This window comes from Nostoc sp. (assembly GCF_036917975.1).
Classification (GTDB): domain Bacteria; phylum Cyanobacteriota; class Cyanobacteriia; order Cyanobacteriales; family Nostocaceae; genus Nostoc.
In genome coordinates this window covers 1-57,671 of sequence record NZ_JBALEJ010000031.1, presented here as the reverse complement: position 1 = coordinate 57,671, position 57,671 = coordinate 1, and the positions used below count along the sequence as shown (strand labels likewise).

The window sequence follows — 57,671 nt, the reverse complement described above, 5'->3', positions numbered from 1 at the left end:
AGAAATTTAGCCTGACTCATTGGCGACAAATTTAAGTTATATTCTTTTTGTCAATAAGTAATATTGCTTAAGTTATGCTTTTAACTGTGGCGGGAAAAGTGAGATGAGAAATTACTTAACACAATTTAATCTCATATTTATCCTCATTTACTGAGAATTCATGTTTTAAGTTAGTTTAAAGTCTGAGTTCTCATAAGTCAAGTATAATTACTTATTGACAAACAACTTAGTAACCTTAATTATCACCCATAGACTCATAAAAAGGGGATTACCTCATGAAAACTTTGCGTCGGCACAGGGTTATCTTAAAATGAGGATAGGATATGTAAACTTTCGTAACCTAAGTCAGAGTCCGCCCATCCATGACCCCAGCCACCTCCCTGTTTACCCCTGTGGAAGCAGACCTGCGACTACTAGCAGATAACCTAAAGCAGCTAGTTGGAAATCGCCACCCCATTCTGTTTGCAGCAGCCGAATATTTATTCGGTGCTGGGGGAAAGCGTATCAGACCAGCAATTGTCCTGCTAATATCGCGGGCAACAATGTTAGAACAAGACATGACACCGCGTCATCGCCGCCTTGCTGAGATTACAGAAATGATTCACACAGCAAGCTTGGTACATGATGATGTGGTAGATGAATCAGATGTGCGGCGAGGCGTTCCTACTGTTCATAGTTTCTTTGAAAGTAACCGCATTGCCATCTTAGCAGGAGATTTTCTCTTTGCCCAATCGTCCTGGTATTTAGCAAACTTGGATAATTTAGAGGTGGTGAAATTACTCTCAGAAGTCATTATGGATCTGGCTACCGGGGAGATTCAGCAGGGACTAAATCGTTTTGATACTGGTATCTCTATTGAAACTTACATTGAGAAGAGTTATTACAAAACAGCTTCGTTAATCGCCAACAGTTCTAAAGCTGCTGGGTTACTCAGTGAAGTCTCACGAGAAACTGTTGAGCATCTGTATAGCTATGGTCGCCATTTTGGTATAGCATTTCAAATTGTTGATGACATTCTAGATTTCACCAGTACAACAGATACCTTGGGTAAACCAGTGGGATCGGATCTCAAAAGCGGTAATCTGACTGCACCCGTTTTATTTGCTTTAGCCCAAAAACCATCTTTGGAAGTGCTGATTAAACGAGAGTTTGCCCAAGAAGGAGATTTAGAGCAAGCATTAGAATTGATTCAAGATAGTGAAGGTATACAGCAGGCGCGAGAGTTGGCTGCTCACCATGCTAAGTTGGCAATTGAACATCTTGCAGTTCTCCCACCCTCAGAATCTCACGAGGCATTGATTAACATAGCTGAGTACACACTGAGTCGCCTCTATTAAATTAGTTCTCAGTTCTCAGGTAGAAAGTATGGATTTAGGATAAGACTTACGCAAAATATCTCTCAACCTCTGATTTCTCTGTGTCTCTGTGCCTCTGCGGTTCTTTATTCCGTAACTCGTGCGTAAGTCCTATAGGTTTTTGGTGTGTTATGGTTTCGTAACACACCAAAAACCTGAAATGTTGTGCCTCAATCACGCTTTAACACACTAAAGCAGTTTGATATTTAATTCAGCCCACCTATTTACCAGGTAGAAAGTAGAGTTTTTTATTTGGAAGTTCTTAAGTGTAAAACTCTGGTTCACTGCGAAATTAAAACTAAAAAATGTTCACTGATAACTGTTTTTTAACAAATTTTAGGTTTCACCGAAAGTAGAGCAAGTCGCATGGTCTAAGGGAAAGAAAAAATTTCTTTTTTCACTAATTTAGAAAACTTTTTTTAAAGAATTTGAGATTTAAAATTTTGGATGTGGGGTTGTATCTAAAAAACTCCACATCCAAATTTTTTCTATGCAATATCAGGGGGTATCTGTTTAGGCGATCGCAGTTGTCGTAAGTGTTGCTGCATGAGTTTTTCTAGTTCAGTTCGCCGAACTTCAACGGTATGAGTGGTCTTACCCGGCGTCTCCAAAAAAACGATGCTATCTACGGGTTCTAATGCCACCATTTGGAACAAAATATGGGTGACAGGAGTAATTTTAGCTAGCATTTGAGGGTCAAGCCCAGCAGGGGAAATTAGAGAGACATCCTGTATGGTAGGGAAAGCGTAAAGAACGCGCTTTTCCAATCCTGGATTAGCACGATTGCTCAACGTAGTTACAACCCAGCTTGACTCCGAATTTTGGAGAACATAATACTGGGAGTAGCGTAATTTTTGAGCGATCGCTCTAAGGGCAGGAGCAATTGCTGCAACAAGATGTGGTGTCACACCATCGTCGGGTGCATTGTCAATCAGCAATTGAATTTGTGCTTCTAAATCCATAATGACTTGTATACGGCTCCTGGGTAACGGCAATAACATCTATCAAGTGTGAACAATCCCATCAGAATTGGGAATAATAAAATCAGCCACATCCTCAATAGTAGGATTGGTCTGCGTTTAGCTTATACGTAAAACCAAAAAAGCCAATACCCACAGTCGTACAGGTTGTATTTAACTAAGTTAGGGTCTTTTGAAAACCGAGACTATGAATTCAGCCGCAACCGCAACTATTCCATCTGCAACTATTCTGGGAGAAAATTCTACAGGCGTGGAGGTGATCTTTCAACTCCTGTCCAAGGAGTTTCAGCAGTCAACCAAAGCTTCGGAACAAAATTGCCACGACGTAGCAAGACGTATTACCACCGAAGTCTACCGGATTTGTCATGAAAGTAAACGTATTCAAGCTTCTGGAACTGTAGAAAGCTCGGCGCTGACCCTGGCTCGGCATCGGCTGCAACAGTGTCTCAGGTACTATCAGTTGGGTTCAAATCGGGGCAGGGTCGAATTACACAGTACTCTGAGTGCAATTGTTTATCGATATATTAATCCACCTCAGAGGCAATTGAGCTATCAAGGGCGGCTGACGATCATTGAAGATTTTCTCCAAAGTTTTTATCTAGAAGCGTTGAACGCTTTCCGGCGAGAAAATCAACTCGGTGCTACTTATCGCCCTCAGACGCTCTTGGAATTGTCCGAGTATATGGCATTTACCGAGCGCTACGGCAAGCGACGCATTCCCTTACCAGGCCGTCAGCAGCAGCTAATTATTCTGCGGGCACAAACTTTTTCTCAACAGCAGCCCCCAGAAACCAGCGTAGATATAGAACAAGCCTCAGAGGGTAGCAATAATGAAGGTGATGGTTCTTGGGAAGAACCAGCAGTACATCAATTACGCTCCACAATGGCAACCCAAGCCGAACCCGAACCTGAAGAAGACACCTTGCGCTCGGTTGTGGTTACGGAATTAATGAATTATCTCGAACAACGACAACAATCTGACTGCGCTGATTACTTTTCTCTCCGCCTCCAGGATTTATCAGCACAAGAAATTGAGTCAGTTTTAGGTTTAACCCCTCGTCAGAGAGATTATTTGCAACAGCGCTTTAAGTATCATTTGATTCGGTTTGCTCTGTTGCACCGTTGGGAATTAGTTCACGAATGGCTGGAAGCTTCTCTCCATACTAATTTGGGCTTAACTCCCCAGCAATGGCAAGTCTACACAGCACAGCTGGACAATAAGCAACGGTCTTTATTAGAGTTGAAGCAACAAGGACAAGCTGATGAAAAAATAGCAAAAACTTTAGGGCTGTCAATGGCACAACTGCAAAAAAGATGGTTTAAGCTGCTTGAGCAAGCTTGGGAAATTCGTAACTCATTAGTTTCCGGATCAGGTGCATCTACTCATGAATAGTGACTCAGAATCCTTACAACACCAGTATCTCGATTGGTTATTGACAGATGATGTCAAAAATCATGAGCGATCAGTAGAATGTGAGGAAAATGACGGGGTAAAAAAACTCCTCAATGAAGCTACTGCTTCAAAAAGCAGTGAGCCAAAATTGGGAGGAACACCCCAGGCCTTTCAATTGGGAGAAATTCCTACTGTGCAAGATCGTTTTCAAGCTGTCCTTAAGCGTCGGTTACAAATCCAAGCCCAAGACCACCCACCGTTGTTTCCTTGGGAAACACAATTAATCGACTATCCTGATTTTGTTGATGAGCCGTCAATGACACTCGTTCCTAGCTGGGGATGGATGGTACAACAGTCTAAGTTGACCTTGCCAACTCGCTTACCGGAAAGAGTTTTCCAGCAATTGCTAGAACAGTGTCAGGCTTTGGTGACATCTTCTGTGCCGTTGGGGGCAAAATTAGTTCAAGTGGTGGAGAACTTTTTTCCCAATGAATCTCAAGCATTAAATGACATCGCTGGATTGGTGCTAAGAAGCACCTATCGTTCTGTAAGTACTCTGGAGACAATGCCTGCAATTCAGAGCGATTACTCAGATTTACAACCGCGTCAACAAATGGCTTTGTCGTTGCTAGCAGCTAAACAACTGTTGGAAAATTTGACTCTACCACTTTCAGCAACTAGTCCTGTGGTAGAAAGACAATGGCTAACCAGTGTTGGTGCTTTGAATATCAGAGTAGAGTACCAGTCTCTAGGTAAACTTACGAAGTTACTTGTTCAAGCTGAGTTACCTGTGAAAGGAACTTTAACGCTGCGGGGAAGTGGCACTTTAGCAATGACAACATCTTCGACTTCGGGATACTTAAATGTAGAGTTAGGCTGCGAGCAACTTAACCCAATTTATACTCTGGAAGTTGAGTTTCCAGAAATAGACGAACAGTCGTTGTTGTTTGTGATTAATCCCACGATTTAGTTTAAATTTCCACCGCTAGCACACTACGTCAATCAACGCCGATATATATTAAGAGGATTTTCCTGGTTTTGAAGTTCATCCTATTTTTCAACAAACGGTCATTAGGGTGTCTACGAGAAGCAGTTATTACAAAGACACAGAGACACGGGGATATGGGGACATCGGAATATTGAGAAAGTATTTGATTATTTCTCAATTCACCGCGTCACCCATTTCTCGTTTCTCTCCATCTCTTCCCCCTATCTATCATTTTTTTAACAGTGGCAATTTTAGGTTTTAGATTTTAGATTTAAAATCCTTGAGCCAAATCGGGGTCAATCCAAAGGACGCTCTCTACGAGACGCTGCGCGAACGCGGACTCGCTCTAAGCGAAGCCATGCCGAAGGCTTTACGCTCCGCTATCGGCAATCCAAAATCCAAAATTTTTCGACACAGTAGTAGGGTAGGCAATTACGTCCCCCGCATTGTGTTTTTTGCATCTACATCATTGCTTCTACTAGACTCAAATGTTTAACTTATCCAGGATGAATCGGTTTTGGCGTATCCCTGTAGGTAATTTCTGGCGGCAAAATCCGCAGGGTTCGCCTTTGATAGAAGTGGAAGATTCTATTTCTTTGCGGGTGCTGGTGCTAGCGTTGGTTATTTTGGGAATTGTGGCGACGGATATTGCTGCTGAAACTTCATTCAGTTTTTGGGCATTACCCCTAAGTTTGGTGGGTGCAATTTGGAGTTACTATCGTCGCCGCGATCGCAATGTCGCAGTTCAATTCGGCATCGCCATTGGGATGTTAGTAGCATTGGGTGCTTTCTTTGGGCAATTAGTGGGAGAGTTAAATGATACGCGGTTGGGTTTGGCAGAGTTATTGATTCAACTCCAGGTGTTACACAGCTTTGATACACCCCGCCGCAAAAATTTGGGCTATTCGATTGTGATCGGACTGATTTTATTGGGTGTGGCAGGAACCCTAAGTCAGACTTTAGCATTTGCACCTGTGCTGCTGTTATTTTTAGCGATCGCTCTACCAACTTTAGTATTAGATTACCGCTCACGCTTAGGTTTGCAGCCATTAAAAATAAAAAATGAAAAATTAAATCAGAAGAATTCCGCAACTATTAATTTTAAATTTTTAATTCTAACTTTTTTACTAATTGTCGGTCTGGGGCTGGCAATTTTTGCTGTTTTACCTAGATTTCCCGGCTATCAATTACGGAATTTTCCGGTCAGTTCTGGTATTCAAGTCAAAGGTAATTTCACAGGACGTAGTATCATTAATCCCGGTTATGTCCACCAAGGTAAAGGTGAGAATCAAGGCAGTGGTAGCGGTGGTACGGGACAAAATAAAACTGGTGAACCAGGTAAGGTAGATAATAACTTTTATTACGGTTTTAATAGCCAAATTAACCAAAACCTGCGGGGTGAAATGAAACCCAAGGTTGTAATGCGGGTGCGATCGCAAGCTGAGGGTTTTTGGCGAGTATTAGGATTTGACCGCTATACAGGTAAGGGATGGGAAGTTTCCCGTAATGAAGATGTTATGACTGTTAGGCGATCGCCCTGGTCTTACCAAATTTTTCTTTACCCACCTGTGATTACTGTTAAAACCCAAGAGGTAGTACAAACTTATACAGTGGTGTCAGATTTGCCTAACCTGATTCCAGCGATGGCTTATCCCAAGGAAGTTTACTTTCCCACACCACTGATCGCTGTTGATAAGGAAGACGGATTGCGATCGCCTGTAGAATTATCAGAAGGACTCACCTACACAGTAGTTTCTGAAGTACCATACCGCGATCGCACTAAATTAGGTGAAGCTTCTACTGAATATCCACAACAGATTAAAAAGCATTATCTGCAAATTCCTCCCGAAATTGCCGAAAAAGTCCGGCAGCGCACCGAAGAAATTCTCGCTAATTACAATCGGGAAGGAGTCACGAAGTCTGCAAAAAGACTCGATTCACCTTATGAAAAGGCTTTGTACTTAGCTCAATATTTAAAGCAACGCTACTCTGTTCCCCAAAATCCCTTAGAACTGCCTTATTTGAGTGAAAAAGAAGACTTAGTAGAAACTTTTTTGTTTAAGCAAAAGGGGGGCTATCCAGACCACTTTTCAACAGTTCTGACGGTGATGTTGCGTTCCATTGGCATCCCAGCACGGTTAGTAGCAGGGTTTAGTGCGGGAGAATTTAATCCATTTACAGGGCTGTATGTTGTCCGTAATACTGACGCTTATGCGATGACGGAAGTATATTTTCCGAAATATGGTTGGTTTGCCTTTGACCCTATTCCCAATCATCCTCTGATACCACCTTCAATTGAAGATACTCAGACTTTTAGTGTGTTGCGTCAGTTGTGGAACTGGGTTGCTGGCTGGTTGCCTTCTCCGGTGACAGGTTTGTTGAATAATGTATTTGGGGCAATATTGAGTTGGGTGATTAGAGCGATCGCTTGGTTTATCGCTTTATTCTCTCAAGGTTGGTTTGGTGTATTGACTGGTTTAATCTTGGCAACTACAGCAGCTTTCTTTGCTTGGCTGGGTTGGGGTCAGTGGCGAGAGTGGCGCAACCGTCGATGGTTAAAGAAATTGCCAGCAATGGAAAGCCTTTATCAACAAATGCTGCAATGGACAACTCAAAAAGGTTTAGGCAAACATCCAGCACAAACACCTTTAGAGTATGCCAGAGGATCATACCAGCATCATGCTTTAGCAACTGCTGAGGTCATAGATGAGATTAGCCAAGCCTATGTTAGTTGGCGTTATGGTGGTCATACTCCTAACTTGCAGCGATTGCGAGAGAGATGGCAAGGTTTGAAAAAAGCTGCTAAGACTGCTAAGGACTTGTAAAATATTTCTTTCTCTATCTGCTTCCTCTGCGTTTGGAGTGGTTAATAAGTAATTTATTGAACCGCAGAGGCACAGAGAACACAGAGATAAGAGAATTGATTTTTGAGAGGTTAATCCTTATGACCTCACTTAGAGGTACAAAATTGTTCGCAGCCCTTCGTCTATTTCTTCTTGTAGATGCTCTGGTAGTGAGCCAACGCGCTCTACTAAAAACCTTTTGTCAACAGTAAAAATTTGGGACACATTAGCTACAGAATCTCTGGGTAAACCTGTAGCTTCACGCGGTAATAAAACATTGCCTGGTGCTTCTGCTAGCTGAGTGTTAGAGGTAATAATGACGACGATTACGGTGCTGATACGACTTTGAGTAAAAATATCATCTTGAACAATCACAATAGGGCGACGATACCCTGGTTCTGAACCGAGTGGTTCAGGCAAATTTGCCCACCAAATTTCTCCGCGATACACTACCAATCCTCACGGGACAAGGACATGAATTGTAGCTTTGCTAATACTGGATCTAGTTCAGAGGACTCTTCAGAATAAACTATATTCAGTTGGTTCAACATCTGATTGCGGTTGTGTTTCCGCAAATATGCTTTCAAAGCTTTTGTGTAAAGTTCACTACGAGATACGCCTAACTCTCTAGCGAGTGCTTCTGCCTCTTCAAAAATTGAATCTGGAAGCGAAATTGCAGTTTTCATTACTACGCTCCTTTTAGTCACTACGCTTCTGGTTATACCCTGGTTATACCAATTTTCAAATATTCGTGCAATAAGTCTATTTTTCTTTATTTAAAATCCTGAATTAGGGCCAGGAGTACATGGATTAGTTCTTTAGAGTCTTCTCAGAATGCTGTCCTATAGAAAATGACCGCATCTTTAAAACTAAAGAAGAATCTTTGAGCCAAGGTATTGGCGGCGCACTGCCGAAATTTTGTCATCAAGTACTATACGCTATCAGTATTGTCGAAGCACTGCACCGTTCCTTGCCAATCGTCAACCTCCATTACCATTTCTGTAAATTTTCCGGCTGTGTACTCTGTAATCACACGACGCCAGAATTTTCGAGCAACTACATTTGTGGCTATCTGATGGATTTCCCATTTCCCGCAGAATCGATTAAAGGTTTGAAAGGCGACATTTTTACCAATTCCTTGTTGTCTGTACTTTCGTAAGATAAAGAACTCTGCGATTGAATACTGACTACCTGGAATGTAAGTGTACTGATTCACCAAAACGAATCCGGCAAGCTTTCCCCCAACCCGCACAATAAAGGGGTAGCGATCGCAAAGCGTGTGCGAAGCACTCTCGCTCTCAACCCAGTAGTAATCTAGGTATGGATAGCCAAAGTAACCATGCTCATTAAGATCCTTGTTTTCAAACTCTGAAAAGTCATATTGGTAAAGCTCCATCATCTGCTGGATGAGTGGTTTTTCGTCTATTGAAGCTGATAAAACTTCCACATACATGATCGATGAAGCTAAAACACTATTCTTTCGACGACTTTAAGGCATAACTAGATATTTGGAGTGAGTTCACCACATTAGCTGTTATTTTTAATTTCGTCTAACTTGGCACGTACTGCCTGAATATCCTGCCACATCAACCATTTTGGCGCACCTTGTTCCTTAGAAGGGTTACGCAGTAAGTAGGAAGGATGAAAAATTGGCATACATAAACGCCCTTCCCACTCCAGCCATTGTCCGCGAATTTTTGTAATCCCCCGCTTATCACCAGTGATGCCTTTAACAGCAGTTGCACCTGTTAACAAGATTATTTTGGGGTCAACTAAGCGAATTTGTTCTAGTAAGTAGGGTAGACAAGCCGCCACTTCTACAGGAGTGGGAACTCTATTATCTGGTGGGCGACATTTGTTGATATTGGCAATGTATACATCATCCTCAGTAGTTAGATTCACAGATGCCAGAATTTTTTCTAACAACTGCCCCGATCTGCCTACAAATGGTAAGCCGGTTTCATCTTCATTTTGACCTGGCGCTTCCCCGATAACCATAATTGGTGCTTTGAGATTGCCACGTCCGACAACAGTATGAATTCGAGTGTCTCCTAATGGACAACGGTGACAGCGATCGCAATGCTGTGTCAACTCTGTGATGCTGGCATAAGTTCCGGGAGTGATGGGAATTTTCGCGTCTGTTGGAATCAGTTCTCGTTGGTTAAAAGTTGAGTCGTCAAAGAGGCTGAGTTGGGTTTCGCTGCTCATGAAAATCAGGATTTTGGCATCAGCGCCAGTTGTTATGTCTGAGTTAAATACCGTTTTGGCTGGAAATTTATCAAGATAAATAGATTTTTGATGAATACTTAGTTTTATATAAATCTTATTGTATCAGTTAATTTCAGACAAAATTCAGTCATGATAAAAGCAGTGCCGTCCTAAGATGCTGGGGGAAACTATGTCACAGACCCCATTGTTCGCCGATCGCACCCATGCGGGTGAGTTCTTGGCGCAAGTGATTCATGATGTTTTGACTCAGCAAACTATTGATTCTGGGGTAAAGCCCGTACCAATTGTTTATGCTTTGCCAAGAGGGGGTATACCAGTAGCAGCACCAATAGCACGTCTTTTGGATTGTCCATTGACGATTGTTGTGGCGAAAAAGATTAGCCATCCAGAAAATCCAGAGTTAGCAATTGGTGCAGTGACTACTTCGGGAAATGTTCTTTGGGCCGATCAAAAGCTACTTGGCCTTAAACATGATGGGCGATGGCGGGAAATGGCTTTAAATAAAGCGATAAACCAAGCTAAGTCTCTTGAAGCTCAATTAATTCCTGCTTGTCCGCAGTTCAATGCACGGGATGCCACGTTGATCTTAGTTGATGATGGCATTGCTACAGGTATGACAATAGCGGTAGCGGCAACTGCCCTGAAAGCGCTTTCTCCAGCAGCAGTTTGGCTGTGTACTCCAGTCGCGCCACAAAAATTGCTACCCTGGTTAGAACAGTGGGGCGATCGCACAATCATCTTGGAAACACCGGAACCCTTTTGGAGTGTGAGTAATTTTTACGTCGAATTTCCCCAAGTGGATACATTAGAAGTTCTTGCATATCTCCAGCAACAAAAGACAATGGGAGAGAATTGATCGTTTTGTGGCTCTTTCTAAATTCCCATTACGAATTACGTTAGCGTACCACTCCGTGGAAGCAAGCTACGCGCAGCGTCTCGTAGAGAGGAACGAGCGTCATTACGAATTATGAATTATTTGAAGATGTTCCCTGCTGATATTGCATAGCTTTGGCATAATCACCTAAGGCATAGCAGGCAACTTTTAAACTGGCAAGGGCTTGTTCTTCACTGCGGCGATCTTTGATATTTCTAGCTAACAGCAAACGTTCTTCATAATATGTAATTGCTTTGTTATAGTCACCCAAAGCTTCACAAGTAACTCCTAAACTGCTTAAAGATTGTTCCTCGCTACGTTTATCTTGAATTTCTTTGGCTAATTGCAACCGATCTTCATAATATTTAATAGCTTTGGGATAATCACCTAAAGCATAACAAGCATTACCTAGATTTTTTAGCACCTGAGAAGCACTGCGAACATTTTTTAAAGAGCGTGATAGTACTACACACTGTTCATAATAGGCGATCGCTTTTGGGTAATTGTTCAAAGCATACCAAGCATTACCCAAATTTTTGAGTACTTGTTCCTCACCCCAGTTATCTTTGAGTTCCCGCACAATCTCTAGGCTTTGTTGCTGATAATCAATGGCCTGTGTAAAGTTACTTAAAGCTTTATACACCAATCCCAAATTATTCAGTGCTGCCACTTGACTACGTTTATCTTGCAGTTGTTGCGTTATTTTCAAACACTTTTCTAGAAACTCAATTGCCTTTTGATGATCGTTCAGGTGACGGTAGGCATTACCTAAATGGGAAAGTGCTTGCATTTGCAATGTTAAATCTGAGGTGTTATTAAGCAAAGACAAACACTGTTGGGAGTAGGAAATAGCACCTTTGTAGTCTCCAGCGCTGTAAGTTACCAATCCTAAAAAAGAAAGTGCCTGTGCCTGTTTTTGCAAATCCCCAGCTGCCTGAAACAGTGCCAAGGATTGTTGTAAAGACTTCATCGCCGTTATTAATTCACCAGCTTGCTGTTGTTGAATTCCTTGCCGTAATAGCTTGGAACCTTCCGATGAATGGTCGTCACTTTCCTGTGGAGGTAGTATTTCTGCTTGTGAACCAGAGTCAAATTCATGGGTAATTGTATTACGCTTCACTGGTTTTAGGTATGTTATGGGTAGTTGCAGGGGAAATATAGCAATCTGATTTGATTCGGAGAACTTGCTTGCGTAGGAAGGGAACAGGAAAGAAAGGAATAGATATGTACTGGTTTTTTCAAACATCAATACGAGTCCTATATATTTTTCGATCTGTATTCCTTCGTCTTGAGGCAAGTCTGGTACTAAATCTAGTGTTCCCAAAACCAAGATGCATCTTTCATCAGGCTGCTTTACTACATTGGGGCAACCATTCATCGCAACAATATTATTTAGAAGTTCTATTATCAACATCTGCACTGTATGTATGGTGCAGGATCTCTCGCACCTCCATTAAAATTTTTCCTAGCATAGTGATTGTTTGTATTACTTGCTCAAAAATTTGTGCAAATAATTCAATAGACATCTCCAGAAATTAAAGATGTGTTACCCAGAACCCTTGTAGAGACGTAGCACTGCTACGTCAAAATAATTCTTTTTCGGAGATGTCTAATTGGTAGTGCTTGGGCACTTACTTCCATTCGCTCTACCCATAACAATCTCTCTACCGTCTGGCTCTACAACAATCAAAGAATGATTCATAAAAACCGGAAACGACGTATTTACGTTGATACACAACATAATTATTTTGTACAGTACATAAGTCCTATAATTCAGCCCTTTCAAGGTAAGTAAAAATTTTGCTCAAAAAATTCCTCTTTAATCTCTTAACTCTGTGTTCTCTGCGTCTCTGTGGTTAAATAAATTACTTTTAAACCACAGAGGCACAGAGATCGCAGAGAGAAAAACAGAGATTTTACGAGTCACCTTGAAAAGGCTAGTCCTATAATTGTATCGAGAGTAAGACAGCATTGGCTGCATTCTCGCTTCAATCCCACACTTGAATGCGTGTATACCTCCTGTCTCCTAAATTATGATCAAACGCTTGCTTGTGGTAGAGTCTCCCGGAAAAGTCAAAAAACTCAGTCAAATTCTGGGTTCAGATTGGAAAGTTCTCGCTAGTTGTGGTCACATTCGAGAACTCAGCAATGAAGGGGACGATTCCTTGGGCTTTGTCATGGACGGCAGTAATGTTCGGTGCAATTATATTCCGCGTGACCAACGAGCGAAAGAAACAATCCAAAAGCTCAAGTCTGCGGTGAGGCAAGTTGATGAAGTTGTCTTAGCAACTGACCCAGACCGAGAAGGCGAGACAATCGCTTGGCATCTCAAAGAAACCCTTGGTCTAAGGGAACCGAAACGAGTAATTTATACTGAGATTACAGCATCGGCGGTACAGAGTGCGATCGCAAATCCCAGAAAGCTAGACCAAAACTTAATCGGTGCTGGGCTGTGCCGAGATTGCTTAGATAAGTTGGTAGGTTATAAAGGTAGCCCTTTAGTTTGGGCATTGAATAACGGCGCCAAGAGTGTTGGTAGAGTCCAAAGCGCCACGTTACACCTAATTTGTCAGCGAGAAAACGAAATTCTGGCTTTTGTCCCCCAAGATTACTGGAGTGTCTGGGTAGATTATGCGGAAGGATTTCGGGCTTTTTACAAAGGGACGGTCGATTCTGCGAAAGATGCGCCAGACCAAGAAACTGAAACTAATGATGACGCAAAGGTAGGTAATAGTCCAGAAACACCGGAGTCTAAGCGCGTTCTTTCCGAAGCAGAGGCGACACGTTTAGTTGAAGAAGCACAGCAACACCCTCATCAGGTGATTCATTTTGAAGGAAAAATCGTTAACCGCCAGCCGCCTCCAGCATTTACAACCTCCAGCCTTCAGCAAGCAGCCGGTTCAAAGCTGAGGTTTGCTCCCGACAAAACCATGATTGTGGCCCAAAAGCTCTATGAGGCAGGGCTAATTACATATATGCGAACAGATTCAGTGATGCTGAGTCCAGAATTTTGTGCTAGCGCCCGTAAATGGTTAGAGCAAAACGACCCGCAGAATGTACCGTCGCAAGTCGCCAAGCATCGCAGTAGCAAATCGGCTCAAGAAGCACATGAAGCCATTCGTCCAACGGATGTATTTCGTCCCTCAGTTCAGTTGCGTTTAGAACTTCCTGATGATGAGTTTAATCTGTATGTGATGATCTGGAAACGGTCAATTGCTTCTCAGTGTCGTGCTGCCCAGTTGCGTAAAACTTTGGTGATTACTCAGTCTGGTTCTCTACTGTGGTCAGCCAGAGGGCAAGTGATCGAATTTTACGGTTATGCTCGATACTGGAACAATCTCAGCAAGGATAGTGTTTTACCTTCATTACAACAGGGACAAGCATTGAAACTGGAGAATGCTGGACATGAAAAGAAGCAGACTCAACCACCACCCCGTTATACTGAACCAAAACTAGTGCAACTGATGGAACGTAAAGGAATTGGTCGCCCAAGTACTTATGCTCCTACTGTTGCTACCTTAAAAAAACGAAATTATGTCGAGTTGAAAAAAGACCATCTGCAACCGACAGCGTTAGGGTTAGAAGTTGATGCGTTTTTGCTCAAAGCACTGCCTGATTTACTAGAGGCAGAATTCACAGCAAAAATGGAGGATGCCCTTGATGCAATTTCCGAAGGAAAAAACTCTTGGCAGCATTATTTAACTAGTTGGAATCAAAATTACTTCATACCAGCACTTTCCAAAGCTAAAACTATAGTTCCAAGTTCCTCAATAGGTAAAGCTAATGTGATAACTGAGCGCAAATACGAAACTTCCAAAACGCGATGCCCTGAATGCAAAAATTTTCTCGCCAAAATTCCGAGTAGTAAGGTCAAAAAGAAATATTTCCTCAAATGTACAAAAGGCTGTGAAAATGTCGTGCTATTTTGGAGCGACTTTAACAAAACTTGGCAGCCACCACAAACTAAAGGCGCCCAGCCTGAAAATCAACAAAAGCCTTCTGTCAAGATTACGAAATATCCCTGCCCAGTATGCAAAAAACCTCTAGAGGAGTACAGTTACATCAAAGAGGGACAGAGTAAGACAATGTTGCGATGTAGCGATCTGCGATCGCGTAAAGAAACTAAACATAAAGATGTAGCTTATTTCAGTACTCAAAAAGGGTGGTGGAGTCCTAAATTTGGGGAGTTAGGGGTTAAGAGTTCTCATACGAAGCATGAAAATGAGTGATATGATATGTTTGTTGTGCTATTAAATTCCAATCAAAGTTGACGATCACACTTCCTGTTCTTTCTACCAGCTTGACTTACAGCAGTAATTAGCGAGAATTGATACCGTTTCCGCCATAAGTATTTGCGTAGGCGTAGCCCGTCATAGACATCGCTTAATCTTACAGCAGTTTTCATGTATTTGAACCACATCTGTCGTAAGGGCACAGCAATGCTGTGCCCCTCCCGTATTTTAAAATAGCTATAAATTGAAGGATAAAAAACCCAGCTTCTCTATCAAAACCAGGTTTTTAAATAATTGTTAACTTATTTCTGGGCAGTACAACAGGGCAATAAAGGCTTGTTTACAACTTCTTTAATGTCTACTGAATTCAATAAATCTTCCCAATATTTCTCAACTTCAGGATCGTTAGGACGCTGGCGGCGTAAATTAGCTAAAGTTCTTAAAGCATCTTCCCAAAATCCAGCTGTGGCAAATAAAACTGCACGATCTAAGTCTGTAGTTGGTTGCTGTAGCTGAAGAGATAGGTTTTCATCTTGCGATCGCACAATTGTACCTTCTACATAAGAATCTTTATCGCGGTTATTAGTATCACAAATCATCGAAAAAGTCCAATTATACTCTTTATCGATTTGTAGAGATGGCTGATCGGCAGGTATATTTACACTAACAATACCATTCTGCCCAACAGGTTTGAAAGTTCCCTTATATAATGGGTCAATGCTATCACCATCCCGCAAAACAAATTCTAGTGCCTGTACTGTTGTAGAGGTTTGAGGAAGGTAGAAAAAAAATGTGGGATGCTCTGCTGTGGTTCGTTGAGCTTCCTTATCTGTTGGTGTTAGGGGAATAAGATATTGTCCAGCTTGAAAGCAACTTCCCCGTGTTCCTGCTGACCTGACCCTACCAGGTCTACCTGGAACAAAGGCAATACGATTTTTACCGCGTTGGATGTAACTTGTAACATTTCTAATTGCAGAAGTAGCATATTTATCTCCAGGACGTAGGCGTTCTGCTTGCTGAAAATTCAATAAAGCTTTTCTATAGTTTCTTCGTTTGGTTTCATTATAACCAAGTAGCATATATTGGGTGTAATCTGCTTTAGCTTGTGCTAGTTGGTAAACTGACTCCGTTGCCAAGACTTGAGTAGTACTTACAGGCTCGAAAGGGAGAAATGCTAAAGCAGCAAGCAGATAGCTTGCCCAAAATCTATGTTTCATGATATTTATGTCTATTTGTAGTACATCGTTTGGGTATATATAATACAATAGCGTAAGCTTGACAGTGACAAGACTTGAGGTGTGCTACTTTCTGGGAAGGCTGAGTTAGCCTTCTAAGGGACTTCCAAATAAAAAATATCTAATTAACTCTTGTGGGGTGGGCGTCTCGTCCGCCCTATATGGACTGGGCGGGCAGGATGCCCACCCCACAATATTGGATAATTTATTTCTTGGAGTTCCCTAACTTTTTTTCAAAAAAATTTCCCGACTTCTTAAAAAAATCGGGAATCTGAACCTTTAGATTTTCACTCATCTAAAGTTGACAGACTATTGACTTTTGTGTAGTAGCCATCTCCAGAAATTAAATATGCGTTATCCAGAACCCTTGTAGAGACGTAGCAGTGCTACGTCTCTACATTATTTCTAATGAGGTACAGCCAATTGTTCATCGGCTACCTGAACGTGATCGGCAACAATTTTACGGAATAAATCGCCTTCAATTGTTTCCTGTTCAGCTAGCAAATCGACTAAACGCTCCAAAACTATGCGGTTTTCTTGCAACAGTTCTTTGGCCTTGATGTAAGAATTGCTGACAATTTCGCGTACTTGTGAATCAATTTTGGCGGCAATTTCCTCAGAATAGTCTGATTTATTCATCCAGTCGCGTCCTAAAAATACCTCTGCACTCTGATTTTCTAGTGACAATGGGCCTAATTCTGACATCCCGAAGCGTGTCACCATCTGCCGCGCCATCCCTGTCACATGTTGCAAGTCATTGCTAGCACCTGTGGTCACTTCTGGCTTGCCAAAAACGATTTCCTCGGCGGCGCGACCACCCAAAGTAGCAGTAATCCTGGATTTAAGTTGAGAACGGGAAATTAACCCCTGTTCTTCGTTGGGAGTAAACCAAGTTAATCCGAGTGCTTGTCCTCGTGGAATTAATGTCACTTTCTGCACAGGATCGTGGTCTTTAAGCAATGTCCCCACTAAAGCGTGTCCAACTTCATGATAGGCAATCAAGCGCTTGCTCTTGCTGTCTACTAAGGCAGTACCTTCCATACCTGCAACAACTCGATCTACAGCCGCATCAATTTCTAAAATGGTGATAGCTTCTTTGCGTCTTCTCGCGGTGAGAATGGCGGCTTCGTTGAGTAAGTTGGCTAAGTCTGCGCCAGTAAAACCAGGAGTGCGGCGAGCGATCGCTTCTAATGATACGCTAGGATCAATTTTCTTGTTCCGGGCGTGGACTTTCAAAATTTCTAGTCGCCCTTTGAGATCGGGTGGATCTACCATCACTTGTCTGTCAAAGCGTCCTGGTCTGAGTAACGCTGTATCTAAAACATCTGGGCGGTTAGTGGCAGCAATAATAATGATGCCTGTGTTCCCTTCAAAACCATCCATTTCGGTGAGCAGTTGATTGAGGGTTTGTTCGCGCTCATCATTACCGCCACCGATACCAGCGCCCCGTTGTCTACCGACTGCATCAATTTCATCGATAAATATTAGGCAAGGAGCATTCTCTTTGGCTTTTTTGAAGAGGTCACGCACACGAGACGCACCCACACCAACGAACATTTCCACAAATTCCGAACCGGAAATACTGAAGAATGGTACACCTGCTTCCCCGGCGATCGCTTTTGCTAGTAAAGTTTTACCAGTACCAGGAGGGCCAATTAACAGCACTCCTTTGGGAATCCGTGCGCCTACAGCAGTAAATCTTTCTGGCTGTTTCAGGAAAGTAACAACCTCTTCGAGTTCCTCTTTAGCTTCTTCAACGCCGGCGACATCTTCAAATTTCACTCCAGTTTTTGCCTCCATTTGGAAGCGGGCTTTGGATTTGCCGAAATTCATCGCTTGGCTAGAAGCATTGGTAGAGCGTCGGAGGAACAATAACATTAAAGCCACCAGTGGCAAAATCCACATCAAATTAATCAACAGTCCAACAGCAGCTCGACTGTTAGCAGAGGAAACCTCACCAAAATCAACATTCTTCTCTTTGAGAATGTTAATTAACTCTGTATTTTGCACCAAAAGTCTCACCTGTTGCGGTGGTGCATCATCCTTTTGCCCCTTGAGATAAACCCTTGCTAGCTGTTCGGTTTCGTCAAGCTCTACTTTTTGGATTTCTCCCGCCTTCGCTTTTTTGATCAAGTCGCCATAGTTTAGAGAGGTGGTTTCTGCTTTTTGTGCCATGACAGGAGTACTAGCGAAAATTCCTGGCAACATAATCAAACTAGCAGCGATGCCTACGGCGGGCTTTGCCAACGCATCAATCCAAGCGCTGCGGTTCGAGGACTGCTTTTTTATCAATGCTTTTTTTCCCAAGTTTGTCATAATAATTACCCTTTGTCTGCTGGCACAAGTTGAGCTATGGTTTATGCCTATTCTTCTATTAAAAATTGTAATAACTGGAAATTACACTTTTCTTATCTAGTCTAACTTCCAGATAAAACCATTCCCAATTTTCTATCGGCTATTCTATAAAGTTGAGCAACCTGGATTGCTCCCACTGCGTAGGCGTAGCCTGCCGTAGATAAGCAGAAAGGTATTGAAGAAGAATTCAGAAGTCAGAATTCAGGAGCGGAGCCGGAGACGCTCCGCCTCCGGTCAGAATCAAGACGCTCGTTCCTCTCTACGAGACGCTGCGCTATCAATCGGGGATTCAGATCCGCGACTTTCTTGTTGACCACCAAATCTACGATTTGGTGGGGGTGCAAAAACGCCGGTTATTCAGACGCGACGCTCGAAGGCTCGCTACCGCTCCGCTATCGAATACTCGCTAACGCTGCGCTATCCGCTTTTTCGGTCAAAATTCATTCTGAATTCTGACTCCTGACTACTGAATTCTGTTCGATAAGCCGATAACACAGCCGAATAAAGGTTTTGCCAACAATTTTGCCGCAACTTTGCCAAAAGATACAAAAAAGTGTCTCAATTTTTGCCAATATAATATTATTTCCCAAAATTCACTTGGCAAAAATCGGCATGAGTGAGAAACCCATAGAAGATAACGGCAAGACTTTTCTCGTTCTACTTTTGCCCATCTCGTTTTTGATTATTTTCCTAGTTGCCACTTGGAGAATTTTACTAGCGCTAATTGTGCTGGCAATTGGCTTCAAGGTTTGGCAGGAATATCAATGGCAACAGTGGACTGTACGAGTTAACCCAATTTTTCATCAATTAGTTCGCGAAAATCAAGGCAGACTTACGCCAATGGACTTGGCAATCAAGGGCAATTTTCCCGGAACAACGGCAAAACGCTACTTGGATGGTAAAGCCTCGGAATTTGGTGCAAGTATAGTTAACTCCAAAGAATCGGGGCAATCTTATTACTTTATAACTGCCAGTATTCTCGGCAATATTCTTGACAGTAGTGAGCCTGTTAAAGAACTTACTGCTCCAACGGTTACTAAAACTGCGCGTTCGCTCTTAGCACCACCAACGCCACAGGAGGAAGAACCAGAAACCGAATCACTTCCAAAGCAAACACATGAGGAAGCTCAAAGATCGCTAGAAAAACAGTTAATTTTTGGCTCTCTCATCCAATCTGAACTTGCTAAACGGCTAAATGTCTATTCCAGCACAGTTTATAAACGGCGAAACGATCCAGAATTTCCTGAGTGGAGTCGTAGCAAAGACCCTGATGGCATTGCCTGGTCATACTCGGAAAAAACTAAAGAGTTTTTCCCACTGGAAGAAGAAGGATAATAATTCAAAAATATGGTGTTGCTGAGTGCGGTATGAAAAATAATTTTGCGTTATTTCAAAACCCTTGTAGAGACGTTGCAATGCAACGTCTCTACATCCAAATTCATACCTCGATTCAGCAACACCAAAAATATTAATTACTTTTGATTTTTGAATTCTAAACCCACAGCTTCGTTGATGGAATTTAATCCGCTTTGTTCTAGTTTGGAAAGTAAACCAGCTAAAATACGGCGTACCATCAGTGGGCCTTCGTAAATCCAGCCTGTATAAACCTGGATCAAGCTAGCACCAGCAGTAATTTTTTCCCAAGCATCTTCTGAGGAAAAAATACCACCAACCCCAATAATCGGGATTTGGCCTTGAGTTTGCTGCCAAATAAAACGAATTACCTCAGTGGAGCGATCGCGCAATGGTTCACCACTAATTCCGCCTGCTTCATCCTGGGGTGATTTGCCAGTTTGGTCAATTACCTGGGTTTTCAGTCCATCACGGCTGATGGTGGTGTTAGTGGCGATAATTCCCGCCAGTTGGTAGGTTTTAGCAATAATTATAATGTCAGCGATCGCTTCCCATGATAGATCTGGTGCTATCTTGACAAAAATTGGTTTTTGTGCAGTATTTTCTTGTTGTAATAAATTCAAGATGGCACTGAGCATAGAAGCATCTTGGAGCGATCGTAACCCTGGTGTATTGGGAGAAGAGACATTAACAACAAAATAGTCTCCCAAATCTTTGAGTAAACGAAAACTATCGAGATAATCCTGTGCGGCTGCTTCTAAGGGAGTTACCTTCGATTTACCCAAATTTATCCCTATAGGTATTAAGTGGGTTAACTCCTGTTTTTCTTGTACCAATAGTGCTGCCATGACTGCTGCTCCACTGTTATTAAAGCCCATCCGATTGAGAGCAGCTTTATCTAACGGCAAGCGAAACAAACGAGGACGCAGATTTCCTGGTTGGGCGTGAAAAGTTACAGTTCCTAATTCTGCAAAGCCAAAACCCAGGTTAGACCAAATGCCAGCAGCGACTCCATCCTTGTCGAAGCCAGCTGCTAACCCTACGGGATTTGGGAAATTTAGCCCAAATAAATTTTGTTCTAGGCGTGAATCGTACAGGCATAAAGACTGCTTTAAGCGTTGGTTTACCCAACTAGTAGGGGTTTGCGATAGCCAGCTAAAACTGCGAATCGTCTGCTGGTGTAACCACTCTGAATCGGTTTTTACCACATTGAATAAAAGCGGACGAATGGCAAGTTGATAAATATCCATTAGTTTTGGGTACTGGGGATTGGGTACTGGGGATTGGGGAAGAAATTTTTTAATTCCGCCGTGCTGGTAGATCCCCGACTTCTTGAAGAAGTCGGGGATCTGAACACCACTAACCTCTCAAAACTTTTGGGACAGACTACTAGTCCCTAATCCCTAGCCCCCATTTAAATATTCAGCACTTGTGGCAATATTACTCAGGGTGCTTTTCTGGGCATCCTATATATTACAAGTTATGTTAACCAATAAATCAGATGGGGCAGCCGCAAAAACCTATAGCCGCCGAACAGCAGATCCTCTCTTTGGGGCGCGTCCTCCAGAGCCTTAGAGAAGAAGATGATGTTGACGTTCTGATTGAAACTACTATTTCTTATCTCAAAGAACAGTTTGACTACAGACTGATTTGGATTGCTCTTTACGATCGCCGGAATCACATATTATTTGGCCAAGGGGGCATGACACCCGATCGCGATCATAGCTTTTTACGGCAAAGGGTAGTTCTCAGTCCTGGGGATTTATTAGAGCAAGTAGTAATTGAACAGCATCCTTTGGGCGTAGCTGATTTACAAACAGAAATCCGCGCCACCGAATGGCACAAAGTTGCCGAAAAATTCCACATCCAGGGAACGGTCATTTTACCAATTCGCTATAAAGACCGTTGCTTAGGCTTGGTGTTATTGGGTTCAGAACGCTGGGGCTACCTGCTCACAGGAGAAACAAAAGCACGTTTGATGATGGTTTTAGGTGAGCTGGGGGCAGTGCTTTATCAAAATGAGATGCTTAAGCAGCAAAAGCAAACCACGCGAAGCGACGAGCCATTATTAGAACTGCTAGAAAATTTACGCAACCTCAGTAATCTGAATCAAAAACTTGAAGCAGCAGTACAAGCAACTCATAAATTTGTCTCCCCCAGCCGGACAAATGTTTATTGGTTTGAGCGGGAAGGGCGCTACTTTTGGTGTCGGATGAGCAATCAGCTGGTTAAAATCGATCGCAATTCTAGCACTCAGCAATCAGCAGGAATTACTGTACAGGAGTTGAGCGATTTTTATTATGCTTTGGCAGTTAACCAAATTGTCTCCATTGGTGATGCCCGCAGTTCCTTAAAGAGCCATTTGACGGCAAAATTGCTGCAACGATTAAAGGTGCGATCACTCTTGGCAGCTCCAATTATCTGGCAAAAAAATTTAGTCGGTTTTTTGGCGGTAGAAAGCAATGAACCGCGCATCTGGAAGGACACAGACAGAAATTTCGTCCAGGGTGTTGCTGGTTTAATTTCCCTCGTTGCACCTACCGAAAACATGGAAGCCACGATCAAACAGATTCAAGAGGATGCCCAACTGACTAGCCAAGTTGCCCAAGGTATTTATAGCGAAAATGACCTCCAGGAAACTTTACAAAGTTGTGCTAAAAGAGTTTTAGCTCGACTAGCTGCCACCCGCTTTTTGCTGTTGCAGTATGACTCTGAGCAAAATAATTATCAATTTATTTATCAAAGCCAGCCCCATAATCGCCGACCATTGACATTTACCCTCAGTACCCTCAAAGAATTAGATGGGCAACTTTTGCAACGTTCAACTCAAGCGGTAGAAATTGAAAACTTAGATGAAGATTTACGCTTTTTTAACTGGCGACCCTCGTTGTTAGAGAATGGTGTGCGATCGCTACTTATTTGTAAATGCACTCACGGTCAGATACCAGCACCACTTTTAGTTATCACTCACGAAACCAATCGTTCTTGGACAACTCTGGAAAAGGAATTGCTGTGGGTCGTTAGTCAACAGATTGGGGTAATTGTTCGTCAGTGGCAATTACATAACCGCACCACCCAACAGCAAAAAACTTCCCAGGCTTTTGAGCAATGCTTACGCATCCTGACACAATCTCAGAACAGCATCGAGGTCGAAAAAAAGCATTTAGGAAGTGCAGCACTCGAACAAATAGCATCAATTTTGGGTTGTCCCCTAGCGATAATGCTATCCTGGGCACCTGGTCAAAGTTGGGCAGAAATTATCCCTGGAGTGGTTGACAATAGCCAATTTGGGATTTTTTCTGAGGCATCTATTCTGATCCAGGCTGAAGCCTTAATTCAGTGGGCACTTGCTACAGAGAATTACCTGACTTTGAAGGCGGATAATTTACCCCCGGAAACCCGGAAATGGTTGAATGTTCCAGACAAAAGTCAAATTTTGGTAATGGCATTACGTACAACTGCTCATTATGAAATCACTGGTGTAGTTTTGTTAGTAGACTATCAACAGCGTCGCTGGTCAGAACAAAACCTCAGTGCAACAGCAACTCTGATTTCTCAATTAGCCTGGTGGCGACGTGAAAAGCAAATTACCCGACTTTTAGAATCTACAACAGAAGAATTACGACAACTTAATTGGTACAAACATCGTCGTCTAGAAGAAATTCAAAGAATAACGGCCCATTCCCTGAAACAAATACATTATTTGGGCATTCCTGCTAATGAACTAACTCAGATGCGCTACCAGCTATTGCTGCGGCAGTTAGACCATACAGCCACCTCTATGAGTGGAATGTTAAAACTTGAGAACTGGCAGCTACATATAAATTGGGAAACTATGTCCATAGCCAGTTTACTGAAGCGATCGCTCGAACGCATCGATAATTTACTTAAACAACAAAAGCTATGGATTGGCGTACATGGCTTGGGACAATCAATTAACGAGCAAGAATCACCCAAGAATTCTTCATTAGTCAGAGGCGTTCCTACCTCCAGCGCTCAATCTGCAATGGCGATCGCTGGTGATATTGTCAAAATTGAATTAGTTATCCATGAATTATTGCTTACTGCCTGTAACCGTTCTCAAGTCGGCGGCAGAATTGATATTTGGTGTCGCCGTTTAGATGCGTCAAAATCCTCAGATACAAAGCATTCTTCTACAACTGGAGGGGCTGATCGTCAGACATCCCTAGAATTGTCGATCACATATAACGGTGCGATCGAACCACAGCTACTCACGGAACTACACAATCATAGACCAAAAGATATACTTGCTCCCTCCAACCTCGATCAACCACCAGCTTTGCATCTACTGATCTGCCAAAATCTCATGCAGGAACTAGGAGGAGAGTTGAATTTTTATCAATTACCAGATAATCGAGTCGTTAACCGTTTACTTTTGCCCTTAGCTGTTCATGACTCCTAAATGTTTCATCAGAATTTTCTTAGGGACCTCCACAAAAAGAAATGCCCAATTGTCATTGCGTACTCCTTCGGAGAACCCGAAGGGTATGGAGCGTTCGCGAAGCGTCCCGAAGGGAAGCGAAATGAAGCAACCGCAAAATCTTGGGATTGCTTTGCTACACTCCGTTTCGCTCGCAATGACAGCTTTTAGAGCAATCATTCTGTGGAGTTCTCTTAAGCCAAAACAGGCTTCCCTGTAGAAACAGCCTGTTCCACAATATCAATGGCTCGACTCACACCACCGGCTAGTTGAATCGCCTCTTGTAACCTAAGTGCATTTTTTTTATAAGAATCTTCCATTAACACCTTTTGTACAGCATTTCGCAACTTGGGAACAGTCAAGCGAGCAAGCGGTACCATTTCACCAGCACCAGCCCAAGCCAAACGTGCTGCTACTCCTGGCTGGTCATTAGCAATTGGTATTGCTACTATTGGTATGCCATTGTTTAGGGACTCTAAAGTAGTATTTATACCTGCATGAGTAATGGTGAGAGACACTTTTTTAAGCAATTCCAATTGGGGTGCATAACCAACTACCAGAGGATTTCCCGGCAAGCTTCCCAGAGACTCTGGAGTTGCAGAACCACCTAACGAAATTACTAGTTGGGCATCCAAATCATTACAAGCTTCTGCAATAGACTTGAAAATTCCCAATAGGCGATTTTGTAAAGTCCCCATTGAGGCGTAAATCAATGGTTGTCCGGTCAATTTTTCATCAGGGAAATCAGGAAGTTCCCGACCAATTGGACTATGATAAGGGCCTGTGAAATGGAAGCACTGGGGCAAATTTTCCCTTGGAAATTCCAATTGTGTAGGCTGTTGACTAATCTGAGCTAGTTGGGAATAGCGATCGTTAGAACTAAACTGTGGGGGCAATTTCCACTCTTGGCGATACTGATTGATTACCCCTGTAATGGGTTTTACGGTGCGACTCAGCAATGTATAGCCGGCTCGGTTACGTAATCGCGCCCACCAGGCTGGATTGTAGCCCCAGGTTTTAAAATAAGGTGGGACGCTCGGTTCTCGATTCAGTACCACAGCACTACAAACTGTAATAAAAGGAATGCCCAGAAATTCTGCAACAGAACCTCCCTCTGGTGAAACTTGATCTACTAAAAGTGCCTCCACACCTGCTTCTTTGACTGCTGCTGGTGCATCTCTGAGCATAACAGCCGCCTGATCTTTAAGAAAGTTGACGGTATATTGCATTGCGGCGAGTCCACTCAGTTTACCTAACTGAGTTATCGATTCAGCGATCGCTCTAGTGGGAAATTCAGATTCACCAACGGATTGGAATTCTAACTCTGCCGCTAGTGTCTTGGATTTAGCATCAAGTATACCGAATAAGGTGACGCGATGACCCCGCTTTTGAAGTTCTTTACCCAAGGGGAGCATAGTGTTGAGATGACCAGTTGTTGCTGGACAGATCAGCCCAAAATGAGTCATAAATACTGTTTCTGTATATTTACAATGATGTATACCAGAAAACAGTTATATAGGCAAAGAAAAAATTTTTGCTGAGTGACTTCAACTTGCTGAGAATATAAGGATGTTCAAAGAATCCGGTCACACAATTTTGGATTTTAGATTTTAGATTTACCCCATGCCTGAAGTCAGGGGCTTGTAATTTAATTTTAGATTTTGGATTTTAGATTTATTCTCGCGTTTAAATTCGCTTGCTCTGAGACCTTTTTAAATTTTGAATTTTGAATCTTCAATTCCATTATCCAAAATTTAAAATCTAAAATTCGGTCAGGAAATTGGGATGGATAAAACGAGTCCGAGTTGATCATCAATTTCATTCTCATTATCGTAAATTAAAGGGTTTAAGAACCTGCAATCTACATGTAGCACCCATTTCAGTTGGGGTTTGTCTTGAGAAATCGCTCCACTTGGGATGCATCCCAAGACCGCGTTTCTCGCTAAATCCCTGTCTGAAATTTCTTTAATTTTGAATTTTGAATTTTGAATTGTTATTGTGTTTAACCGAGTACCGTGGGTTTAAATCCCCCGGTTCAATAACCGGCAAGTTTTGGGTCGGGGTCTAAATCCCCGTCACAAAACTTAATTACGAATTACGAATTACGAATTACGAATTATTTAAGCCAAGACAGGCTTGCCGGTAGAAACAGCCTGCTCAATAATATCAGCGGCTCGGCTTACCCCTCCAGCAGCGTGAGTAGCTGCTTGTAATCTGAGAGCATTCTGTTTATAAGATTCTTCTGTCAATACCCCCTTGATAGCATTTTTCAATCTGGGAACATTCAGCTTTTTGAGGGTGACAAGCTCACCTGCCCCTGTCCAAGCGATACGCGCTGCTACTCCTGGCTGGTCATTAGCAACTGGAATCGCCACCATTGGCACTCCTTTTTTCACACATTCCATTGTTGTATTCATTCCCGCATGAGTAATCATGAGGGTAGCTTTTTCCAGCACTTCTAATTGAGGTGCATACTCAACTACTAAAGGATTTCCTGCCAAGTCTGGTAGTGATTCTGGTTTAGCAGAACCTCCCAGAGAAATCACTAACTGAACATCCAAATCTTCACAAGCTGAAGCAATAGTCTGAAAAACCCAAATCAGACGATTTTGCAATGTTCCCATTGAAGCGTAAATTAACGGTTTCCCCGTCAATTTTTCATAAGGGAAAGAAACAGTTGCTCGACTAGCTGAAGTATGGTAGCTTCCGGTGAAATGGAACCAAGGGGCTAATTCTTCCCTGGGAAATTCAAACTCAGCAGGTGCATTACTTATTTGAGCCAGTGGAGAGTTGGTATCTTCAAGACTAGAGTACAGGGGTAATTTCCACTCTCGACGATATTCATTAATCAAATCTTTAACTGGTTTGACGACGCTATTAACTAACGTGTAACCTATTTCGTTGCGTAAGCGTGCCCACGCAGCTGGGCTATACTTCCAAGTTGTGAAAAAAGGAGGAATGCTAGGTTCTCGATTTAGCACCACAGCGCTGCACACAGTAATGAAAGGAATTTTGAGAAACTCGGCAATTGTCCCTCCTTCTAATGAACTTTGGTTTACTAGCAATGCTTCTACGCCTGCTGCTTTAATTACTGCTGGAGCCTCTTGGAGTGTCACAGATGAAATATGCTTTAGCAGTTCAATAGTGTATCGAAACGCAGCAAATCCACGCAGTTGACCTAATTTGCCAAAGGATTCTGCTGTTGAGCCAGGGAGAAAATCTTTTTCACCAATTGATTGGAATTCTATTCCTGCTGCCAGTGCTTTAGGTTGAGAATCAAGTGTTGCAAAGAGAGTGACGCGATGCCCACGCCGTTGAAGTTCCTGCCCCAAGGGAAGCATAGTGTTGAGGGGGCCAGTTGTTGCACCAGGACAGATGATACCAAAATGAGTCACGTCGCTTCGCTCCGAATTCAAAATTCAAAATTCAAAATTCAAAATTTTTGCATTATTGATCCCCATAAATAAATTTAGGGGCTTGTAATACCAATTTAATGTCACGATCAATGCCTCTACTGGATTTTCAAGAACTTATCTAAAGCTGTAACTAGGCTGGGAGGCCAACGGCGGATATTTTTTACCCAATCAATATCCTTATAGCGGCTATCCAATCCATAGGCTGCTACCCAGTTGCTTTCGGCTTCACCTTGTTCTCCATTTACCCAATATGCAGCGGTGAGGGCGGCACGCACATCAGCAAACTTGGAGTATTTACGGGCGATATTTCGCATTTCGCGAATTGCTTGCTCTTTTTGACCAGTTTCATAAAGGGCGAGGGCGTAGTTAGCACGGGCGAAGGCAAAATTCGGGGCTATCTCATTAGATTTTTTGTAATCTGCGATCGCATCTTCCCATTTTCCTAAACCTGTTTTGGCATTACCGCGATTGTTATACGCCATCGCATCCTTAGGATCGAGTTCTAAGACATGATTATAATCTGCGATCGCATCGTCCCATTTTCCTAACCCTTCCAACGCCGCCCCTCGATTCAAATAAGGATCGGTAACATTCGGCGCTAGTTCAATGGCTTTGTTATAATCTGCCAACGCTTCTTGTAACTTATTCTGGCTGACCCGCGAATTTCCTCGGTTACTCCACGCCCCCGCATTAGTAGGAAATTGCTCAATAATCTTTGTCCAGTAAGTTTCAGCCGTCGCAAAATCACCTTGATTCGTCGCGGCAAATGCTTGATTGGCCCACTCATCGCCTTGTTTTAACTGTTCTTGAGTAATAGGCGCTTGAGATTGTGCCATAACTGGTGTACCCCAGCCAAACACAATTAACAGACTGAGAAAAATACCAATCAACTTAATCATCTAGGTTTACCTGTTTATCTTGAAGATGGGGAGTAAGAATTTTAGATTTTAGATTTTGGATTTTAGATTGGAATTCAATCCAAAATTGTCAATCCAAAATCCAAAATTGAATTGCCCAATGCCCATAATTACAATAATGACAACTGTTCATTAGGCGGCGTGAATCCTAAATGCTTGTATGCAGCCTTGGTCGCCATCCTGCCCCGATGAGTCCGAGTTAAATACCCAATCTGCATCAGGTAAGGTTCGTATACCTCTTCAATTGTTTGAGTATCTTCACCCGTCGCTGCTGCCATTGTTTCTAATCCCACTGGCCCGCCATTAAATTGTTCAATTATCACACTTAGCATCTGGCGGTCTGTCCAATCTAAACCGCAAGGATCTACTTGGAATAGTTGCAATGCTTCGGATGCAATGGTTTCATTAATCTCTCCAGATATTTTTACTTCCGCATAATCACGTACCCGCTTTAGTAGCCTATTTGCAATCCGTGGCGTTCCCCGTGAACGTCGGGCAATTTCTGTGGCACCATCTTCTGTGATCGGGGTTTTGAGTAACTGAGCGGTTCGCAGTACAATTTTAGTCAGTTCGTCAACTTCGTAAAATCGGAGTTTTTGAATTAAACCAAAGCGATCGCGCAGTGGTGAAGTTAAAGCACCTACACGCGTTGTAGCCCCTACTAAGGTAAACTTTGACAACGGCAAACTTCTGATTCGAGCGCTAGAACCCTTACCAATGGTAATATCTAAGCGATAATCTTCCATTGCCGGATAGAGAATTTCCTCTGTCATCCGCGAGAGGCGATGAATTTCATCCACAAATAAAATATCACCTGGCTTCAGGTTTACCAGTAGCCCGACAATATCCCGTGGACGTTCTAGGGCTGGCGCACTGGTAATTTTGTAATTTACCCCCATTTCCGATGCTAAAATCATTGCCATTGTGGTTTTTCCCAATCCCGGCGGCCCATATAACAGTAGGTGATCCAACACCTCACCACGAGACTTAGCTGCTTTGATGGCAATATCTAGCACATCCTTTAAATCTTTTTGCCCAATGTAATCAGCAAATCGGTGTGGGCGAATACCTTCTTCTTGCTGTTCTTGCTCATCAATAGCAGCTTCCGGCTTCAAAATATTTTCTGTGGATGGTGCTTTCACAGACTCTCGACGCTGCTTTGGTTCTCCATTGGGTTCTGGAGGTTGTTTTTTCGATGAGATTATCGCCATAATTCAGCTATCTATTGTTAAGGGACTGGGGACTGGGGACTGGGGACTGGGGACTGGGGATTGGGGACTAGGGATTGGGGGAGATCAGGGAGATGAGGAAGGAAAATAACCCATGCCCAATGCCCAATGCCCAATATCCATGAAAATTTTCGTTAGAGAATACCCGCGCCAATTTAAAATTTAAATTCCGGTCAATTACCCAGAAGTACAAAAGTTATTATGTTAGCTAAAAGAATCTTACCGTGCTTAGATGTCAAGGCGGGACGGGTTGTAAAAGGAGTTAACTTTGTTAATCTCCAAGATGCAGGCGATCCGGTAGAACTGGCCAAGGTTTACAACGAAGCCGGTGCTGATGAGTTAGTATTTCTGGATATTACAGCTACTCATGAAGACCGAGCTACAATTTTAGATGTAGTCTACCGAACTGCTGAACAGGTCTTTATTCCATTGACTGTGGGTGGTGGCATTCAATCCTTAGAAAATGTTAAAGCTTTGTTACGAGCCGGCGCAGATAAGGTTAGTATTAATTCTGCGGCAGTGCGGGAACCAGACTTGATTAATCGGGCCAGCGATCGCTTTGGTAATCAGTGCATAGTTGTTGCTATTGATGCTAGACGCAGAAATAACCCGGAAAATCCAGGTTGGGATGTGTATGTGCGGGGTGGCAGGGAAAATACAGGCTTAGATGCCCTACTTTGGGCACAAGAAGTTGAAAAACGGGGGGCCGGAGAACTGCTAATCACAAGTATGGATGCTGATGGAACCCAAGCCGGGTATGACATAGAGATTACACGGGCAATCGCTGATGCTGTAGAAATCCCAGTCATTGCTTCTGGTGGTGCAGGTAATTGTGAACATATCTACACTGCCCTAACTGAAGGCAAAGCGGAAGCAGCATTACTCGCATCTCTGTTACATTACGGACAATTAAGCGTAGCAGAAATTAAAAGTTACTTGTGCGATCGCAATGTGCCGGTCAGAACATTATCTTGATCCAACATTTTTCATTTAATGACATCCATCTAAGGTTAGACACACTTCCCTAAAAGGGTGTTAATATTATTTTACAAGTATTAACAAATATTAAGAAATATGTTGCTTCCTATTTTACTTTTTGATGTAGCCCTGGTAGCGTGGTCGCTGCACTTAATGGAAAAAGCCTACGAGAGTAAAGAATTTTCTTTAATGTTGGCTGGTACATTAGTTGCTCTGGCTGCTGCTGCCATGTTAGTAGTTTACTTTTTGATGGGGCACTGCATGACCTACTTATTGAGAGTGTCGTAGACAATGCTGAGTGCTAGAGAAGATATTTAAAATTTAGTTTCTACAAAAAGCTTGACAAAGTTCTAATAATTAGGCCATTATATATAATGGATTTTAAGGGGTTATAGCGCAGTTGGTAGCGCACCTCAATGGCATTGAGGGGGTCAGCGGTTCGAATCCGCTTAGCTCCATTCCTCACACCGTAATTCTCTAAGTTAATTGAGAGGGTTAGGGAATTTTTTAGATGGTTTTATTTGCTGTCTACCTAACCAGTCTCGAATGGTTTTATTTGCTGTCTACCTAACCAGTCTCGAAAGTTGGAATGATAAAGACTGTAATGAGTTTTTAGAGCGATTTGTTGTTTCTGCAAGAACTCTAATAAATAACTTGAGGATTGTTTGTCACATATTTGGCGAGGATGGCACTTTTACCACTACCGGGTGCGCCAATGACAGTAAAGTAACCCTGGTTATCTCGGTGGAGAAAGTTGTTAATAGCCGTGAAGACAAATTCACGACCGACAAAGTTTTGGCTTTATTCTTGAATGATTTGCTCAAACTCCGTTGGATGTCCTCTGGAATTGATTGCAGTGGGTAGTTTGGGTGGTGAGTTCATAATTGTGAGGAATAATTAAAAGATAAGGCAACAGTAGAGGTGATCATGACTGTACAATTGCTAAGACGGAAATTCACAATTGAGCAATATCATAAGATGGTTGAGTCGGGGATTCTCACAGAAGATGACCGAGTGGAATTGATTCGGGGAGAGATTATTAATATGTCGCCTATTGGAACAAAACACGCTGCTTGTGTAAATCGACTAGTTAATCTGTTGGTGCAGCTGTTGGGTAAACGCGTTATCCTTGCTGCTCAAAATCCAGTTGCGTTGAACAATAACTCAGAACCTCAGCCAGATGTGGCATTACTCAAACCCCGTGATGATTTCTATGCCACCGCGCACCCCCAACCCCAGGATATTTTTTTACTAATTGAAGTATCTGATTCGACTATCTCGTATGACCGGGAAGAGAAAATTCCTTTATATGCAGAAGCAAACATAATTGAAGTTTGGTTAGTAGATATTAACGATCAAGTTGTCGAAGTTTATCAACAACCAACAGCCGCAAGATATCAGCTTATGCAAAAGTTCGCTAGCGGTCAAACTTTATCAATTAAAGCTTTCCCTAATGTAAACATTACCGTCAATGAAATCTTTGGCAGGTAAAATTACTTCTCCGTTGATTCCTCTCTCATCCCTTGAAGACGCAAAAAATGCACCCTACCTGAAGTATCTCCTGCCACAATTGTCACGCCGTCTGGTGCAACTGCACAGCAAGAAATGGGATATTCCCCTGTGAAGGTGGCAATCACCCCATAGCTTGCACACTAAAGATAGTCATCTATGGTATAGAAATGTATAGAATCTTGTAAAGATATAAAATATAGTTGTTAAATGCACACATTTTTAGCTTCTTCCTCAATGCAGCTGTCTGTACCACCAAATCACTTTCAGCCTATGAAGATTGTCGCGCTGGGGGACAGCTTAATTTATGGATTCGGCGACCCGGAAAAAGGAGGTTGGATCGAGCAACTACGGCGATGGTGGATGTTGCCGGATAGTGCGGGTCATATTCTTTATAATTTAGGGGTAAGAGGCGATCGCACGCAACAAGTGGCACAAAGGCTAGAAGTTGAATTTCGTCATCGGGGTGAACTGCGAAATCGCGTTCCTGATTTAATTATTTTATCAGTAGGGGTGAACGACTCAGCGCGGTTGGCGCGTCCTGATGGCCGAAGCTACACAGATTTTACCGTATTTGAAAAGGAAATTGCTTCTCTGCTAGATTTGGCACAGCAACTCTGTCCTGTATTATTTGTGGGCATGGTGCCAGTGAATGAAACCAAGATGCCATTTTTAGATTGTTTGTATTATAATCATGCCGATCAGTACCGCTACAAAGAAGCAACTCGAGTTGCTTGCAATAAACGGCAGATTCCCTATTTAGATATTTTTGAGCAGTGGATAGAACGTGGTGAAACTTGGCGGCTCAAACGCTTGAGTGAAGATGGTCTTCATCCCAATACACTTGGTTATCAAGCTTTATTAGAAGATGTAATCAATTGGGAGACAATACCTTCAATGAACTTTGCCAATGCAGCTTACCATTCTAAATTTGGTTATCACCTGAAACCATCCTAAAAATATAAATGTGTTGGTGCTTTGGGGCTAGTACAAGAAGGCAAAAGTAAAAAGGCAAAAGTAAAAAGAAAGAATGCTTATTTTGTAAGCTTTCTAGCTATTTTAAATGGGTGGTTTATTTACGCCGTGTTGTACTAGTTAATATTGTCGTATTTGCGATCCTTGCAAAAAGCGCCACAATCTTCCTAAACTTTTAATGAAGCTAGTCAAAATCTATTGATAAAAACTCTAATTTCTCTATATTATTCATAACTCATAACTCCTAACTCCTAACTCCTAACTCTTAACTCTTAACTCAGCACTCCTAACTCAGCACTCCTATGACACCAACTTTATTTGGACGTTGGCAAACTCGATTATTATTACTTGCAACTGTCGGCGTACTTGTATCTTTGCCTTTTGCAATGGGTTTGATTGGCCCTGGTGCTAACTCGGTTTATTTTTGGATACTTGCTTATGTTGCCATCTTTGGCTTAGGCTGGGATGTGCTTTATGACTATCTGCAAAAATCTCGTTGGGATAGAGATTGGCCCGCAGTTTATCAACTCTTAGCTGGTATATGGGAATTGGTGTTTGTGTTTTGTGGAGTCAAACTATTTGGTTTTTTACCAATACCTTTACCGAAGGAAGAACTGTTGGTGGGAGCTTTTCTATTCCACTATAGTATCGTGTGGCTAGCAGTTTTTATTACTTCCCAAAGCCTGATGCGAATTATCTTTCTCCGTTGGCGTTTTCGGGGTGGAGAATGGTTGTAATATCTTAAATATTCGTAACTAATTTAATCAAAAATTACAGTAATTTTCAGGTAATTAAACCGTAAAGTAGGGGCGCATGTATATGCGTACTTACAGCCGATTGTGGTTTAAATAGATGAAAAATGTGATAAATCACAAATGGCTGTAACAAATCATAAAAAATTATATATGGCGCTTTTAGTTTGGATGCAATATGTTGTATTGACGTACAGTTGTGTGCGTTTCTCAGAACAACATGGTAGTTGCTACAACTTTGAAAACCAAAGCAGCGCATTGCCTATTACATCTAATCAAATTAAAAACAGCTATGTGATATTTCCCAAATTGACCGAAAACGAAAAGGATACAAGCCCCTAAATTTATTTATGGGGATCATTATTTTTGAATTTTGAATTTTGAATTCGGAGCGTTCGCGCAGCGTCTCGTAGAGAAGCGACGTGACACTTGTGCTGATGTAGTAGTCATACAGCAGATTGCAGGTAAGTGAGGTACAAATTCTAAGCACAAAGCCATATATCAATAGAGTTTCACCTCAGTTAAGAGTTCCCTATTCCCTGCTGTATATAAAAAAACAGGACAAGCTTTGAAGTCGGGGGAGATTCTTCAATGCAGAGACGCAAATTAAGGAAGTATAATGTCAAATTTTGATCTGGTTATTCAGCTATTTCTGCAACTCACAGTTATTTTAGCTACTTGTCGCATTGTCACGATTTTAGGACGCCGCTATCTTGGTCAAACTGATGTTGTTTGCGAAATGATTGCAGGTGTCATGCTAGGGCCATCGCTTTTAGGATTAATTGCACCAAGTTTTCAGCAATGGCTGTTTCCTAAGCTTCCCATCATTACAGCTGTCGGACTCAAGATACCCAATCCATCAATGTCGATTTTATATGCTATTAGCCAGATTGGGTTGGTAATTTATATGTTTTTAATTGGTTTAGAGTTCAACACTAAACTGTTAAAACATCATATCAAAAGTGCAAGTTTGCTATCTGCTGCTGGAATTATTACTCCTTTTATTTTAGGAGCGATCGCATCTTCTTGGTTTTATCACAATGGTGATTTCTTTCAACCAAAGGTAACGCCGTGGTCAGCCGCGCTGTATCTGGGTGCATCGATGACAATTACGGCTTTTCCCATGTTAGCTCGCATTCTTTACGAACGCGGTCTTGCACAAACTCGCTTCGGTACTTTGGCTTTGGGTGCAGCATCGGTAGATGATGGAGTTGCCTGGTGTTTACTAGCGATCGTGCTTGCTAGCGTCAAAAATTCTCTGAGCATTGCCATATTAGCAATTGGTGGTGGCATTTGCTACGTGCTATTTGCAATTTTTCTCGGTCAACCTCTACTGAAAGCGTTCACGCGGATGACGAAACGCGATGCAGGTGTCAACAGACAAACCCTGACTTTAATGTTGATAATTTTGATGTTTTGTGCATGGTTTACCGATGTCACAGGCATCTATGCAATATTCGGTGCTTTTGTGTTGGGAGCAGTCACACCACGGGGAGAATTCGCCCAGCAAATTCGCCAATATACGGAGTTTTTAACTAGTTCTTTTTTGTTACCGATATTTTTTGTCTTCTCTGGACTGAACACTCAAATTGGATTGGTAAACACACCTACTTTGTGGGGAATTACGCTCTTAATTATTGCGATCGCAATTCTGGGTAAAGGTGTTGCTTGTATGCTAGCTGCAAAATTGGGCGGGGAAAATTGGCGCGAATCAGCAACTATCGGCGCTCTGATGAATGCTCGTGGTTTGATGGAGTTAATCATCCTGAATATTGGTCTAGAACAAGGTATAATTACGCCAACTTTATTCACTATAATGGTTATTATGGCAGTCGTTACTACCCTAATGGCATCACCACTAATTGCTTTTCTCTTGCACGGTACAAGCTATGAAAAATCTTCCATTTAAGCAAATTAAATACAAAATTAATTACCTAGTAATCAGGTAATTCTCTGCTTTGACTCTGGCGATAGCAATTCTAAATAAGTTACAAAAAAAGATCCCCGACTTCTTCAAGAAGTCGGGGATCTGAGCCTCGCGGTGGAGAGCAAATTAAATAGTATTACCATATAACGCTAATTTTCTTGCTATCGTTAATTTGGAAGTTATTTTAGATGTAGTTCCTAAAATCATCAGAATTCATATTTCACGGCTGCAACTGTATCGTAACAATAATTCATATAACCACGAAGCACAGATTACTCTTGGTTGTATCTAACAAGCTTGACATTTCCCAGTCTTTTAAAGAATTATCTTAGGGAAACCAGATAGTTAATTGTGAGGAAACCATGCACATAGTTGTTCTCGTTCTGGTTGAGGTGCTGATTGTTATTGGACTTTCACGCTTAGTAGGGTTAGGATTCCGTTCTATTAAGCAACCTCTGGTAATTGGTGAAATTGTCGCCGGAATTATGCTCGGCCCATCTTTATTTGGTTTAGTTGCTCCCCATCTAGCAGTTACCTTGTTTCCACCAGAAACTTTTCCTTTTCTCAATGTTTTGTCTCAGGTGGGACTAATATTTTTCATGTTTTTGATTGGGCTAGAACTAAATCCCAAATACCTCGCCGGACAATTAGAAGTAGCGGTTTTAACTTCTCATGTCAGCATTTTAATGCCGTTTTCTCTGGGAACATTGCTAGCGGTGCTACTTTATCCCCTAGTTTCCAATGCAAGTGTATCTTTCACCGCCTTTGCTTTATTTTTAGGGGCGGCGATGTCGATAACTGCTTTTCCAGTGTTAGCGCGAATCATTACTGAAAACAATTTACAAGGAACGCGTTTAGGAACGTTGGCGTTAACTTGTGCAGCAGTGGATGATGTGACAGCTTGGTGTTTGTTGGCAGTAGCGATCGCAGTTGCTCGGACTGGCAACTTTGCTGGTGCTATACCCACAATTATCGCCAGTATAGTTTACATCGGCTTGATGTTGACGGTGGGACGTTGGTTTCTGCAACGCCTTGCCAAACACTACCTCCGTGCGGGACGACTCAGCCAATTACTGCTAGCTGGCATTTATATGGGTGTGGTTGCGTCGGCATTAATCACCGAACTAATTGGGATTCACTTAATTTTTGGGGCATTTTTACTGGGAGCAGCCATGCCCAAAAATGAAGATTTAGTGCGGGAATTGGCAGTCAAAACGGAAGATTTTGTCCTGATTTTTTTGCTACCAATATTTTTCGCCTATAGTGGTTTACGAACAGAGATTGGCTTGCTCAACCGTCCCGAATTGTGGTTTTTGTGTGCGTTGGTTTTAGGAGTGGCGATCGCAGGCAAGTATATTGGCACTTATGTAGCAGCCCGTGTCAGTGGCATTAATAAACGGGAAGCCTCGGCACTGGGTTGGTTAATGAATACTCGCGGCTTGACCGAACTAATAGTGCTAAACATTGGTTTAGAGTTAGGGGTAATTTCCCCCTTAATATTTACCATGCTGGTAATTATGGCATTGGTAACTACATTCATGACCTCGCCACTGCTGGAATGGACATATCCGAAGAAGCTGATCAGGTTAGATGTAATAGAGCCAGAGTTAGAAGCAGAAGCAGCTACAAGCGCTAATGATGCCGACACTTACATTCGTCCCTACCGAATTTTAGTGCCTGTGGCTAATCCGAGTACCCAAAAAGGCTTGGTACAGTTAGCAGTCAGCATTGCTCTCAGTTCCCGACATCCCGCCGTGGTTAATCCTCTTAGCCTGATTGAATTTGAAGAAGATTATGCCTTTGAAAGTACACCAGTTGAAGCAGACCGATTAATTGCCCAGCGCCGCCAGCAGCTAGAGCAATTGATTAATACTCTCGAACCGCTAGAAACACGCTCTCATGTGCATCCCATCGTTCGCATATCTAGCAATGTCGCGCGGGAAACCGCACAGATAGCCGCACTAGAGCAAGTTGATTTAATTCTGGTGGGATGGCATCGCCCAGCTTTTAGTAGCAATCGTTTAGGTGGAAGAGTCGGTCAACTTCTCAGCACTGCACCAGTGGATGTAGCAGTATTTTTAGACCGGGGAAGCGATCGCTTAGAAAGCTTATTAGTACCTTATTCTGCAAATATCCATGATGATTTAGCCCTGATTCTAGCCCTCAGACTACTAATCAATCATGAAACTTGTACATTGCAGATTTTACATGTATTACCCGACAATCGCCTCAAAGATGAATTGAATTACGAATTGGACATCATGATGGAGCAATTACCGAGTAGTGTACGCGATCGCATAGAAATCAAAATTGTCCAGGCTCCAGAGGCAATCCAAACAGTAGTCGAAGCCTCAAAAAATGTAGACTTGACAATTGCTGGTACTAGCCGCACTTGGGGTATCGAGCGTCAAACCTTGGGAAGATATACAGATCAACTAGTCATCCAATGTTGCTCCTCTCTGCTGATTACCCGCCGCTACAGTCAAGTCACCGCTCATCTAGCTTCCATGCTTCCTGACATTAGCAGTCAAGAGCCAACACTGAGGAATTGAGAGCATGAATCATTTCAAGTTCAAATCTTTGGCTTTTTACGGAGTCGCAATCACGTCAGTGCTACTGTTGTTTAAAACTGTCAGTGTTTACGGAGAAAATAATCTCAAGGCTCCTCCCCCAGTTAACGGGCGATATCGTCTAACCCTAGCGGAGAATTTGCCGAATTGTGAAAAATCGGATACCCTGACGTTAAATATTGAACAGTCGGGTATTTACTTAAATGCCTCTGTATTACCGACAAACGCTAAGACCGACACTGGCGAAAAGCACTCTCTGGCAGGCATCTTTAGAAATCAACAGTTAAATTTATCTGGGAAAGTTGGTAGTTCAATCCTTTGTAATATTCCTCGCCCCCAAAATGATCCTTTAAATTCAGTAACAATTCAAATGCAACTTGTGGATAAAGCTAATATTACAGGTCAATTAACCGTACAGGGCATTCCCCAAACTCTTAAATTTACCGCTGTGCCTCAAAAAGTTAATTGAAAAAGGGATTAGGGATTGGGGACTGGGAATTAGGGACTGGGGATTAGGGATTGGGTACTGGGTACTGGGGATAAGGGGTAATGGGGACTGGGAAAATTGTTCGGGGATTCAGATAACTACCCAAGTTTTGTTCGCGCAGTGTTCGCACGAGAAGAAAACTCTTCCTAGTCCCCAGTCCCCAGTCCCCAGTCCCCAGTCCCCAGTCCGGGAATCCTGGCGCGACATGTAGAGACGCGATTAATCGCGTCTACGGGACTGGCGGCGCGAAGTAAACGGCAATGTGAGCGCATTGTATGGGTTTTATGGAGCAAATAAAAAGAATGGATCAGGGACTAAAGACTAGGCAATTTTGCCAATGGGGCAAGCAGCTATTTAGCATCAGTATATTAGGCTTTTACGCAGCGATCGCCCTTGAAACTTCCACTACTGCTGCTACACCAGGGGTCAAGCTAGATAATTGGCGTTTTTCCCCCAAGACACAGCAACTTGAAATCACTCTCTCAGCAGGCACAACCCCCCGTTATTTCTACCTGGCCAAACCCTCGCGTCTGGTTGTAGATTTACCGAATACTAAGTTGGGCAAAGTTACCACGCTGCAAAATTATTCTGGAGCAATTAAAAGCATTCGCGTTTCTCAACTGAACGCAAACGACACACGCATTGTCTTAGATTTAGCACCAGGGACTATTTTTAATCCCAAACAGATACGACTGCAACCCGTTTCCCGCAAAAACTCCACTCGTTGGGTGTTACGTCCGGTTATTTCTGGTAAAACTACTGCCGTGAAACCAGGAAACTCCTCACCTTCACCCAAGAAACAACCTCAAACACCTTATAAGTCACAGCCGCCGAGTAACTTACCCGTAACTACGAATCAACAACCGCCCTTACTTACAGCTCCGCCTCCATCCAATGAACTACCCTCAGCAATTATTAACAACTCAGGGCAGCCTTTTGTCACTGTACCCCCCCTAACTCCGAATACATCCTCTCAACAACCTGCTTTGAGTCTTCCCCCGCCTTCTTTCCCAAATCAGCCCAATAATTTGAATAATATTCCCCCTGTCGGGATATCGCAATTTCCAGTTCCAACAATCCCCAATGCTCCCGATCCCCAAATCATTGAGTTTGGTCAACCTCTTCCTAAAAGGAGATAGGGAATGGGCAGTAAGAATTTTAGATTTTAGATTTTGGATTTTAGATTGAAATTTAATCCCTTCGGGTTCAGCAGTCGCTCATGGGGGAAACCCCTAAGACCGCGCAGCTTCACCAAAATCTAAAATCCAAAATCCCAAATTGAATTGCCCAATGCCCAATTCTAAAATCTGTCCGTTTGCTGAGGTGTTCCAACTGCTCCTGGTTGAGCAGTGAAGAAATTTTGAGCGGCTTCATTCTGATATATGCATCTAATATCAGGTTTCTCACCATCCAAGTTACCTGTAAAACCAAAGGTGTTCAGGCGATTTTTGCAATCTCTTACCTGATCGGATGTCACCAGCTTACGTTGCTCTAAAATTGCCCAGTCATTTTGTCGAATGACACATCCAGGACGCATACTCGGTTGGGAAACATAAACATTAAAGGGGTTGAGAGTAATGAACAATCTAGCGTCCGTCACCATAGCGCTAGCTCCATACTGCACACAAATTTCTGGGTTTGGTGCTTTGAGATCAATGAATTCACGGGAAGCTACATTTGATGGAGCCAACGTGGTTGTAGAACTAAAAGCAATACCAATCCCAATTCCCAAAATCAACACCCCTCCCATAATTGCGATGGTGGTGAAGTTAAATAGAGGGGATTGGAAAACAGAGGGTTTAGAAGTAGTAGCCGATCTACCAGTAGATTTACGTCTCATTGTTGCTTAATCACCTTCACGCCGATTTGGCAGGGAGTTGTCTAAAGTTTTCTCCCTCTTTAAGTATGCCTATTCTTGACTTTACTTGCCTGTAACTTTCTGTGCAATATTCTTATTAAATGCGAAAAATAGGAAGTTATCTACATATCTGGACAGAATTTTAAGGTTGTTTGAAACGTCTAATTTATTACTCACCGAGCGACTGGAAGTCGCGGCTACACAAACCAAACCCACCTCCGTGGGTTAAAAACTCTTGATTTTCTCTTAGGGACTTCCAAATAAAAAAATAAAAAAATACTCAACTACTTTTTGTGGGGTGGGCGTCTCGCCCTCCCAGTCCATAGGGCAGGCAAGATGCCCACCCCACAAGATTGGGTAATTTATTTCTTGGAAGTCCCTTAGTCCACGGAGGTGGACTAAGTTTTGTATAGTAGCTACTTCCAGTCGCCTAATACTTTTCAAACATCCTCTTAAGCCAAGTCGTACTAGTCGGTTGTTGTTTATATCTGGAACAATTAATGAGTATCTTTGTTTATTTAATCGTTAACGAATTGTTATTAGTTATGACCTTTGCGCTGCTTGACTTGATTAATCACTTGTAAACAATTTATTAGTGAATCATACCATATTTTTCATTTTTATCAGATATATATAGTTAACTGAATTTTCACAAAAATGTAGTAATAATGCTTAAAACATCTAGATTTGGTTGTTAATTTTAAATTTTTAAGATGAGATATTTTTGTTACCCCTAGTAATTGACGTGTAAAACAATGTAAATTAATACTTAATAAAATTTTGATAAGTAATTGAAAGCACGTGATATCTCAAAGAGCGCTACTTTCGGGCAAGAGGTTCAAAACTTCGCAATTGCAAATCTTCCTAGCTGATAGTCTGACTATTTTTTGGGGAGATTGGTTAGATTTACGTGTGAGAATCTTACCAATTGCGGCATCAGGCTTAATATCTCCACTGATATATATTTTAGCTTTTGGCTTGGGTTTGGGTAGTTCCATCAAACCAGGTTCAGGAGTTAGTGGTAGCTATAACAACTATTTGGAATTTATATTACCGGGGATGGTAGCGCTCTCGTCGATGACGGTTAGCTTTGCTGGAACGACATTTTCCATTTGTGGGGACAGATTATTTACCAAAACCTTCGAGGAATTGTTATTAACTCCCATACATCCCCTAGCGTTGTATATTGGTAAAATGCTGGCGGGAGTCGTGCGGGGGTTGATGACTTCCGGTTCGGTGATTTTGGTAGCGCTGCTGTTGACTGGAAACTGGAATTTTATCAATCCACTATTTCTGCTGTTGGTGACGCTCAATTGTTCAGTATTTGCCGGGTTAGGGGTGATTGTGGGGTTGAGTGTGCGATCGCTCGAATCAGTCGGACTCTACAACAATTTTATCATCATCCCCATGTCATTCTTAGGAGCGACCTTCTTTGACCCAGCGACATTACCAACGGCTTTCAAAGTCTTAGTTTACCTATTGCCACTAACCTACGCCAGCATGGGATTGCGTGCAGTTGCTCATTTACCCTTGTCCCAATTTCCTTGGTACAGCATACCGATTTTGCTGGTGGTTGCGATCGCTCTTTCTCTGTGGGGTGGTTATAAATTTGCTCATCAACAAGACTAAGAATATCGTATTTTCCACCTCAAATGACCGAAAACGACTCATGATACAAGTCCCTAAATTTATTTATGCGGATCATTTATTTTGAATTTTGAATTCGGAGCGAAGCGACGTGACTTTATCTAACCAATTATGGGCAGCAAATCAAGACTTAGCTCAAGCTTGTCTAGAGCATCCTTTCGTTCAAGGCATTGGTGATGGGACTCTTGAGCAGGTGAAATTTGCTTACTACGTAGGGCAAGATGCTTTTTTCTTAGAAGCTTTTGCCCGTGCGTACAGTATCGCCGCAGCTAAAGCACCAGACTGGTTAGGTTTTACCACATTTCATAACTTAGCTAGTGGAGTTTTAGAAGAATTGCGGCTGCATAGTGGCTATGCCTCTGAGTGGGGAGTCAATTTGCATTCCGTAGAACCTGCGCCTGCCACCCGCCGCTATACGGACTTTTTGTTAGCAACTGCTTGGGGTGGAGATGTAGGTTTAACTGCGGCGGCGATGGCTCCCTGTATGCGTTTGTATGCCTTTTTAGGAGAAAAATTGGCTCGTAACGGTATTCCGAATCATCAATATGCTGACTGGATTCGTACTTACAGCAGTGCAGACTTTCAACCACTAACACAACAATTAGAAAGTTTAGTTGACAATTATGCCATTAACAATGTTGTTGTGCATTCAACCTATCGTTATGCGATGTTTTGTGAGCGCGACTTTTTTCAGGCTGCATGGATTTTGGAGCAGTCTGCCGAATTAAGTCGGTGAGAGAAATTCAATAGACATAGGAGTGAAAATGAATGTAGAGACGTAGCAGTGCTACGTCTCTACAAGGATTCTGGATAACGTATATTTAATTTCTGGAGATGTCTAATGTATGTCAATAAATACAGCAGGGAACTAGGTTGAAACTCTATTGATTTCACATTAGGCGTGAATTCTGACTCCTGTTTTATATTTTTATATTAATCATGCGTGTTTTGATTCTGGGTGGGACGGGAGATGCAGCAGAACTAGCTGCCAAAGTTGCAACTATCCAAGGGTTAGAAGTAATCACCTCTTTAGCTGGTCGCACCCGTGAACCGTCAGTACCCTTGGGCGATTTACGGGTTGGAGGCTTCGGTGGTGTGGCTGGATTGGCTAGCTATCTGCGAGTTATGCAAATCGACTTATTAATTGATGCAACTCATCCTTTTGCGAGTCAAATTTCCTTCAATGCCGCCGATGCTGCAACAGAAGTCGGAATACCCCGTCTGATGTTAATTCGTCCGCCTTGGGAAAAAGTAAGGGGCGATCGCTGGATTGAAGTTGATAGCGTTAAAGCCGCAGCAACAGCCCTGCAAAACCAGGCACAGCGAGTTTTTTTAACAGTTGGTAGGCAAGAACTTGCTGCCTTTGCTCACCTAGAGAAAATTTGGTTTCTGATGCGGATGATTGACCCTCCTGGCGATGATGCTTTAGTACCGCCGGGGATGGTATTGTGCGATCGCGGGCCTTTTACCCTCAAGAATGAGAGACAAATTCTAATTCACAACAACATTGATACTATCGTCAGTAAAAATAGCGGTGGCGATGCCACAAAGCCCAAGATTATTGCCGCGCGAGAACTGGGCATAAAGGTTGTGATGGTAAATCGCCCAGCCATACCGCCAGGGGAGCAGGTTAGTAATGTTGATGCTGCTTTGGCATGGCTATGCAAGTAGGGAAGCGTGACTGCCCAGCCGTAAGTGCATTAAACGTAGGTTGGGTGGAGCGGAGCGCAACCCAACAAACATTAGTGTCAACTTAACGTGAAACCGCTTGTCCGCCGGGAATTGAAATTCCCGTATAGTAGCTAAAGTCATCTGAAGATGACTAAATATCGCCAAGAATCTCCAGTCTACTTCAGTAGACTTAAGCTAAAAGCCCGAGAATTTATTCCCTGGCGGGCATGGAAGCCAACAGATAAGCTATTTCCAGCTTAAGTTGACACCAATGAACCCAACAAATATCAGGATGTTGGGTCAATACGGTTAGGATAAGGTTTTTTGATGACATGCCCTAGATCGCAAAGACGCGATAAATCGCCGTCTTTACAATAATCAGTCCTTTGTAGAGACGGCGATTTATCGCGTCTCTTGCCTTAACCGAACCATATTGGATGTTGGGTTACGCAAAGCCTCCACCCAACCTACTCATTTTTGCCCAGCAAAAATGAGTAGCATTTGAGTAGCGCGATCGCTGCTTGCTAAAAATCTGATACAAGGCAGTGCATTTGAGTAGCAAAGGACTTCCGACGCAAGTTGTTACTATTTTGAATTGAAGTCATCTGATTTTATACAATACCGAAAATGCGAGCAAAAATACGAGATACAGAAATTTTCTTTGATGTGGAAGGTTCTGCATTAGTGGTGGATGGCGCGAACATCTCCTCTAAACCTGTTGCCTTTCTAATTCATGGGGGGCCTGGTGCAGATCATACTTCCTTCAAACCAACCTTCTCGGCTTTAAGCCGAAAACTACAACTAGTCTATTTTGACCATCGCGGTCAAGGAAGGTCTGCCCGTGGGCCTAAAGAAACCTATACTCTAGACAATAATGTTGAAGATATGGAAGCTTTGCGCCAACACCTTGGTCTGGAAAAAATTGTTGTGATTGGCGGCTCTTACGGTGGTATGGTGGCTTTGACTTATGCAGTCCGCTATCCTCAGAATGTCTCTCATCTGATTGTGATTGCCACAGCAGCCCATAGTGGCTTTTTAAAACGGGCTAAGGAAATCCTTGCATCAAAGGGAACTGAAGAACAAAAAGCAAGCGCTCAAAGGCTTTGGGATGGAAACTTTGAAAATGAGGAACAGCTAAGACAGTATTTTCAAGTGTTGGGGCCAATGTATTCGCTAAGATATGAGCCTACCACTTCAGGCATTGCTTGGCAGCGAAATATTCTCTCAGTTGATGCGATTAATGTTGCTTTTGGCGGTTTTCTCCGCAACTACAATATTCTTGACCAGTTACACAAAATTACCGCACCCACTTTAGTAATTGCAGGTCGGTATGACTGGATTTGCGCCCCAGAATTTTCGGAAGAAATAGCACAGGCAATTCCTAACGCCGATTTGAGAATTTTTGAGAATAGCAGTCATTTGATCCGCGCCGATGAGCCAGAAGCACTTTTGGATGCGATCGCAGGTTTCTTAGTTTACAAACGTTAGATCAAGAATACAAGCAGACGCAAAACGCTACCAAAAAATTCCTCTCCCATCTGGAAGAGGAATTTTTCTATTTGCTAGAAATCCCTAATGAGTCCCAAATACATTCTGCTGTTGAGTAGCGCCAATAAAGGCAATTTGCTCAACATTCAAGACATGCAGGGTAAATTGATCGCGCTTAATGGTGTAATTATTGGAGCTGCCTGTAATAATGTAATCATTTCTGAAATTAGGCAGAATTAGCTTGTCCCATCCCGATCCACCATCGATGGTAGCATTGCCGTAACCAACATCAAATGTGTCGTTTCCACTGCCACCTTTAATCAAGACATTGGCAATAGCACCCCCTTGGTTTGAAACGGAATTACCGTTAGCATCAATTCGACGAGCTTTGAAGTAATCGTTATCGCTTCCGCCATCAATCGTGCCGCCTTGAATGCCAACACTAGTGCCATAGCCAGTAAGGATATCGGCTCCTGCCCCTTCATAAATAATGCCATTAGTATTAAGAATACCGATGCCTTTACTAATGCCAGTACCAGTGATAGTATCGTTGCCGCAGCCTAAGTCGATAGTGCTACTGTTAACAATGCCTATACCTACACCAGGGCCAACTGTCCCAGCTTCAGGATAAGAAGGGATCGAAGCCCCTGCACCGCCTGTACCTTTACCAGAAATGAAGTCGTTTCCCTGCCCTGTACTAATGATGCTACCACCACTGTTGGAGATGCCTACACCATTCCCCGCAGGGGTATTAATATTAACAGGATTTACAGCCCCATCACCACCCTTGCCGATACCAATAATAGAATCGCTTCCGATGCCTCCGTTAATGACGCTGCCACCACTGTTGAGGATGCCTGTACCATTTACTCCATAGTTAGTAGTAAACCCACCAGTTCCCTTGATAGAGTCGTTCCCTTCCCCTCCATCAATACGGCCATGCTGAGTGTTAGAGATTCCTATAGCACTACCAGTTCCAAAGATAGAGTCGTTCCCTTTTCCTCCATCAATGCGGCTATACTGAGTATTATTAATACCTCTAGTGATACCTGTTCCGAAACCGTCGCCTCCCGTTCCGGTTCCCTTGATCAAATCATTTCCGTCTCCTCCATAAATGTAGCCACCCTGAGTGTTGAAGATACCTGTACCAAGCTGAGCGCTTCTATACCCGCTACCACCAGTGCCGGCGCCAGAGATCGTATCGTCTCCTAGCCCTGCATTGATGATGCCACTGTTAGCAATGCCAGTACCAGTGCTTGCGTCATAGCCGTTGCCGCCACCAATGCCTATTCCAGAGATAGTATCGTTACCTGCTTGAGTATTAATGACTCCCCTGGTTCTAACCTCAATTCCAATTGCTGGAGTTGTTGGCAACGCCGTATTATCCTCTTTGCCAACCACTAGATCGGAATTTGCAGTGCCTATGGATGAGGGTGAAGAAACAATTAGTCTGGGCATAATATAATTTTCCTGAATTGAGTGTGATACTTTTCAACTGTTCGGTTTACCTAACTAAATCATTGCGGTTAAGTACTGAACATTACAGGAATAATTTACCATTCTCCCTGTACGTGCAATAACGCCTTTAGAACAGGTATTTATTTACTTCATCGGAATGAAGTATCTTTATGCAAATCTCCCGATCTTTTTTATTAATCCAGTTCTAGCAGGGTCTAAAAATGGCTTGACCCAATTGAATAGCCCCATATAGTCTTGTTAAGGACTGTTTTTTTGCCTTAATTTAGGTCAGATAAAGTTTTTTGCCCAAAATTGGTATTAAGAGGCGATCGCTATTTGTGGTTGCAGAGTCAGAACTAAATATTTCCATGATTTAGAAGTACGCCAAAGTATTTCCAAGGAAGGCGTACTAGTGACAAAAGTCATCCATTCAGGTGAAGACATACACAAAAAGCAATGCCTAGTATTAAGAAAGATTAAGCAACGATGAAGCTAATTATGCGTCTAGTTGTCAATTGACTCATAAAAATTTAATCCCAAAGCTTTAACATCTCCGTATTTTACACTTACCCTCGAACCAAAGGCTACTCCTATACAGGAATATTTACAGGCTTCTTTAATATGGCTACTCACATAGAAATTCCAGTTATTGGCAAAGTTAAGTATCCATTACGCTGGCTGATTGGGCTGATGGCAGGGAGTGTGTTGGTTGTGGGTACATTAACAACTTACACCTTGATAAATCAAGGGGCAAACAAAGAAGATATTGCTGAATTAACAGTTCCAGTTACAGCACAAAACGTGACATTGCGGATTACAGCTAGTGGTAAAGTTGTGCCAGTTAAAAGCGTAAATATTAGCCCGAAGAATCCGGGAGTGCTATCGCAATTATACGTAGAACAAGGCGATCGCATTCAACAAGGGCAAATTCTCGCCCGTATGGATAGTGCAAGTATTGAAGCTCAAAGAAGTCAATATCGTGCCAATTTAGCCCAAAGTCAGGCACAACTAGCCCAAGCCCTCGCTGGTAGTCGCCCTCAAGAAATCACTCAGGCAAAGGCGCGGTTAGCACAATCTCAAGCCCAGTTAGCCGCAGCTAAGGCTGGCAATCGTCCCCAAGAGATTGCTCAATCTCAATCGCAAGTGGATGCGGCTCAAGCAAAGGTGAATTACACCAATGAACAGGTAAAGCGTTATCAATATCTATATCAAGAGGGAGCAGAGAAAAAACAATTACTCGATCAAGCCATCAGTGACGACAAAAGTGCTAGAGCCAATTTAGAAGAAGCTAAAAAACGATTGTCCTTAGTTAAAAGTGGCACTCGGACTGAGGAAGTTGACCAACGCCAAGCCGCTGTCAACGAATCACGAGCCGCATTAGTTCTGTTGCAAGATGGCACTCGTCCTGAAGAAATTGCCCAGCGTCAAGCTGCCGTTGCATCTGCTGAGGCTCAATTGAAGGGTGTACAAGTGCAGTTAGAAGATACTATTATTCGCGCTCCTCTTTCGGGAATTGTTACCCAAAAGTATGCAGAACCAGGGGCCTTTGTCACACCCACAACTTCTGCTTCTACTAGTGCATCGGCAACTTCCAGTTCAATTGTTGCCGTAGCCAGGGGTTTAGAAATATTAGCTCAAGTTCCCGAAGCCGATATTGGCAGAATTAAATCGGGACAGCAGGTGGAAATTGTCGCTGATGCTTATCCCGATCGAGTTTTTAAAGGTCATGTGCGCCTAATTGCTCCCGAAGCAGTGGTGGAACAAGGTGTAACATCCTTCCAGGTGCGGATTGCTCTCGATACTGGCACAGATAAACTACGTTCTGGCTTAAATGTGGATCTGACTTTTTTAGGCGATCGCGTTAATAATGCTTTAGTGTTACCAACGGTGTCAATCGTCACCGAAAAAGGTAAAACGGGTGTACTCATCCCAGATGCCAAGAATAAACCCCAGTTCCGCGAAATTACAGTCGGGGCACAAATCCAAGACCAAACTCAGATTTTAGGGGGAGTTCAAGCAGGCGATCGCATATTTGTGAACCCACCCAAAGACTACAAAATCGAAAAGGCCAAAGAGAAACAGAATAATTAACAATTCAAAAGTCAAAATGACGCTCTCTACGAGACGCTACGCGAACGTAGACTCGCTAACGCTGCGCTAACAAAATTCAAAATTAAAGACATTACATAAGGAGATTTAAACCCCAACTAAAATGGGTGCTACATGTAGATTGCAGGTGCTTAAACCCTTTAATACAGAATTTTAATCCAAAATCTCAAATCCAAAATCCAAAATTGGCATGAATCTCCTCGAAAGTATGAATATGGCGGGGAAAACCCTGCTGTCAAATAAATTACGTAGCGCCCTCACTATGCTGGGTATAGTTATTGGTAACGCCTCAGTGATTGCCATGATTGGTATTGGCGAAGGTGGTCAAAAGTACGTGAATAAACAGCTGGAGTCACTAGGGCCAAATGTGCTATTTGTACTACCAGGTAATCAAGAAACTCAACGAATCTCCTTTGAAGTACCAAAAACTCTGGTGTTGCAAGACGCGGAAGCGATCGCTTCTCAAGTACCAACAGTAGTAGGAGTTGCGCCAGAGTTAAACAGAAGACAGGTGGTTACATACCGCAACAGAAACACTGATGTCAATATCATTGGCACAACTCCCAGCTTTCTATCGGTGCGGGATTTTGAAACTGCTAAAGGCAGATTTTTTTCTGAGGTAGACATCAAGCGAAGCAACCAAGTGGTAGTACTTGGTGCAGACTTGGCAGAAAAACTATTTGGTAATAGTAACGCCATCGGCCAGCAATTGCGAATTGGAAATACCAGCTTTCAAGTGATTGGGACATTAATAGCCAAAGGTTCCAGCGTGGGAGCAGATTATGATAATGCTGCCTTAATCCCAATCACCACTTCAGCAAACCGACTTGTAGGCAAGAATTCTCCCTATGGTATCGCCTTAGATTACCTCGTTGCTGCCGCTCGTGATTCAGATAGCGTGGATGCAGCAGAGTTTCAAATTACTAATTTGCTGCGTCTACGGCACAAAATTAATGGTGAAGATGATTTTACTCTGCGTTCTCAAAAGGATGCCTTGCAAACTGTCGGTCAAATTACAGGTGCATTGACAATTATGCTAGCAGCGATCGCAGGTATATCGTTGTTTGTCGGTGGCATTGGGATTATGAATATTATGCTTGTCTCCGTCACCGAACGCACTCAAGAAATCGGATTGCGAAAAGCGATCGGGGCAACTGAGCAAGATATTTTGCTACAGTTCATCATTGAGGCAGTGATAGTTTCCGCAGCAGGCGGTTTAGTTGGGACTGCGGTTGGTGTTAGTGGCATCCTCTTAGTGAGTGCTTTGACTCCTTTAGAAGCAAGTCTTTCTCCTGTAGCGATTACTATGGCAGTTGGTGTCTCTGGAGGTATTGGTTTATTCTTTGGTGTTGTTCCTGCACGTCGCGCTGCTAAACTCGACCCCATTGTGGCCTTAAGAAGTGCTTAATGATGGGGATGGCGAAACTTAATCTTCCTGATTGGATTGGGGTACAGAGATATTCCCTAAGTAATTCACTAAATCACTTTGACTGGAGAAATCTAACAGCGCCTCAGCTAACTTTATGTACTAGACATCTCCAGAAATTAAAGATGCGTTACCCAGAACCCGTGTAGAGAGTTAGCACTGCTACGTCAAAACAATTCTTTTTCGGAGGTGTCTACTGGATCTTCACCTCTCATGATAGAGCAAGCGTAACATTAGTTCTGGCTCAATCAGCATTTGTGGATGAACGTTAAGTTTCCGCTTCTGTCGTTTTGATCTTTCTGAAAAGATTGTATGGTGATTATTTGTTACATCAAGACCGTCGCCATGAAAAATCTATTGCCATTGTTATTGAGTGCTATTTTATTAAGTAGCACAGCAGGTTGTAATAAAAATAGCCAGACCGACAATACTTCTAGTAACAACAAAACTCCGATCGCTGAAAGAACATCTACTCAGCCAAATAATCAACAAATAGCCGTACCTGCTGGAGCAAGTTTTGGGACTGTTCTTAAACAAGAGATATCTACGGTTAAAAGCCAAAACAACGAGCGCTTTGTTTTAGAAATAAAGAATTCTTCAATCGGAGCCAATAAAGTTCTTCAAGATGGTCAAATACAGGGACACCTGGAAGATGTAGTCAAAGCTGCTAAAGGAAAAAAAGCAAGTTTACATTTAGTTTTTGATGATATTTCGCTTAAAAATGGCTCATCTTATCCCATTGATGCAACCTTAGTAAACACCAAGTTAGAAACAAAAACCAAAGGTAAGTTCATTCAAAATGCAGGGATTATTTTAGGTGGTACAATTGCAGGTCGTTTTCTTGGTGATAAAGCCAAGTTCAAGCATGGTGGGCTAGCAGGTGGTGCAGCTGCGGCGGCTTTCGTTTTGTCTAGCCCTGGTGGAGAAGTTGTGCTTAAAAAAGGTACAAATATTAAACTTCAACTAAAATCTGCTATTGGTACTACTCAATAAACCACGCGCAGCGTCTCCTTTTGGGAGAAGCAAGTGGCGTTTGAGGCACGAAACCCAACATCCAAAGAGTTTGGTATTTTTGGGTTTCACTTCCCTACAGGATGCTATGCGAAGGTTCCACCCAACCTACATTTATGAAAAAAGTGAAGGTTTAAAACCGTACTTCGTCCCGCTACGCGAACGCGCCACTTGCGGGCGTTCGCGTCTCGTAGAGAAAGAATCCTTGTTTCCCAAGGTAGGTAGAAACCTCACCCCTTATAGGTGGCTGAATTTAATTTTGAATTTTGAATTTTGAATTGATTTATTTTTATCCTCCCAGAGTGACATCAGAGGGCTAATTCCTCATTTGAGTCCACAGTTTTACTTTCTAATGAGAGGAAACATATTTATAATGATTTGGTTAGTTTTCAGTTTGAAAAAGGCAAAGGTAGCAGGATGAAGCGAACCTGGAAAGGTGTATTTATTTCCAGCCTGATGGCTGTAAGTTTAGCAAGTGTGAGCTTAGTTCCGGCTCAAGAAGCATCTGCGGATGAACATATACTACGAGATATTGGGATCGGAGCAGGTGCCGGAGTATTATCTGGGACAGTCGTCAGAAGACGTGGTTCGTTGCTGAATAATGCCATCAAAGGAGCGGCGGCTGGTGCGGCTGTTAATGGTGTCAATGGTACTAGGTCTAGGTATCATAAAAAGCATCGAAATCTCGGTCAAGATGTTGGAGTCGGGGCAGCAGCCAGTACAGTTACAGGTGCGGTAACTCGCGGTGGCAAAGATACTCTTGGGGATGCAGTCGATGGTGCAGTTGCAGGAGCAGCTATTCATCTTCTCACCAATGGCAAAAATTAATAATTACTAGACTTGGCAAGTAATCTTTGACGTACCTATTTTAGATTTTAGATTTTAGATGATTTCGGTTCATGCCCCGCCCGAAGTCAAGCGGAACAAATCCAAAATTGTCAATCTCAAATCACCAAGCCCTGTACCCTTGTGGTCAGGGTCAATCCAAAATTGCAAATCTAAAATCCAAAATTGTTTGACTTCTACTGCTGTTCTCTGCCCAAGTAAGTAATACAAACACACACTTGACATAACATTGCAATGGTTTTGTCAATTTGAAGTGCAATATTGAGTTTAGTAATCTACAGAATGAAGGCAGGGTCTACCTGCCTTTTACTAATTAATCTTCTCACGAGTGTCTGTCCCGAAAAATGACTAAATCGGCGGGCGGCTATCCCAGATACCCGTCTTGTTGGGATAGGATTCCCGCCGATTTTCGTTTAATCTAAGCTGTAATCATCTTTCGGCTAAACGACACTAGCAGAAAAAACGAAATCATTCGCTGTCAGGCTAGTTGATGTAATTCCCAGTAATGAAGCTAACTCTGTATTTCCGGTTTTCACAATAGTATCGCTACCCTGTTGTAACAGTGTTAAAGCACTAAACTGACTAACACCAATTCCACCAAGCCCGATTTTATCAATGGTGATCGCAAAATCAGTCACAATATTCTTGCTAGTTGGCAGACTGGCGTTAGCAATCCAGAACTGGTCAACACCAGTACCACCAGTCAGGCTATTACTACCCCCTTGACCAGCAAATAGCACATCATCACCATCGCCACCAACCAGGGAATCATTGGCATTGGAGAAGAGTTTGTCATCCCCAGAACCACCGTAGAGACGGTTATTGCTACCGCCACTGGTGAGGGTATCATTGCCTGAGCCACCAAATAATGATTGACGAGAACCTTCAATTACTGAGAGAGTATCATCACCTGCCGCTCCAAGTAAATTATTACTACCACTAGCTTCTACTACGGTAATAACATCATTACCATTACCACCATCCGCAGTAGTATTTTGAGCCGGGCCGTTTTGACCAATAAATATGCGATCGTTACCCTCTCCGCCGGACATTGAAGAGTCTCTACCGACTAGCACTATATCATCACCGTTTCCAGTTTGGATTGTGTTACCAGTAGTACCTTCTACAAAATCTGCTCCGTCACCTGTGAATAGGGTTTGATTTGCCTGAGCTGTAACATTATCGCTAGTAGTGGAGCCAAAATTAATTGCTTCAGCTTGTGGTTGACCTAAGCCAGGAGCAAGATTAAGCGGCTTCTCCAACTTCAGGAGTAGAATTTCATTGTTGTCTATGACTGGATTTTGAGGATCATTCCCCGGACGACCTGTAGAGAAAGGATAGTTGTTATCATTAGCTACCAAAATGGTGTTTTTGTCAACAACCAGAACATTTTCAATGGTTTGGAATGGGAAATCGAAGGTGGTTTTACCGTCCCCATTCAGGTCGTTGGGGTCTTGGATATTTAACAAGTCTGCAACTTCTTCTTTAGCTACATAGCCATTAGAATCTGTCTTAGACAAGTCTATTTTGTAAATCTTCTTAAATTTAGCCGCATCCCCTTGATTGTTATCCCGTTCAATGACTAGGTATTCATTGTCATTAATAACTGCTAAATCCCCGATGGAATTTGACGGATTATCCAATCTGTAGTAGCGTAACTGATTGCTGTATTTGTGGCTAGCGAGGTCAAATTCGTTAATCCGCAAAGCACCAGGAGTATCGCCTTGAACAGTACCTTCTAGGAGGAAATAGAGCTTGGTTTTGCTGGCGTTAATTGCTCCACCCTCAAAACCTTTGGAACTACCCAAGTTAGCAAAGGCATCACCTGAAAGCACATCGGGATTTTGTGGCGATCGCACTACATTATACTGAGGATCGTCTCTGAGTTGATCCCGTACTTCATCTGCGATATCTGGGAAATCACTAAATAGCGCATCTACCCCTAATTGATAGAACTGCTGAATCTCTAGTGCTAGCTGGCCTTTGTAATCTGCTGCTAAGTATTGATCTTCTGCTCGGAAGGTATAAGGATGAACCTGCAACCCTGCATTGTGAGCATCTTGAATTAAGGTAGAGGGAGGTAACGTTGTCTTATCAGCATCATTGACTACTCCATCTCCATTCACATCATCGGCTTTACCATCACCATTAGCATCAGTACCTTTGACGCTAACAATCATCCGCTTCCAAGGGCCAATGCCATCAGCATAAGTGGCAACTTCAGCCAAGCCTTGGGGTGTTCGCAAGTCTCCATAAGTGCGTGTGTCACCACTCACCTTCAAGTCATAGGGCTGACTTTCTATAATCTTGCCGTTGATATCAATGTCACTTGCATCTAGAAGCTGAATCAGTGGAATATCTACCCCTGCGGCAGGCATGATGGTATCATGCAGTTCTTTGAGGTTACTTACTTCAAAGGACTGGATGAAGATGCGACTGGGGTCAGTGAAGTTATTTGCCTTCAGTGTATCAATTAGTAACTGACTGATGTTTCTGTGTATTTTGTCTGTAGTGCCTACATAAGTAGCTTCATTGGCAAAATAGGTTGGATGCTTCGTTTCAGGATAGATGCCAATCTTTTTACCTGTCTCGGCTTCTACTTGCTTAACTAGATTGATGATTTCTGTGAAGGTAGGAATCTCAAATTGATCGTCAAAGGAGTGATCTCGGAAAGGTAGACGTTCTTCTGCGCGTAAAGTCTTGATTTCAGCTAAAGTGAAGTCTTCAGCAAACCAACCTGTAATTGTGTTTCCATCTAAACTTACTGTTTTGAGGCGAGAGGCAAACTCTGGATGCTTGTAAACATCTGTGGTTGTATTGTTGAAATTGACAGTGCCATCAGCGTTCAAAACTGCTAAAGCAGGCTCATGACGAGCAATTAGCACTCCATCTTTTGTTACTACCAAGTCAGGCTCAATGAAGTCAGCGCCTCGCGCAATTGCTTGCTTATAAGACTCTAAGGTGTGTTCTGGACGATAGCCACTTGCACCTCTGTGACCAATGACTTTAGGTGCTTCTCCATTCAAAGTTTTGAAATGGTCAGGTGTTGCAATGGGAGCTTCCAACAACTTACCAGTGGCATCAAAATGCAGTAAGTAAGGGCCAAACTCATCTCCAACCCAGATTGTCCCATCTTTATCAAAGACGAATGACTCTACATCAAAATCTGCACCAGTTAGTAATCTATCATTAGTTGCTTCGTTAACAATTCCAAAAGGAACTTTGTGGTTAGGGTCAGACAATTGGATGTAGTCTAAGACTTTAACGCTGCCATCTCCATTTTCTATTCCCTTAAAATTTGGGTCTAGACGATTGATTCGCAGTAGAAAATCTGCACTATTATCTTTGCTACCGTAGCCATTATCTGAGAGGAAGTAGAGAGAGTTGCTGTTAGCAAATTGAACACCGCTAAAGCCCTGTATTGGCTGTCCTGGGAAAGGCCCGGTTCTGCCATTGGCGGAAACATCTGCACCAGAAGCTGGCCCATCACTAAAGGTATCAGCAGGTAATGAGGCAAAACCGACTAACTCAATTTGGGGTACAGTTGTCGCAAGTATTCCGTTCTCAATTGCCATAATTCAGAATGTTTTTTGGGTATTTGGATTTAGCTACATCACAAACTATTCAAGTTCTCTAATTACATCACTTGGCAAAAAATCACGTTTTCACTAAACTGGAATTATAGGAGTATTTCAGAATTGCAAAAGCATAGTTAATCTCAGTAACATTCTGCAATTAATTCCGAGAATACATTTACAAAAAACGTGTTTTTTCAGAGTTATTGAAAGCTGGAGTAATGAATGATAGTCGGAATTCACTACTAATCTGTGCTATGTAGTACAAGTGTTGCAATTAGATTTCAAGCTTAAGTTTGTCGATAGTAGTTATAAGAGAACTTGAGCATTATTAATATTTTCATTGAAAGATTAAGAAAAGAATAAGTTAGGCAGAAGAAATGATTAAAATAATTCGTAATTCGTAATTCGTAATTCGTAATTCGTAATTCGTAATTAAGTGTAAGCGTTCAGGGGGTGTAAAGAAGACGAAAAACAACTTCCAAAATCAAGCAATAAAATTAGGCAGCTTTCAACAAGTCAGAATCATCAGAACAAGCAGTAGGTTCTGGAAGCAGAGAAGAAGTGGCTGTACCACCACGAGCAGCAACAACAGCCTGAGTTATAAACTCCAAAACATTACGGTTTTGGGACTTGAGTGTTGTGACCACAGTCAACATCCGAGGCGTTCCCGCAGGGTAGGAAGCAATCGCAAAATTTTGGTAAAAAACTACAGTTCTCAAGTTAGACGAGGTTTATAGAGATAGAACAGGCATTAGATCAGCAGATCAGGGATGCCTTGAAATTAGCAGCAACCCCATCTCAAAAGCGTCTTGAGCAATCTCAACCCCGTTGGACTTTAAAGCGTTTAGTCTCATGGATCAAAGCCCAATTCAATATTAATTGCTGTCGCGACACCGTTGGCAAGACCCTCAAGCGACTAGGATTGTCTTGGAAAAAAGCCCGTAAACTACTCAACAAGGCAAATTCCAAAAAGCGTGCCGAGTTTCTGGAAACACTCAAGGGTTTACTCGATGATGCCCTCCAACACGGGCAGATGCTAATTTACATCGATGAGGCTCATATTCACCTTGATACCGATGAAGGTTACGGATGGTCGATTAAAGGCGAGCGGTTTTGGGTGAGTTCAAGTTCTCCGGGAAGAACCAAGGTCTCTTTCTATGGGGTCTACATCTATAATTTGGGTGAGGTGAGAATTTTCCCCTCGGACACCGCCAATGGTCTTAATACTATTGATGTCCTCAAAACCCTCAAAACCGAATTCCCAAATGACCCGATGACTTTGATTTGGGATGGGGCGCCCTATCATCGCTCACAAATTGTCAAAGACGCAGCTGCCGCACTCGATATCAAGGTAGAACCATTACCAGCCTACAGCCCTGACTTTATGCCTGTAGAACATCTTTGGCAATGGTTACGTGAAGATGTTACATATCATACTTGCTATGAGCTTAACATTCTTGTACCAACCTCAATCACCACTTCTAAAACTTAGGATAGCCCGATGCGTTACAAAACTCCAGCTTTCAAGATGGACGAGGTTT

General features: G+C 42.6%; 46 protein-coding genes and 1 tRNA gene. 28 read left to right on the top strand and 19 right to left on the bottom strand.

The features are described from left to right. The first annotated feature begins 362 nt into the window (after positions 1-362). Positions 363-1,337 carry a solanesyl diphosphate synthase gene (gene sds / locus V7K76_RS14505; RefSeq protein ID WP_334775329.1) on the top strand — a complete coding sequence of 325 codons (975 nt, stop codon included), beginning with the start codon at positions 363-365 and terminating at the stop codon, positions 1,335-1,337. A gap of 506 nt (positions 1,338-1,843) precedes the next feature. On the opposite strand, the gene V7K76_RS14500 is transcribed toward sds, so the two are convergent. Further along, entirely contained in the window at positions 1,844-2,317 is a 474-nt protein-coding gene (locus tag V7K76_RS14500) for a hypothetical protein (protein ID WP_179065874.1), read from the bottom strand. 205 nt (positions 2,318-2,522) lie between these two features. Between V7K76_RS14500 and hetZ the strand changes: the two genes are divergently transcribed. The 3 genes from hetZ to V7K76_RS14485 all read left to right on the top strand — a co-directional run bounded on the left by hetZ (position 2,523) and on the right by V7K76_RS14485 (position 7,541). After that, positions 2,523-3,728, top strand: coding sequence for a heterocyst differentiation protein HetZ (gene hetZ / locus V7K76_RS14495; protein WP_179065873.1), 1,206 nt, complete (start codon positions 2,523-2,525; stop codon positions 3,726-3,728). Beyond that, entirely contained in the window at positions 3,721-4,698 is a 978-nt protein-coding gene (locus V7K76_RS14490) for a PatU (RefSeq protein WP_334775330.1), read from the top strand. Before hetZ ends, V7K76_RS14490 begins: the two co-directional genes overlap by 8 nt. A 524-nt stretch (positions 4,699-5,222) precedes the next feature. Beyond that, positions 5,223-7,541: a transglutaminase TgpA family protein gene (locus tag V7K76_RS14485; protein ID WP_334775331.1), complete on the top strand. Its 2,319-nt coding sequence runs from the start codon at positions 5,223-5,225 to the stop codon at positions 7,539-7,541. A gap of 129 nt (positions 7,542-7,670) precedes the next feature. On the opposite strand, the gene V7K76_RS14480 is transcribed toward V7K76_RS14485, so the two are convergent. The 4 genes from V7K76_RS14480 to V7K76_RS14465 form a co-directional block, all read right to left on the bottom strand. Continuing rightward, positions 7,671-8,009 carry a type II toxin-antitoxin system PemK/MazF family toxin gene (locus V7K76_RS14480; RefSeq protein ID WP_334775332.1) on the bottom strand — a complete coding sequence of 113 codons (339 nt, stop codon included), beginning with the start codon at positions 8,007-8,009 and terminating at the stop codon, positions 7,671-7,673. Then, complete coding sequence (locus V7K76_RS14475; protein WP_334697558.1) at positions 8,009-8,245, bottom strand: CopG family ribbon-helix-helix protein; 237 nt, start codon at positions 8,243-8,245, stop codon at positions 8,009-8,011. The genes V7K76_RS14480 and V7K76_RS14475 overlap by 1 nt, the downstream gene beginning before the upstream one ends. A gap of 245 nt (positions 8,246-8,490) precedes the next feature. Next, entirely contained in the window at positions 8,491-9,012 is a 522-nt protein-coding gene (locus V7K76_RS14470) for a GNAT family N-acetyltransferase (RefSeq protein WP_334775333.1), read from the bottom strand. 74 nt (positions 9,013-9,086) lie between these two features. Then, on the bottom strand, positions 9,087-9,767 hold the full coding sequence (locus V7K76_RS14465; protein ID WP_334775334.1) for a uracil-DNA glycosylase: 681 nt from the start codon (positions 9,765-9,767) through the stop codon (positions 9,087-9,089). 190 nt (positions 9,768-9,957) lie between these two features. Here V7K76_RS14465 and V7K76_RS14460 point away from each other — a divergent pair, with 190 nt between their 5' ends. Beyond that, positions 9,958-10,644 carry a phosphoribosyltransferase gene (locus V7K76_RS14460; protein ID WP_334775335.1) on the top strand — a complete coding sequence of 229 codons (687 nt, stop codon included), beginning with the start codon at positions 9,958-9,960 and terminating at the stop codon, positions 10,642-10,644. A 109-nt stretch (positions 10,645-10,753) separates the two neighbouring features. Here V7K76_RS14460 and V7K76_RS14455 read toward each other — a convergent pair whose 3' ends face one another. Further along, positions 10,754-11,782: a tetratricopeptide repeat protein gene (locus V7K76_RS14455; RefSeq protein ID WP_442936265.1), complete on the bottom strand. Its 1,029-nt coding sequence runs from the start codon at positions 11,780-11,782 to the stop codon at positions 10,754-10,756. Between the two features lie 913 nt (positions 11,783-12,695). Here V7K76_RS14455 and topA point away from each other — a divergent pair. Beyond that, complete coding sequence (gene topA / locus V7K76_RS14450; protein WP_334775336.1) at positions 12,696-14,891, top strand: type I DNA topoisomerase; 2,196 nt, start codon at positions 12,696-12,698, stop codon at positions 14,889-14,891. A gap of 305 nt (positions 14,892-15,196) precedes the next feature. Here topA and V7K76_RS14445 read toward each other — a convergent pair whose 3' ends face one another. Together V7K76_RS14445 and ftsH are read right to left on the bottom strand one after the other, a co-directional pair. Continuing rightward, the gene (locus V7K76_RS14445) at positions 15,197-16,111 is read right to left on the bottom strand and encodes a DUF928 domain-containing protein (protein WP_334775337.1); all 915 of its coding nucleotides are present in this window, start codon (positions 16,109-16,111) and stop codon (positions 15,197-15,199) included. A 423-nt stretch (positions 16,112-16,534) separates the two neighbouring features. After that, entirely contained in the window at positions 16,535-18,445 is a 1,911-nt protein-coding gene (gene ftsH, locus V7K76_RS14440; protein WP_334775338.1) for an ATP-dependent zinc metalloprotease FtsH, read from the bottom strand. Between the two features lie 651 nt (positions 18,446-19,096). Here ftsH and V7K76_RS14435 point away from each other — a divergent pair. Next, positions 19,097-19,819, top strand: a complete 723-nt coding sequence (locus V7K76_RS14435) for a hypothetical protein (protein ID WP_334775339.1) — start codon at positions 19,097-19,099, stop codon at positions 19,817-19,819. A gap of 137 nt (positions 19,820-19,956) precedes the next feature. On the opposite strand, the gene V7K76_RS14430 is transcribed toward V7K76_RS14435, so the two are convergent. Further along, positions 19,957-21,087, bottom strand: a complete 1,131-nt coding sequence (locus V7K76_RS14430) for a quinone-dependent dihydroorotate dehydrogenase (protein ID WP_334775340.1) — start codon at positions 21,085-21,087, stop codon at positions 19,957-19,959. A 251-nt stretch (positions 21,088-21,338) separates the two neighbouring features. Between V7K76_RS14430 and V7K76_RS14425 the strand changes: the two genes are divergently transcribed. Further along, a complete protein-coding gene (locus V7K76_RS14425; RefSeq protein ID WP_334775341.1) occupies positions 21,339-24,260 on the top strand; it encodes a GAF domain-containing protein in 2,922 nt (973 codons plus the stop codon). Positions 24,261-24,472: 212 nt separating this feature from the next. On the opposite strand, the gene V7K76_RS14420 is transcribed toward V7K76_RS14425, so the two are convergent. The 4 genes from V7K76_RS14420 to ruvB form a co-directional block, all read right to left on the bottom strand. Beyond that, positions 24,473-25,744, bottom strand: a complete 1,272-nt coding sequence (locus V7K76_RS14420) for a glycosyltransferase (protein WP_334775342.1) — start codon at positions 25,742-25,744, stop codon at positions 24,473-24,475. 654 nt (positions 25,745-26,398) lie between these two features. Continuing rightward, positions 26,399-27,673: a glycosyltransferase gene (locus V7K76_RS14415; RefSeq protein ID WP_334775343.1), complete on the bottom strand. Its 1,275-nt coding sequence runs from the start codon at positions 27,671-27,673 to the stop codon at positions 26,399-26,401. Between the two features lie 116 nt (positions 27,674-27,789). After that, a complete protein-coding gene (locus V7K76_RS14410; RefSeq protein WP_334775344.1) occupies positions 27,790-28,593 on the bottom strand; it encodes a tetratricopeptide repeat protein in 804 nt (267 codons plus the stop codon). Positions 28,594-28,721: 128 nt separating this feature from the next. Continuing rightward, the gene (gene ruvB, locus V7K76_RS14405; protein WP_334775345.1) at positions 28,722-29,822 is read right to left on the bottom strand and encodes a Holliday junction branch migration DNA helicase RuvB; all 1,101 of its coding nucleotides are present in this window, start codon (positions 29,820-29,822) and stop codon (positions 28,722-28,724) included. A 219-nt stretch (positions 29,823-30,041) separates the two neighbouring features. On the opposite strand from ruvB, the gene hisF reads away from it, so the two are divergent. The 5 genes from hisF (at position 30,042) to V7K76_RS14380 (ending at position 32,309) form a co-directional block, all read left to right on the top strand. Then, positions 30,042-30,815, top strand: coding sequence for an imidazole glycerol phosphate synthase subunit HisF (hisF, locus tag V7K76_RS14400; protein WP_334775346.1), 774 nt, complete (start codon positions 30,042-30,044; stop codon positions 30,813-30,815). 99 nt (positions 30,816-30,914) lie between these two features. Beyond that, positions 30,915-31,106: a hypothetical protein gene (locus V7K76_RS14395; protein ID WP_104905483.1), complete on the top strand. Its 192-nt coding sequence runs from the start codon at positions 30,915-30,917 to the stop codon at positions 31,104-31,106. A 97-nt stretch (positions 31,107-31,203) separates the two neighbouring features. Then, positions 31,204-31,276, top strand: a tRNA-Ala gene (locus V7K76_RS14390). 88 nt (positions 31,277-31,364) lie between these two features. Next, positions 31,365-31,682, top strand: coding sequence for a hypothetical protein (locus tag V7K76_RS14385; RefSeq protein ID WP_334775347.1), 318 nt, complete (start codon positions 31,365-31,367; stop codon positions 31,680-31,682). A 63-nt stretch (positions 31,683-31,745) separates the two neighbouring features. Continuing rightward, a complete protein-coding gene (locus V7K76_RS14380) occupies positions 31,746-32,309 on the top strand; it encodes a Uma2 family endonuclease (RefSeq protein WP_334775348.1) in 564 nt (187 codons plus the stop codon). A gap of 2 nt (positions 32,310-32,311) precedes the next feature. Here V7K76_RS14380 and V7K76_RS14375 read toward each other — a convergent pair whose 3' ends face one another. Continuing rightward, a complete protein-coding gene (locus tag V7K76_RS14375; RefSeq protein ID WP_335029817.1) occupies positions 32,312-32,455 on the bottom strand; it encodes a hypothetical protein in 144 nt (47 codons plus the stop codon). Positions 32,456-32,537: 82 nt separating this feature from the next. Between V7K76_RS14375 and V7K76_RS14370 the strand changes: the two genes are divergently transcribed. The 6 genes from V7K76_RS14370 to V7K76_RS14345 all read left to right on the top strand — a co-directional run bounded on the left by V7K76_RS14370 (position 32,538) and on the right by V7K76_RS14345 (position 40,177). Further along, positions 32,538-33,284: a GDSL-type esterase/lipase family protein gene (locus V7K76_RS14370; protein WP_334775349.1), complete on the top strand. Its 747-nt coding sequence runs from the start codon at positions 32,538-32,540 to the stop codon at positions 33,282-33,284. A 320-nt stretch (positions 33,285-33,604) separates the two neighbouring features. Further along, complete coding sequence (locus V7K76_RS14365) at positions 33,605-34,039, top strand: hypothetical protein (RefSeq protein ID WP_334775350.1); 435 nt, start codon at positions 33,605-33,607, stop codon at positions 34,037-34,039. A 634-nt stretch (positions 34,040-34,673) separates the two neighbouring features. Beyond that, positions 34,674-35,963, top strand: coding sequence for a cation:proton antiporter (locus tag V7K76_RS14360; RefSeq protein ID WP_334953853.1), 1,290 nt, complete (start codon positions 34,674-34,676; stop codon positions 35,961-35,963). Between the two features lie 380 nt (positions 35,964-36,343). Next, positions 36,344-38,533, top strand: coding sequence for a cation:proton antiporter (locus tag V7K76_RS14355; RefSeq protein WP_334953854.1), 2,190 nt, complete (start codon positions 36,344-36,346; stop codon positions 38,531-38,533). Positions 38,534-38,537: 4 nt separating this feature from the next. Next, the gene (locus V7K76_RS14350; RefSeq protein WP_334775354.1) at positions 38,538-39,020 is read left to right on the top strand and encodes a hypothetical protein; all 483 of its coding nucleotides are present in this window, start codon (positions 38,538-38,540) and stop codon (positions 39,018-39,020) included. 320 nt (positions 39,021-39,340) lie between these two features. Continuing rightward, complete coding sequence (locus tag V7K76_RS14345; RefSeq protein ID WP_334775355.1) at positions 39,341-40,177, top strand: AMIN domain-containing protein; 837 nt, start codon at positions 39,341-39,343, stop codon at positions 40,175-40,177. Positions 40,178-40,338: 161 nt separating this feature from the next. On the opposite strand, the gene V7K76_RS14340 is transcribed toward V7K76_RS14345, so the two are convergent. Beyond that, complete coding sequence (locus tag V7K76_RS14340; RefSeq protein WP_334730608.1) at positions 40,339-40,878, bottom strand: DUF3172 domain-containing protein; 540 nt, start codon at positions 40,876-40,878, stop codon at positions 40,339-40,341. Positions 40,879-41,697: 819 nt separating this feature from the next. Between V7K76_RS14340 and V7K76_RS14335 the strand changes: the two genes are divergently transcribed. The 4 genes from V7K76_RS14335 (at position 41,698) to V7K76_RS14320 (ending at position 45,702) form a co-directional block, all read left to right on the top strand. Further along, positions 41,698-42,525, top strand: coding sequence for an ABC transporter permease (locus tag V7K76_RS14335; RefSeq protein WP_334775356.1), 828 nt, complete (start codon positions 41,698-41,700; stop codon positions 42,523-42,525). A 109-nt stretch (positions 42,526-42,634) separates the two neighbouring features. Continuing rightward, complete coding sequence (locus V7K76_RS14330; protein ID WP_334775357.1) at positions 42,635-43,279, top strand: TenA family protein; 645 nt, start codon at positions 42,635-42,637, stop codon at positions 43,277-43,279. Positions 43,280-43,482: 203 nt separating this feature from the next. Continuing rightward, positions 43,483-44,214: a cobalt-precorrin-6A reductase gene (locus V7K76_RS14325; RefSeq protein WP_334775358.1), complete on the top strand. Its 732-nt coding sequence runs from the start codon at positions 43,483-43,485 to the stop codon at positions 44,212-44,214. A 627-nt stretch (positions 44,215-44,841) separates the two neighbouring features. Further along, positions 44,842-45,702, top strand: coding sequence for an alpha/beta fold hydrolase (locus V7K76_RS14320; protein WP_334775359.1), 861 nt, complete (start codon positions 44,842-44,844; stop codon positions 45,700-45,702). 84 nt (positions 45,703-45,786) lie between these two features. Here V7K76_RS14320 and V7K76_RS14315 read toward each other — a convergent pair whose 3' ends face one another. After that, complete coding sequence (locus tag V7K76_RS14315) at positions 45,787-47,160, bottom strand: calcium-binding protein (protein WP_334775360.1); 1,374 nt, start codon at positions 47,158-47,160, stop codon at positions 45,787-45,789. Positions 47,161-47,478: 318 nt separating this feature from the next. Continuing rightward, complete coding sequence (locus V7K76_RS14310) at positions 47,479-47,604, bottom strand: hypothetical protein (protein WP_334775361.1); 126 nt, start codon at positions 47,602-47,604, stop codon at positions 47,479-47,481. Positions 47,605-47,781: 177 nt separating this feature from the next. On the opposite strand from V7K76_RS14310, the gene V7K76_RS14305 reads away from it, so the two are divergent. The 4 genes from V7K76_RS14305 (at position 47,782) to V7K76_RS14290 (ending at position 52,534) form a co-directional block, all read left to right on the top strand. Then, positions 47,782-49,251, top strand: a complete 1,470-nt coding sequence (locus V7K76_RS14305; protein ID WP_334775362.1) for an efflux RND transporter periplasmic adaptor subunit — start codon at positions 47,782-47,784, stop codon at positions 49,249-49,251. A 208-nt stretch (positions 49,252-49,459) separates the two neighbouring features. Then, a complete protein-coding gene (locus V7K76_RS14300; RefSeq protein WP_334775363.1) occupies positions 49,460-50,677 on the top strand; it encodes an ABC transporter permease in 1,218 nt (405 codons plus the stop codon). Positions 50,678-51,007: 330 nt separating this feature from the next. Beyond that, positions 51,008-51,688, top strand: a complete 681-nt coding sequence (locus V7K76_RS14295) for a hypothetical protein (RefSeq protein WP_334775364.1) — start codon at positions 51,008-51,010, stop codon at positions 51,686-51,688. 435 nt (positions 51,689-52,123) lie between these two features. Then, positions 52,124-52,534, top strand: a complete 411-nt coding sequence (locus V7K76_RS14290) for a hypothetical protein (protein WP_334775365.1) — start codon at positions 52,124-52,126, stop codon at positions 52,532-52,534. 458 nt (positions 52,535-52,992) lie between these two features. Here V7K76_RS14290 and V7K76_RS14285 read toward each other — a convergent pair whose 3' ends face one another. Next, a complete protein-coding gene (locus V7K76_RS14285) occupies positions 52,993-56,127 on the bottom strand; it encodes an esterase-like activity of phytase family protein (protein WP_334775366.1) in 3,135 nt (1,044 codons plus the stop codon). Positions 56,128-56,627: 500 nt separating this feature from the next. Then, entirely contained in the window at positions 56,628-56,849 is a 222-nt protein-coding gene (locus V7K76_RS14280; RefSeq protein WP_334775371.1) for a hypothetical protein, read from the bottom strand. Between the two features lie 56 nt (positions 56,850-56,905). Here V7K76_RS14280 and V7K76_RS14275 point away from each other — a divergent pair, with 56 nt between their 5' ends. Then, on the top strand, positions 56,906-57,622 hold the full coding sequence (locus tag V7K76_RS14275) for an IS630 family transposase (protein ID WP_334775367.1): 717 nt from the start codon (positions 56,906-56,908) through the stop codon (positions 57,620-57,622). The last annotated feature ends 49 nt before the right edge of the window (positions 57,623-57,671 follow it).

Excerpts from the sequence above, each read along its gene's own strand:
- V7K76_RS14355 (WP_334953854.1), top strand. The coding sequence starts at position 36,344 with ATGCACATAGTTGTTCTCGTTCTGGTTGAGGTGCTGATTGTTATTGGA.
- V7K76_RS14445 (WP_334775337.1), bottom strand. The coding sequence starts at position 16,111 with ATGAAACATAGATTTTGGGCAAGCTATCTGCTTGCTGCTTTAGCATTT.
- V7K76_RS14325 (WP_334775358.1), top strand. The coding sequence starts at position 43,483 with ATGCGTGTTTTGATTCTGGGTGGGACGGGAGATGCAGCAGAACTAGCT.
- V7K76_RS14380 (WP_334775348.1), top strand. The coding sequence starts at position 31,746 with ATGACTGTACAATTGCTAAGACGGAAATTCACAATTGAGCAATATCAT.
- V7K76_RS14490 (WP_334775330.1), top strand. The coding sequence starts at position 3,721 with ATGAATAGTGACTCAGAATCCTTACAACACCAGTATCTCGATTGGTTA.
- V7K76_RS14360 (WP_334953853.1), top strand. The coding sequence starts at position 34,674 with ATGTCAAATTTTGATCTGGTTATTCAGCTATTTCTGCAACTCACAGTT.
- V7K76_RS14475 (WP_334697558.1), bottom strand. The coding sequence starts at position 8,245 with ATGAAAACTGCAATTTCGCTTCCAGATTCAATTTTTGAAGAGGCAGAA.
- V7K76_RS14370 (WP_334775349.1), top strand. The coding sequence starts at position 32,538 with ATGCACACATTTTTAGCTTCTTCCTCAATGCAGCTGTCTGTACCACCA.
- V7K76_RS14385 (WP_334775347.1), top strand. The coding sequence starts at position 31,365 with ATGGTTTTATTTGCTGTCTACCTAACCAGTCTCGAAAGTTGGAATGAT.
- V7K76_RS14345 (WP_334775355.1), top strand. The coding sequence starts at position 39,341 with ATGGATCAGGGACTAAAGACTAGGCAATTTTGCCAATGGGGCAAGCAG.
- V7K76_RS14290 (WP_334775365.1), top strand. The coding sequence starts at position 52,124 with ATGAAGCGAACCTGGAAAGGTGTATTTATTTCCAGCCTGATGGCTGTA.
- topA (WP_334775336.1), top strand. The coding sequence starts at position 12,696 with ATGATCAAACGCTTGCTTGTGGTAGAGTCTCCCGGAAAAGTCAAAAAA.
- V7K76_RS14420 (WP_334775342.1), bottom strand. The coding sequence starts at position 25,744 with ATGACTCATTTTGGGCTGATCTGTCCAGCAACAACTGGTCATCTCAAC.
- ruvB (WP_334775345.1), bottom strand. The coding sequence starts at position 29,822 with ATGGCGATAATCTCATCGAAAAAACAACCTCCAGAACCCAATGGAGAA.
- V7K76_RS14460 (WP_334775335.1), top strand. The coding sequence starts at position 9,958 with ATGTCACAGACCCCATTGTTCGCCGATCGCACCCATGCGGGTGAGTTC.
- ftsH (WP_334775338.1), bottom strand. The coding sequence starts at position 18,445 with ATGACAAACTTGGGAAAAAAAGCATTGATAAAAAAGCAGTCCTCGAAC.
- V7K76_RS14295 (WP_334775364.1), top strand. The coding sequence starts at position 51,008 with ATGGTGATTATTTGTTACATCAAGACCGTCGCCATGAAAAATCTATTG.
- V7K76_RS14310 (WP_334775361.1), bottom strand. The coding sequence starts at position 47,604 with ATGTCTTCACCTGAATGGATGACTTTTGTCACTAGTACGCCTTCCTTG.
- V7K76_RS14365 (WP_334775350.1), top strand. The coding sequence starts at position 33,605 with ATGACACCAACTTTATTTGGACGTTGGCAAACTCGATTATTATTACTT.
- V7K76_RS14430 (WP_334775340.1), bottom strand. The coding sequence starts at position 21,087 with ATGGATATTTATCAACTTGCCATTCGTCCGCTTTTATTCAATGTGGTA.
- hisF (WP_334775346.1), top strand. The coding sequence starts at position 30,042 with ATGTTAGCTAAAAGAATCTTACCGTGCTTAGATGTCAAGGCGGGACGG.
- V7K76_RS14395 (WP_104905483.1), top strand. The coding sequence starts at position 30,915 with ATGTTGCTTCCTATTTTACTTTTTGATGTAGCCCTGGTAGCGTGGTCG.
- V7K76_RS14300 (WP_334775363.1), top strand. The coding sequence starts at position 49,460 with ATGAATCTCCTCGAAAGTATGAATATGGCGGGGAAAACCCTGCTGTCA.
- V7K76_RS14500 (WP_179065874.1), bottom strand. The coding sequence starts at position 2,317 with ATGGATTTAGAAGCACAAATTCAATTGCTGATTGACAATGCACCCGAC.
- V7K76_RS14485 (WP_334775331.1), top strand. The coding sequence starts at position 5,223 with ATGAATCGGTTTTGGCGTATCCCTGTAGGTAATTTCTGGCGGCAAAAT.
- hetZ (WP_179065873.1), top strand. The coding sequence starts at position 2,523 with ATGAATTCAGCCGCAACCGCAACTATTCCATCTGCAACTATTCTGGGA.
- V7K76_RS14410 (WP_334775344.1), bottom strand. The coding sequence starts at position 28,593 with ATGATTAAGTTGATTGGTATTTTTCTCAGTCTGTTAATTGTGTTTGGC.
- V7K76_RS14470 (WP_334775333.1), bottom strand. The coding sequence starts at position 9,012 with ATGTATGTGGAAGTTTTATCAGCTTCAATAGACGAAAAACCACTCATC.
- V7K76_RS14320 (WP_334775359.1), top strand. The coding sequence starts at position 44,842 with ATGCGAGCAAAAATACGAGATACAGAAATTTTCTTTGATGTGGAAGGT.
- V7K76_RS14465 (WP_334775334.1), bottom strand. The coding sequence starts at position 9,767 with ATGAGCAGCGAAACCCAACTCAGCCTCTTTGACGACTCAACTTTTAAC.
- V7K76_RS14425 (WP_334775341.1), top strand. The coding sequence starts at position 21,339 with ATGGGGCAGCCGCAAAAACCTATAGCCGCCGAACAGCAGATCCTCTCT.
- V7K76_RS14305 (WP_334775362.1), top strand. The coding sequence starts at position 47,782 with ATGGCTACTCACATAGAAATTCCAGTTATTGGCAAAGTTAAGTATCCA.
- V7K76_RS14285 (WP_334775366.1), bottom strand. The coding sequence starts at position 56,127 with ATGGCAATTGAGAACGGAATACTTGCGACAACTGTACCCCAAATTGAG.
- V7K76_RS14340 (WP_334730608.1), bottom strand. The coding sequence starts at position 40,878 with ATGAGACGTAAATCTACTGGTAGATCGGCTACTACTTCTAAACCCTCT.
- V7K76_RS14315 (WP_334775360.1), bottom strand. The coding sequence starts at position 47,160 with ATGCCCAGACTAATTGTTTCTTCACCCTCATCCATAGGCACTGCAAAT.
- sds (WP_334775329.1), top strand. The coding sequence starts at position 363 with ATGACCCCAGCCACCTCCCTGTTTACCCCTGTGGAAGCAGACCTGCGA.
- V7K76_RS14435 (WP_334775339.1), top strand. The coding sequence starts at position 19,097 with ATGAGTGAGAAACCCATAGAAGATAACGGCAAGACTTTTCTCGTTCTA.
- V7K76_RS14350 (WP_334775354.1), top strand. The coding sequence starts at position 38,538 with ATGAATCATTTCAAGTTCAAATCTTTGGCTTTTTACGGAGTCGCAATC.